General features: G+C 71.7%; 56 protein-coding genes (1 of these 56 only partly in view). 27 read left to right on the forward strand and 29 right to left on the reverse strand.

Annotation, left to right across the window (positions count from 1 at the left end; all coding sequences use genetic code 11):
* Positions 1-88: 88 nt before the first annotated feature.
* Positions 89-1,837 (reverse strand): biotin carboxylase N-terminal domain-containing protein, encoded by a 1,749-nt coding sequence (locus AB0B35_RS03750; protein WP_361040819.1) that lies wholly within the window; start codon positions 1,835-1,837, stop codon positions 89-91.
* 169 nt (positions 1,838-2,006) lie between these two features.
* Between AB0B35_RS03750 and AB0B35_RS03755 the strand changes: the two genes are divergently transcribed.
* From AB0B35_RS03755 to AB0B35_RS03770, 4 genes are all read left to right on the forward strand, one after another.
* Positions 2,007-2,615, forward strand: a complete 609-nt coding sequence (locus tag AB0B35_RS03755; protein ID WP_361040295.1) for a PadR family transcriptional regulator — start codon at positions 2,007-2,009, stop codon at positions 2,613-2,615.
* 67 nt (positions 2,616-2,682) lie between these two features.
* Entirely contained in the window at positions 2,683-3,633 is a 951-nt protein-coding gene (locus AB0B35_RS03760; RefSeq protein WP_361040821.1) for an ATP-binding cassette domain-containing protein, read from the forward strand.
* A 3-nt stretch (positions 3,634-3,636) separates the two neighbouring features.
* A complete protein-coding gene (locus AB0B35_RS03765; protein ID WP_203693252.1) occupies positions 3,637-4,398 on the forward strand; it encodes an ABC transporter permease in 762 nt (253 codons plus the stop codon).
* A 59-nt stretch (positions 4,399-4,457) separates the two neighbouring features.
* Positions 4,458-5,726, forward strand: coding sequence for an MFS transporter (locus tag AB0B35_RS03770; RefSeq protein ID WP_361040298.1), 1,269 nt, complete (start codon positions 4,458-4,460; stop codon positions 5,724-5,726).
* 144 nt (positions 5,727-5,870) lie between these two features.
* On the opposite strand, the gene AB0B35_RS03775 is transcribed toward AB0B35_RS03770, so the two are convergent.
* From AB0B35_RS03775 to AB0B35_RS03810, 8 genes are all read right to left on the reverse strand, one after another.
* A complete protein-coding gene (locus AB0B35_RS03775) occupies positions 5,871-6,530 on the reverse strand; it encodes a class I SAM-dependent methyltransferase (RefSeq protein WP_361040301.1) in 660 nt (219 codons plus the stop codon).
* Positions 6,531-6,635: 105 nt separating this feature from the next.
* On the reverse strand, positions 6,636-7,259 hold the full coding sequence (locus tag AB0B35_RS03780; protein WP_361040304.1) for a nucleoside triphosphate pyrophosphatase: 624 nt from the start codon (positions 7,257-7,259) through the stop codon (positions 6,636-6,638).
* A gap of 158 nt (positions 7,260-7,417) precedes the next feature.
* Complete coding sequence (locus AB0B35_RS03785; RefSeq protein ID WP_361040307.1) at positions 7,418-8,569, reverse strand: S8 family serine peptidase; 1,152 nt, start codon at positions 8,567-8,569, stop codon at positions 7,418-7,420.
* Entirely contained in the window at positions 8,566-9,816 is a 1,251-nt protein-coding gene (locus tag AB0B35_RS03790; protein ID WP_361040310.1) for a hypothetical protein, read from the reverse strand. The genes AB0B35_RS03785 and AB0B35_RS03790 overlap by 4 nt, the downstream gene beginning before the upstream one ends.
* Positions 9,816-10,382 carry a hypothetical protein gene (locus tag AB0B35_RS03795; protein ID WP_361040313.1) on the reverse strand — a complete coding sequence of 189 codons (567 nt, stop codon included), beginning with the start codon at positions 10,380-10,382 and terminating at the stop codon, positions 9,816-9,818. The genes AB0B35_RS03790 and AB0B35_RS03795 overlap by 1 nt, the downstream gene beginning before the upstream one ends.
* Positions 10,383-10,517: 135 nt before the next feature.
* A complete protein-coding gene (locus AB0B35_RS03800) occupies positions 10,518-10,718 on the reverse strand; it encodes an acyl-CoA carboxylase subunit epsilon (protein ID WP_361040315.1) in 201 nt (66 codons plus the stop codon).
* Position 10,719: 1 nt separating this feature from the next.
* Positions 10,720-11,682, reverse strand: coding sequence for an NYN domain-containing protein (locus tag AB0B35_RS03805; protein WP_361040318.1), 963 nt, complete (start codon positions 11,680-11,682; stop codon positions 10,720-10,722).
* Positions 11,683-11,759: 77 nt separating this feature from the next.
* Positions 11,760-13,343, reverse strand: a complete 1,584-nt coding sequence (locus tag AB0B35_RS03810) for an acyl-CoA carboxylase subunit beta (RefSeq protein WP_361040824.1) — start codon at positions 13,341-13,343, stop codon at positions 11,760-11,762.
* Positions 13,344-13,565: 222 nt separating this feature from the next.
* On the opposite strand from AB0B35_RS03810, the gene AB0B35_RS03815 reads away from it, so the two are divergent.
* From AB0B35_RS03815 to AB0B35_RS03830, 4 genes are all read left to right on the forward strand, one after another.
* On the forward strand, positions 13,566-14,246 hold the full coding sequence (locus tag AB0B35_RS03815) for a hypothetical protein (protein ID WP_361040320.1): 681 nt from the start codon (positions 13,566-13,568) through the stop codon (positions 14,244-14,246).
* 30 nt (positions 14,247-14,276) lie between these two features.
* Positions 14,277-15,065 carry a biotin--[acetyl-CoA-carboxylase] ligase gene (locus AB0B35_RS03820; protein ID WP_361040827.1) on the forward strand — a complete coding sequence of 263 codons (789 nt, stop codon included), beginning with the start codon at positions 14,277-14,279 and terminating at the stop codon, positions 15,063-15,065.
* A gap of 144 nt (positions 15,066-15,209) precedes the next feature.
* A complete protein-coding gene (locus AB0B35_RS03825) occupies positions 15,210-16,145 on the forward strand; it encodes a hypothetical protein (protein WP_361040322.1) in 936 nt (311 codons plus the stop codon).
* A gap of 198 nt (positions 16,146-16,343) precedes the next feature.
* Positions 16,344-16,892 (forward strand): PH domain-containing protein, encoded by a 549-nt coding sequence (locus tag AB0B35_RS03830; RefSeq protein ID WP_360521651.1) that lies wholly within the window; start codon positions 16,344-16,346, stop codon positions 16,890-16,892.
* Positions 16,893-16,898: 6 nt separating this feature from the next.
* On the opposite strand, the gene AB0B35_RS03835 is transcribed toward AB0B35_RS03830, so the two are convergent.
* The 3 genes from AB0B35_RS03835 to AB0B35_RS03845 all read right to left on the reverse strand — a co-directional run bounded on the left by AB0B35_RS03835 (position 16,899) and on the right by AB0B35_RS03845 (position 21,136).
* Positions 16,899-17,612 (reverse strand): GtrA family protein, encoded by a 714-nt coding sequence (locus AB0B35_RS03835; protein WP_361040830.1) that lies wholly within the window; start codon positions 17,610-17,612, stop codon positions 16,899-16,901.
* Positions 17,613-17,692: 80 nt separating this feature from the next.
* Complete coding sequence (locus AB0B35_RS03840; protein ID WP_361040325.1) at positions 17,693-18,205, reverse strand: GtrA family protein; 513 nt, start codon at positions 18,203-18,205, stop codon at positions 17,693-17,695.
* 9 nt (positions 18,206-18,214) lie between these two features.
* Positions 18,215-21,136, reverse strand: a complete 2,922-nt coding sequence (locus AB0B35_RS03845) for a sigma-70 family RNA polymerase sigma factor (RefSeq protein WP_361040328.1) — start codon at positions 21,134-21,136, stop codon at positions 18,215-18,217.
* Between the two features lie 397 nt (positions 21,137-21,533).
* Between AB0B35_RS03845 and AB0B35_RS03850 the strand changes: the two genes are divergently transcribed.
* From AB0B35_RS03850 to AB0B35_RS03875, 6 genes are all read left to right on the forward strand, one after another.
* On the forward strand, positions 21,534-23,369 hold the full coding sequence (locus AB0B35_RS03850) for a phosphoenolpyruvate carboxykinase (GTP) (protein WP_361040331.1): 1,836 nt from the start codon (positions 21,534-21,536) through the stop codon (positions 23,367-23,369).
* 148 nt (positions 23,370-23,517) lie between these two features.
* Positions 23,518-23,973 carry an Rrf2 family transcriptional regulator gene (locus AB0B35_RS03855; RefSeq protein ID WP_203693238.1) on the forward strand — a complete coding sequence of 152 codons (456 nt, stop codon included), beginning with the start codon at positions 23,518-23,520 and terminating at the stop codon, positions 23,971-23,973.
* A gap of 29 nt (positions 23,974-24,002) precedes the next feature.
* Positions 24,003-24,773, forward strand: a complete 771-nt coding sequence (locus tag AB0B35_RS03860) for an isoprenyl transferase (RefSeq protein WP_203693237.1) — start codon at positions 24,003-24,005, stop codon at positions 24,771-24,773.
* A gap of 189 nt (positions 24,774-24,962) precedes the next feature.
* The gene (locus tag AB0B35_RS03865; protein WP_361040333.1) at positions 24,963-25,658 is read left to right on the forward strand and encodes a transglycosylase SLT domain-containing protein; all 696 of its coding nucleotides are present in this window, start codon (positions 24,963-24,965) and stop codon (positions 25,656-25,658) included.
* A gap of 170 nt (positions 25,659-25,828) precedes the next feature.
* Positions 25,829-27,121: a PhoH family protein gene (locus AB0B35_RS03870; protein WP_360521636.1), complete on the forward strand. Its 1,293-nt coding sequence runs from the start codon at positions 25,829-25,831 to the stop codon at positions 27,119-27,121.
* A 239-nt stretch (positions 27,122-27,360) separates the two neighbouring features.
* A complete protein-coding gene (locus AB0B35_RS03875; RefSeq protein ID WP_361040336.1) occupies positions 27,361-28,026 on the forward strand; it encodes a lytic transglycosylase domain-containing protein in 666 nt (221 codons plus the stop codon).
* Between the two features lie 3 nt (positions 28,027-28,029).
* Here AB0B35_RS03875 and AB0B35_RS03880 read toward each other — a convergent pair whose 3' ends face one another.
* Entirely contained in the window at positions 28,030-28,662 is a 633-nt protein-coding gene (locus AB0B35_RS03880) for a MerR family transcriptional regulator (RefSeq protein WP_361040338.1), read from the reverse strand.
* A 64-nt stretch (positions 28,663-28,726) separates the two neighbouring features.
* Here AB0B35_RS03880 and AB0B35_RS03885 point away from each other — a divergent pair, with 64 nt between their 5' ends.
* From AB0B35_RS03885 to AB0B35_RS03895, 3 genes are all read left to right on the forward strand, one after another.
* Positions 28,727-29,209 (forward strand): DUF4188 domain-containing protein, encoded by a 483-nt coding sequence (locus AB0B35_RS03885; RefSeq protein ID WP_360521627.1) that lies wholly within the window; start codon positions 28,727-28,729, stop codon positions 29,207-29,209.
* A 58-nt stretch (positions 29,210-29,267) separates the two neighbouring features.
* On the forward strand, positions 29,268-30,056 hold the full coding sequence (locus AB0B35_RS03890; protein WP_361040340.1) for a serine protease: 789 nt from the start codon (positions 29,268-29,270) through the stop codon (positions 30,054-30,056).
* An 89-nt stretch (positions 30,057-30,145) separates the two neighbouring features.
* Positions 30,146-31,114: an NAD(P)/FAD-dependent oxidoreductase gene (locus AB0B35_RS03895; RefSeq protein WP_361040342.1), complete on the forward strand. Its 969-nt coding sequence runs from the start codon at positions 30,146-30,148 to the stop codon at positions 31,112-31,114.
* A 77-nt stretch (positions 31,115-31,191) separates the two neighbouring features.
* On the opposite strand, the gene AB0B35_RS03900 is transcribed toward AB0B35_RS03895, so the two are convergent.
* Together AB0B35_RS03900 and AB0B35_RS03905 are read right to left on the reverse strand one after the other, a co-directional pair.
* Positions 31,192-32,115, reverse strand: a complete 924-nt coding sequence (locus AB0B35_RS03900; protein WP_361040345.1) for a carbohydrate kinase — start codon at positions 32,113-32,115, stop codon at positions 31,192-31,194.
* A 46-nt stretch (positions 32,116-32,161) separates the two neighbouring features.
* The gene (locus tag AB0B35_RS03905; RefSeq protein ID WP_361040348.1) at positions 32,162-32,869 is read right to left on the reverse strand and encodes a TetR/AcrR family transcriptional regulator; all 708 of its coding nucleotides are present in this window, start codon (positions 32,867-32,869) and stop codon (positions 32,162-32,164) included.
* A 120-nt stretch (positions 32,870-32,989) separates the two neighbouring features.
* On the opposite strand from AB0B35_RS03905, the gene AB0B35_RS03910 reads away from it, so the two are divergent.
* The gene (locus tag AB0B35_RS03910; RefSeq protein WP_361040350.1) at positions 32,990-33,907 is read left to right on the forward strand and encodes an NAD-dependent epimerase/dehydratase family protein; all 918 of its coding nucleotides are present in this window, start codon (positions 32,990-32,992) and stop codon (positions 33,905-33,907) included.
* Here AB0B35_RS03910 and AB0B35_RS03915 read toward each other — a convergent pair whose 3' ends face one another.
* From AB0B35_RS03915 to AB0B35_RS03925, 3 genes are all read right to left on the reverse strand, one after another.
* The gene (locus AB0B35_RS03915) at positions 33,908-35,560 is read right to left on the reverse strand and encodes a hypothetical protein (protein ID WP_361040353.1); all 1,653 of its coding nucleotides are present in this window, start codon (positions 35,558-35,560) and stop codon (positions 33,908-33,910) included.
* A gap of 46 nt (positions 35,561-35,606) precedes the next feature.
* Positions 35,607-36,599 (reverse strand): hypothetical protein, encoded by a 993-nt coding sequence (locus tag AB0B35_RS03920; RefSeq protein WP_361040355.1) that lies wholly within the window; start codon positions 36,597-36,599, stop codon positions 35,607-35,609.
* A 247-nt stretch (positions 36,600-36,846) separates the two neighbouring features.
* Positions 36,847-37,383 carry a DUF4245 family protein gene (locus AB0B35_RS03925; RefSeq protein ID WP_361040358.1) on the reverse strand — a complete coding sequence of 179 codons (537 nt, stop codon included), beginning with the start codon at positions 37,381-37,383 and terminating at the stop codon, positions 36,847-36,849.
* 122 nt (positions 37,384-37,505) lie between these two features.
* On the opposite strand from AB0B35_RS03925, the gene glpX reads away from it, so the two are divergent.
* Complete coding sequence (gene glpX, locus AB0B35_RS03930) at positions 37,506-38,504, forward strand: class II fructose-bisphosphatase (RefSeq protein ID WP_360521601.1); 999 nt, start codon at positions 37,506-37,508, stop codon at positions 38,502-38,504.
* Between the two features lie 22 nt (positions 38,505-38,526).
* Positions 38,527-39,447: a DMT family transporter gene (locus AB0B35_RS03935; RefSeq protein WP_361040360.1), complete on the forward strand. Its 921-nt coding sequence runs from the start codon at positions 38,527-38,529 to the stop codon at positions 39,445-39,447.
* A gap of 229 nt (positions 39,448-39,676) precedes the next feature.
* Here the strand turns inward: AB0B35_RS03935 and AB0B35_RS03940 are convergent, their stop codons facing one another.
* A complete protein-coding gene (locus tag AB0B35_RS03940) occupies positions 39,677-39,886 on the reverse strand; it encodes an exodeoxyribonuclease VII small subunit (RefSeq protein WP_361040363.1) in 210 nt (69 codons plus the stop codon).
* 58 nt (positions 39,887-39,944) lie between these two features.
* Positions 39,945-41,171: an exodeoxyribonuclease VII large subunit gene (gene xseA, locus AB0B35_RS03945; protein WP_361040366.1), complete on the reverse strand. Its 1,227-nt coding sequence runs from the start codon at positions 41,169-41,171 to the stop codon at positions 39,945-39,947.
* Between the two features lie 37 nt (positions 41,172-41,208).
* Between xseA and AB0B35_RS03950 the strand changes: the two genes are divergently transcribed.
* Complete coding sequence (locus AB0B35_RS03950; protein ID WP_361040833.1) at positions 41,209-42,174, forward strand: 4-hydroxy-3-methylbut-2-enyl diphosphate reductase; 966 nt, start codon at positions 41,209-41,211, stop codon at positions 42,172-42,174.
* 94 nt (positions 42,175-42,268) lie between these two features.
* Here AB0B35_RS03950 and AB0B35_RS03955 read toward each other — a convergent pair whose 3' ends face one another.
* From AB0B35_RS03955 to AB0B35_RS03975, 5 genes are all read right to left on the reverse strand, one after another.
* Entirely contained in the window at positions 42,269-43,498 is a 1,230-nt protein-coding gene (locus AB0B35_RS03955) for a hypothetical protein (protein ID WP_361040368.1), read from the reverse strand.
* 163 nt (positions 43,499-43,661) lie between these two features.
* Positions 43,662-45,107: a peptidase S10 gene (locus AB0B35_RS03960; RefSeq protein WP_360521586.1), complete on the reverse strand. Its 1,446-nt coding sequence runs from the start codon at positions 45,105-45,107 to the stop codon at positions 43,662-43,664.
* A gap of 30 nt (positions 45,108-45,137) precedes the next feature.
* Positions 45,138-45,689, reverse strand: a complete 552-nt coding sequence (locus AB0B35_RS03965) for a winged helix-turn-helix domain-containing protein (protein ID WP_361040370.1) — start codon at positions 45,687-45,689, stop codon at positions 45,138-45,140.
* A 173-nt stretch (positions 45,690-45,862) separates the two neighbouring features.
* Complete coding sequence (locus AB0B35_RS03970; RefSeq protein WP_360521580.1) at positions 45,863-46,312, reverse strand: methylated-DNA--[protein]-cysteine S-methyltransferase; 450 nt, start codon at positions 46,310-46,312, stop codon at positions 45,863-45,865.
* Positions 46,309-47,772, reverse strand: coding sequence for an AlkA N-terminal domain-containing protein (locus AB0B35_RS03975; RefSeq protein WP_361040836.1), 1,464 nt, complete (start codon positions 47,770-47,772; stop codon positions 46,309-46,311). Before AB0B35_RS03975 ends, AB0B35_RS03970 begins: the two co-directional genes overlap by 4 nt.
* Positions 47,773-48,077: 305 nt before the next feature.
* Here AB0B35_RS03975 and ychF point away from each other — a divergent pair, with 305 nt between their 5' ends.
* Positions 48,078-49,163 carry a redox-regulated ATPase YchF gene (gene ychF / locus AB0B35_RS03980; protein WP_361040373.1) on the forward strand — a complete coding sequence of 362 codons (1,086 nt, stop codon included), beginning with the start codon at positions 48,078-48,080 and terminating at the stop codon, positions 49,161-49,163.
* A gap of 63 nt (positions 49,164-49,226) precedes the next feature.
* Here the strand turns inward: ychF and AB0B35_RS03985 are convergent, their stop codons facing one another.
* The gene (locus AB0B35_RS03985) at positions 49,227-49,907 is read right to left on the reverse strand and encodes a hypothetical protein (RefSeq protein ID WP_361040375.1); all 681 of its coding nucleotides are present in this window, start codon (positions 49,905-49,907) and stop codon (positions 49,227-49,229) included.
* Between the two features lie 120 nt (positions 49,908-50,027).
* Here AB0B35_RS03985 and AB0B35_RS03990 point away from each other — a divergent pair, with 120 nt between their 5' ends.
* The 3 genes from AB0B35_RS03990 to AB0B35_RS04000 all read left to right on the forward strand — a co-directional run bounded on the left by AB0B35_RS03990 (position 50,028) and on the right by AB0B35_RS04000 (position 52,638).
* The gene (locus AB0B35_RS03990) at positions 50,028-50,528 is read left to right on the forward strand and encodes a DUF1877 family protein (protein ID WP_361040378.1); all 501 of its coding nucleotides are present in this window, start codon (positions 50,028-50,030) and stop codon (positions 50,526-50,528) included.
* 415 nt (positions 50,529-50,943) lie between these two features.
* Positions 50,944-51,747 carry a GntR family transcriptional regulator gene (locus tag AB0B35_RS03995; protein ID WP_361040381.1) on the forward strand — a complete coding sequence of 268 codons (804 nt, stop codon included), beginning with the start codon at positions 50,944-50,946 and terminating at the stop codon, positions 51,745-51,747.
* A gap of 3 nt (positions 51,748-51,750) precedes the next feature.
* Positions 51,751-52,638: a DMT family transporter gene (locus AB0B35_RS04000; RefSeq protein WP_361040383.1), complete on the forward strand. Its 888-nt coding sequence runs from the start codon at positions 51,751-51,753 to the stop codon at positions 52,636-52,638.
* Between the two features lie 96 nt (positions 52,639-52,734).
* Here the strand turns inward: AB0B35_RS04000 and AB0B35_RS04005 are convergent, their stop codons facing one another.
* Genes AB0B35_RS04005 through AB0B35_RS04015 form a run of 3 tightly spaced genes read right to left on the reverse strand, consistent with a single transcriptional unit; the run spans position 52,735 to position 54,509 of the window.
* Positions 52,735-53,187, reverse strand: coding sequence for a GNAT family N-acetyltransferase (locus AB0B35_RS04005; RefSeq protein WP_361040385.1), 453 nt, complete (start codon positions 53,185-53,187; stop codon positions 52,735-52,737).
* Positions 53,184-54,164, reverse strand: a complete 981-nt coding sequence (locus tag AB0B35_RS04010) for a tetratricopeptide repeat protein (protein ID WP_361040387.1) — start codon at positions 54,162-54,164, stop codon at positions 53,184-53,186. The genes AB0B35_RS04005 and AB0B35_RS04010 overlap by 4 nt, the downstream gene beginning before the upstream one ends.
* A gap of 39 nt (positions 54,165-54,203) precedes the next feature.
* Positions 54,204-54,509 carry a 4a-hydroxytetrahydrobiopterin dehydratase gene (locus tag AB0B35_RS04015; RefSeq protein ID WP_361040389.1) on the reverse strand — a complete coding sequence of 102 codons (306 nt, stop codon included), beginning with the start codon at positions 54,507-54,509 and terminating at the stop codon, positions 54,204-54,206.
* A 216-nt stretch (positions 54,510-54,725) separates the two neighbouring features.
* On the opposite strand from AB0B35_RS04015, the gene AB0B35_RS04020 reads away from it, so the two are divergent.
* On the forward strand, positions 54,726-55,139 hold the full coding sequence (locus tag AB0B35_RS04020; protein WP_361040392.1) for a (deoxy)nucleoside triphosphate pyrophosphohydrolase: 414 nt from the start codon (positions 54,726-54,728) through the stop codon (positions 55,137-55,139).
* A 92-nt stretch (positions 55,140-55,231) separates the two neighbouring features.
* Positions 55,232-56,115, forward strand: partial view of an iron ABC transporter permease gene (locus AB0B35_RS04025; protein WP_361040395.1) — the 5' portion only. Its footprint extends 118 nt past the window's final position; only the first 884 of its 1,002 coding nucleotides appear in the window; its start codon is at positions 55,232-55,234; the stop codon falls past the right edge of the window.

Raw genomic sequence — 56,115 nt, forward strand, 5'->3', positions numbered from 1 at the left:
TGTCATATCCCTAGGCGCCGCCCCAAAACGCACCCGTGGCCCCCGCGACTTTTCAAGAGTTGCGCCAGGTGGGCTGGGCCGGGCGGGGCTATTTGATCTCGCAGATCGTGGTGCCGGACTGGACGACCTCGCCCACCGCTGCGGACAGGCCGGTGATGGTGCCGGACTTGTGGGCGGTGAGGGGCTGTTCCATCTTCATGGCCTCCAGGACCACGACGGTGTCGCCCTCGGCCACGGTGTCGCCGTCGGCGACCGCGAGCTTGACGATGGTGCCCTGCATGGGGGCGGTCAGCGCGTCGCCGCCCGCGGCGACCTTCGCGCCGCGCTTGGCTCCGGGCCGCTTGGCGGGACGTCCGGCCGCGGCGGGCGCGGCCGCTGCCGTACCTCCGAACGAGGCCGGCAGGGAGACCTCCAGGCGCTTGCCGCCGACCTCGACCACGACGGTCTGCCGCTCGCCGGCCTCCTCGTCGGTGGGGGCCGCGGCGCCGAACGGCGGGACGGTGTTGTTCCACTCCGTCTCGATCCACCGGGTGTGCACGATGAACTCGACGAACGCGGGGTCGCGCACGATGGCGCGGTGGAACGGCAGGGCGGTGGCCATGCCCTCGACGACCATCTCGTCCAGGGCGCGGCGGGCACGCTCCAGGGCCTCGGTGCGGTTCTCGCCGGTGATGATCACCTTGGCGAGCAGCGAGTCGAAGTTGCCGCTGATGGCGTTGCCGGTCTCGAAACCGGTGTCGACGCGTACGCCGGGACCGCCGGGCAGGTGCATCTTGGTGATCACGCCGGGGGCGGGCAGGAAGTTGCGGCCCGGGTCCTCGCCGTTGATCCGGAACTCGATCGAGTGGCCGCGCGGGGCCGGGTCGGCCTGCAGGCGCAGTTTCTCGCCCGCGGCGATCCGGAACTGCTCGCGGACCAGGTCGATGCCGGAGGTCTCCTCGGTGACCGGGTGCTCGACCTGGAGCCGGGTGTTGACCTCCAGGAACGAGATGGTGCCGTCGGCGCCGACGAGGTATTCGACGGTGCCCGCGCCGTGGTAACCGGCCTCGCGGCAGATCGCCTTGGCCGAGTCGTGAATGGCGCTGCGCTGAGCCTCGGTCAGGAACGGCGCGGGGGCCTCCTCGACCAGCTTCTGGTGGCGGCGCTGCAGGGAGCAGTCGCGGGTGCCGACGACGATGACGTTGCCGTGCTGGTCGGCCAGCACCTGGGCTTCGACGTGGCGGGGTCGGTCGAGGTAGCGCTCGACGAAGCACTCGCCCCGGCCGAACGCCGCGACCGCCTCGCGGGTGGCCGAGTCGAACAGCTCAGGGATCTCCTCGATGGTGCGGGCGACCTTGAGGCCGCGCCCGCCGCCGCCGAACGCGGCCTTGATGGCCACGGGCAGGCCGTGCTCCTGCGCGAAGGCGACGATCTCGTCGGCGTGCTTCACCGGGTCGGGCGTGCCGGGCACCAGGGGAGCACCGGCGCGCTGGGCGATGTGCCGGGCGGTGACCTTGTCGCCGAGGTCGCGGATGGCCTGCGGGGTGGGGCCGACCCAGGTCAGGCCTGCCTCGATGACGGCCTCGGCGAATGCGGCGTTCTCGGACAGGAAGCCGTAGCCGGGGTGCACCGCGTCGGCGCCGGAGCGCTGCGCGACCTCGATCAGCTTGTCGATGCGCAGGTAGGTGTCGGCGCTGGTCTCACCGCCGAGGGCGTACGCCTCGTCGGCGATGGTCACGTGCAGGGCGTCGCGGTCGCCGTCGGCGTACACGGCGACGCTGGCCAGGCCCGCGTCACGGCACGCGCGTGCCACGCGTACGGCGATCTCGCCACGGTTCGCGATCAACACTTTGGACAGCATCGTCATCATCGTCCTCCCCGAACGGGCCTGCGCGGAGTCTATCGGTGGAGTTGATCATTAACGAGCGCTCAGGAGGCATGTGACCTGTGTCATGAACGCTCGTTCATGTCACCGCTGGTGGGGGTGGCATGCCCCCGGTCGCCGGTACGGCCGCACACTGTTCACCGTGTCGACGACCCGAATGATGATCCTCGGCGTGGTGCGGATGGCGCAGCCGGTGCACGGCTACGACGTACGCCGGGAGTTGCTGAGCTGGCACGCCGACAAGTGGGCCAACGTGCAGCCCGGTTCGGTCTACCACGCGCTGAAGAAACTCGCCGAGGAGGGCGCGCTGCGGGAGGTCGGCAGCGAGCAGGTGGGCGGCCGCCCCGCGCGGACGCGGTACGAGATGACCCCCAAGGGTGACGAGCAGTTCCGTGACCTGCTGTCGGCCGCGCTGTGGGAGCGGCGAGAGGTGGAGGACCCGTTCCTGGCCGGCTTCTCGCTGATGACCGAGCTGCCTCGGGAGGAGGTGGCCGCCGCGCTGCGGCACCGGGCCCGGCAGTTGCGGGCGGACAACGAGGGCGCGGAGGCCGCGATCGCCTCGGGCTGGGCGGTGCCGGAGAACAAGCCCGCCCACGTGCGCTGGATGCTCGAACTGGGCATCGCCCGCAACGACGGCGAGATCGCCTGGTGCGAGCGGGTAGCCGAGCGCATCGAGGCGGGGGCGCAGTACGTGTCGGCGGAGTTGCAGGAGCGCTGGAAGCGCGGGTTCGGTAACTCCGCAACCGATTAATCAAACTTGACTACTGTCAGACCGCAGCCCTAGGCTCCAGGTCACCCCTGACCTTGGAGTAAAAATGATCATCGAGACCTCCGGGCTGCGGAAGTCCTTCCGCTCCCGCGCCGGTCGCGAGACGAAGACCGTGGAGGCGGTACGCGGCGTCGACCTGAGCGTCGCCGAGGGCGAGATCTTCGGCTTCCTCGGCCCGAACGGCGCCGGCAAGACCACCACCCTGCGGATGCTCGCGACCCTGCTGGAGCCCGACGGCGGCAGCGCCGTCATCGCGGGCGCCGACCTGCGCAAGGAGCCGGGCGAGGTGCGCCGCCGCATCGGCTACGTCGCCCAGGGCGGCAGCACCTGGGACGAGTCCACCGGCCGCGAGGAACTGGTGCTGCACGCCCGCATGTACGGCATCGGCAAGGCCGACGCCCAGCGCCGCGCCGACGAGGCCCTCAAGACCTTCGAGCTGGCCGAGTACGCCGACCGCCGCTGCAAGACCTACTCCGGCGGCCAGCGCCGCCGTGTCGACATCGCGCTCGGCATCATCCACTCGCCGAAGGTCGTCTTCCTCGACGAGCCGACCACCGGCCTGGACCCGCAGTCCCGCGCCCACATGTGGGGCGAGGTGCGCAAGCTGCGGGAGATGGGCATGACCGTCTTCCTCACCACGCACTACCTGGACGAGGCCGACGCGCTCTGCGACCGGCTGGCGATCATGGACCACGGCGAGATCGTGGCCGAGGGCACGCCCGCCGACCTCAAGCAGGAGGTGCTCGGCGACGTCGTCTCCGTCAACGCACGCGAGGTCGCCAAGGCCGCCGACCTGTTCGACAACGCCGAGTACGTGCGCAAGGTCGAGACCACCGAGCAGTCCCTGCGGCTGTACGTCGAGGACGGTGCCAGCGCCATCCCGCACGTGCTGCGCACCCTGGACGCCGAGGGCGTCTCCATCGAGGGCATCGAGCTGCACCGGCCCAGCCTCGACGACGTGTTCCTGGCCAAGACCGGCCGCAGCCTGAGGGAGAGCTGAGCAGTGAAGTTCCTTCGTGACACCTGGCTGGTCTTCCAGCGCCAGATGCAGCTGCTGCTGCGCAACCCGGTCTGGGTCGCCGTCGGCATCATCCAGCCGATGTTCTACCTGCTGCTGTTCGCGCCGCTGATGAAGCAGGCGCTCAGCCAGGGCGGCCCGATGACCGACGAGCAGGCGTACCGGATCTTCGTGCCCGGCATGCTGGTCATGGTCGCCCTGTTCAGCGCCTTCTCCGGGTTCGGCATCATCGCCGAGCTGCGGGCCGGGGTGATCGAGCGCAACCGGGTCACCCCGGTCAGCCGGGTCGCGCTGCTGCTCGGCCGCTCGCTGCGTGACGTGGTGCAGTTGCTGTTCCAGGCCGTGCTCGTGACGCTGCTCGCGGTGCCGTTCGGGCTGCGGGTGGCGGTCGGCGACGCGCTGCTGGCGTACCTGCTGATCGGCCTGATGACGCTGCTGCTGTCGTCGACCGGTTACGCGCTGGGCCTGACCCTGCGCAGCGAGGACGCCATGGCGCCGATGCTGAACACCGTCATCCAGCCGATCATGCTGCTGGCGGGCATCTTCCTGCCGCTCACCTTCGCCCCGGAATGGCTGAAGAACGTCGCCAAGGCCAACCCGTTCAAGTGGGCGACCGACGGGGTGCGCGCGCTGTTCGCGGGCAACCCCGGTGACGACGCGGTCTGGCAGGCGCTGGCGATCCTCACTCCGCTGACCGTGGTCGCGTTGATCATCTCGTCGCGTACGTTCGCCAAGTCCGTGCGCTGAGGTGTTGGCTCCGTCTCAACCCGAGGCCGGGGTACCTGTAAGGAGCGTAGCTTCGGTAGGTGCCCCGGCTTTCGCGTGACCTCGCCACCTGGTTGATCTACCTTCAGCTGGGGCTCTGGGGCTACTTCAACTACGGCTTCGGCCCGATCGTGCCGCTGCTGCGGGCCGAGCAGGGCACCTCGGCCGCCGTGGCCGGGCTGCACAGCACCGCCATCGCGGTCGGCGCGGTCGCGGGCGGCGCGGCCTACCCCCACCTGTCCCGGCGCTTCGGCCGCGGCCCCGTGCTCTGGGCCTGCCAGGCCGTCATCGGCGCGGGTGTGCTCGGCTTCGTGCTGCTGCCCGCGTACTTCGCGGTCACCATCGGGCTCACCGTCGTCATCGCCACGGCGGGCATCGCCGCGATCGGCGGCATCGTCTCCGCGCTGGCCGAGCGGCACGGACCGGCCGGTCCCGCCGCGATCAGCGAGGCCAACGCCGTCGCCTGTGCCGCGGGCCTGGTCGCCCCGCTGATCATCGGCGCGGCCATCCGCGCGGGCTGGGGCTGGCGGGCCGGTCTCGCCCTGCTGGTCGCCCTGATCGCCCTGGTCGCGGTCCTTGCGAAGATCAAGGGGGTACGCATCCCGTCCAGCCACGCCGTGCCGCAGCCGGTCATGGCCGGAACAGGCCTGCCGGTGTCGCGCGCCGACGGCGACCGGGTGTCGGTGTTGGCCGGTGCCGGTCCGGCCCGTCCCCGGGGCGCTCGGCTGCCGGGAGCGTACTGGCTGGCCTGGGGCATGATGACCGTCACCGGGGCGGTCGAGGTCGTGCTGTCGATGTGGACCGCGGAGGTGCTGCGGGGCCAGGTCGGGCTGTCCGCCGGGGCGGCCACCGCGGTCATGTCCGCCATGGTCGGCGGCATGTTCGCCGGCCGGCTGGCCGGGGCCCGGATCGCGCTGCGGATGTCCTCCATCCCGCTCTACTTCGGTGCGCTGGCGCTGAGCCTCGCCGGGTTCACCGTCTTCTGGAGCGCCGGCAGCGCGGTGGTGGCGGTGGCGGGTCTGATCGTGGTCGGGCTCGGCAACGCGATGCACTACCCGCTGGCCATCTCGCTGGCCGTGGCGGCAGCGCCGGGGCAGGCCGACCGGGCCGCCGGGGTGGCGTCGTACTCGATGGCGGTCAGCTTCGGGGCCGGCCCGCTGCTGCTCGGCCTGGTCGCCGACCAGGTCGGCGCGCACACCGCGTTCCTGTTCATCCCGCTGCTGATCGCGGGCGCTGCTTACCTGGCCTGGCGCTTCGCCGCGACCAGCCGCACCTCGCTCACCCCGGCCCTGGCCACGGACCCCGCCTGACCCGACCCCTGGGCGGGCGCCGCGACCGCGGGCGGAGCAGCGAGGAAGATCGCCGTTTCGGGTCAGAAACCTGGCGTCGAAACGCAGATCATGACCGGAAACGGCGATCATGCACTTCCGCGCCGCGCCGGGGCGGAGGGGTGGTCAGCGTTTGCGGGCCAGGGTGACGCCGTCGGAGAAGGGGAGCATGACGACGTCGACGCGGTCGTCGGCGGCGGCCTTGGCGTTGAAGGCGATCAGTGCGGCGGTGGAGGTGTCCTTGGACTTGGTGTCCAGCACGTGGCCCGACCACAGCACGTTGTCCACGATCAGCATCCCGCCGGGGCGCATCCGCGGCACCAGCGCGTCCCAGTACGCCGCGTAGCCCTCCTTGTCGGCGTCGATGAAGGCCAGGTCCAGGTGGGGTTCCTCAGGCAGCGCGGCCAGCCCTTCGACGGCCGGCCCGAGGCGCAGCTCGATGCGGTCGGCCAGCCCGGCCCGCTGCCAGTAGCGCTGCGCGATGGCCGTGTACTCGGCGGAGATGTCGAAGCAGACCAGCCTGCCGCCGTCGGCCAGCCCTCGGCCGATGGCCAGCGAGGACATGCCGGTGAAGGTGCCCACCTCGACCGCGTTGCGGGCGTTCACCAGCCTCGTCAGCATCGTCAGCAGGGCGGCGTACTCGGGCTCGATCTGCATCCGGGACGCGCCGCCGGTCGCCCGCAGCGTCTCGGCGACCAGGTCACGTTCCAGGTCGCCGGGCGGGGTGCCGTGCGCGACGACGTAATCGTGCAGTTCGTCGGTGACCGTGATGAAGGCGCGGCCCATGACTCCTCCACTCCGCCCGCCCGGGGTACGCCGGGCCGAGCTGTCCAACACGCGGGGCCGGGTGTGCCCGGTGGCCCACCGCCGACCCTATGCCAGGCGGACGGGTCAGCGCTGCCGCCAGAGCTCCGTGATCGGGATGTCCAGCGCGGCCAGCAGGCGGCGCAGCAGTGGCAGGGAGAGCCCGACGACGTTGCTGTGGTCGCCCTCGATGCGCTCGACGAAGGCGCCGCCCAGCCCGTCGATGGTGAAGGAGCCCGCGACCCACAGCGGCTCACCGGTGGCGACGTACGCCTCGATCTCGGCGTCGCCGATGTCCGCGAAGTGGACCACGGTCGAGCCGACCTCCTCGGTGACCCGGCCGGTGTGCAGCTCGACCAGGCAGTGGCCGGTGTGCAGCACGCCGCTGCGCCCCCGCATGGCCTGCCAGCGCTTGACGGCGTCGTCGGCGTCGTCGGGCTTGCCGAGGATCTGCCCGTCGAAGGCGAGCACGGAGTCGCAGCCCAGGACGAGTGCCCTGGCCGGGGCGGTCGCGCTGTGCCGCAGGCGCTCGGCGACCGCGTGGGCCTTCATCCGGGCCAGCACCGCGCTCAGCGCCTCCGCCGTGGTCGCCTCGACGGCGTCCTCGTCGACCCCGCTGACGATCACCTCGGCGTCGATGCCCGCCGAGTCGAGCAGAGTACGCCGGGCCGGGCTCGCGGAGGCGAGGATGAAGGTCGGTCGAGCTGCCATGCAGGGCAGCGTACCGGCGTCCGGAGCGCCGGTCCCGTCACGGGCGGCGGCGGCACGCGGCGGCTGCCGAGTCCGGTCGCTTCCGCCCAGCTCGTTGGCTCAGGACGTTAGGAAGGGCACCTTCCACAACGCATAGCGATGTGCAGGTGCCCTTCCTTTCAGCGGCGTTTGCGCAGGACCAGGAAGACGGCGATGCCGGCGATCACCAGGACGGCGCCGACGAGCACGACGACGAGCAGGACGACGCCCGTGAAGAGGCGGCTCAGGCCGCCGCTGTCCGGGGTGCCGGGCAGCTCGGGCAGGGACACCTCGACCGACGGGGCGACGGTGGGGGCGGCAGCCGACGGCGACGCGGCCGGGGCGGTCAGCGCGGCGACGGGATCGATCAGGCCGAAGCCGTAGTCGTTGTCGCGGCCCGCGGGGCCCTTGTCCACGGCGGTGCGGGTCATCCGCTCCAGCACCTCGTCAGCGGTGAGCTGGGGGTACTTCGACCAGACCAGCGCCGCGACCCCGGCCGTGATGGCGGTCGCCGGGCTGGTGCCGCTGGACCTGCGGTACTGCGTGTTCGTGGCCTTGTTGATGCGGCTGGTGCTGGTGATGTCGACGCCCGGGGCGACGAGCTGCACCTCCGCACCGCGGGTCGAGACCGGGGCGACCGCGCCCTTCTGGTCCACCGCGCCGACCGCGACCGCGCCGGGGTAGCGGCCCGGGGCGGCGACGTAGAAGTTCTCCGGCTGGTTGCCCGCAGCGGCGATGATCAGCACCCCCGCCGCGTGTGCGCGTTCCACCGCCTTGATCAGCACCGAGGAGTCCGCGGACGGGGCCGACTCGGAGATCGAGATGATCTTCACGCCGCGCTTGACGGCCTCGTCGATGCCGATCGCGATGGCGTCGCCGCCGCCGTGGCCCTTGGCCGTGGAGATCCGGATCGGCAGGATCTTCGCCTTCGGCGCCAGGCCCAGCACGCCGTCCCGGTTGCCCGCGCCGTGCCCGTGGCCGGCGATCAGGCCGGCCATGCTGCTGCCGTGGCCCTCGTCGTCGCCCCAGCCGTCGCCGTCGCCGCCGACGATCGTGTCGAAGCCCTTGAGCACGTTGCCGGTGAGATCGGGGTGCCCGCCCTCCACCCCGCTGTCGATGAGGGCGACGGTCACGCCTTCGCCCTGGCTGATCGCGTGTGCCTCGCTGACCCGCAGGAACGGCAGGAACCACTGGTCGTTGCGGTACCGGTCGGCGTGGGCGGGAGCGCCCACCCCGACCGTGGCGACGGCGGCGAGCAGACTCGCCGCCGCCAGACGTGCGGCAAACCTCATCGGGCGAGCCCGATCGCCGGACCCGGGTCCACCGGACCGGGCGCGTCCGGCGCGTCCAGCACCGGAGCGCCGCCCTGATCCACGGCCCACAGGGTGTCCGGATCGAAGTCGGGATCGTCCTCGTCACGACGCCGGCCCGCGCCCGGCGCACCGCCCATGGGCGCGCCGAAGCCGTTCGCGCCGCGACCGCTGACCGTGCCCGCCGCGCCGCGGCCGCCCATGCCGCCGCCCGGTCCGCCGATCATGCCGCCGACCGGGTTGGCGCGGGCTCCCGCGACGCCGGGGCGGCCGCCCATGCCGGCACCGGGAGCGCCGCCGATGACCCCGCCCGCGGGCATCGCGCGCGGCGCGCCGAGGCCCGGACCGGGATTGCCGATGACGGGAGTGCCGATGGTGGGTTTGCCCATGCCGGGCAGCACGGGTGGCGGAGCGCCGATCACCGGGCCGGTGTTGAACGGCGGCGTGCCGCCGGGCGTGACCGGCGGCGGCGTGCCGGGGATCGTGGGCGTGGGGGTGGGCGCCGTCGGCGTCGGGGCCAGCCCGGTGAGGTCGGGGCCCGTGGCCACCGGCACCGGGGCCAGCGTGGCGCCGCCCACCGTGGGCGTCGGGGCGATCGCGCCGCCGTACGGCATCACCGGCGGGATCACCGGCGGCACCACGCCGCTGTAGTCCCGCTCGTCGCCGCTCTGGTGCTTGACCGGCGGCAGGTACGGCTTGGGCGGGGCCATGCCGACCCGGACCAGGGACAGGTCCGCCGACAGCCCGCGCATCACGCCACGGGCCTCGTTCAGCTTGCCCTCCAGGAACTTCTCCGGCGTCTGTCCACTCGGGAGCGGCGTCGGCTCGCCGTTGCGCAGGGCGCGGTCGATCCGGTTGTACTCCTCGCGGATCGGCTGGAGCTTGCGCTCCGCCTCGCTGAACGCGGCCGGGATGTCCCTGGAGTACTGGTGGTTCTGGGCGGACACGCGGGCCACGTCCTCGACCGCCACGATCAGCTCGTCGAGCTTGGCCAGGTAGGCCTTGGCGGCGTCGCTGGACTCCGGCGGCCAGGCCTGCGCCAGCCGTTCGCGGTAGGTCTGCAGGCGGCTCTTGTGCAGGTAGGCCAGCTCGCCGGCCCGCTTCCAGCCGGACGCCTGGGTGTAGTGGGGCTCCAGCTGGCGGCCCGCCACCAGGTCCCACATCTGCTGCATCGACTTGCCGTACCAGTTGGTGCCGGCCGGGGCGCGGTCCTCGGGTGGGATGCCCATCAGTAGTCCCCTCCGTCGGTCGTGGTGCCGCCCGTCGGAGTGACCTGCGGGATCGTCGTGGTCGGCGCGGTGGTGGTCGGCGCGGTGGTCGTGCCGGGCTGCTGCACGGTGGTGGGCACCTGCGCGGTGGTGGGCACCGCGACGGCCAGGTTCTTGTTCACGTCCTGGGCCTTGGCCGCGCCGAGCGCGTCGGCCTCGCCGTACTTCTTGCTGATCTGACGGGCGGCGGTGACGAACGCCAGCACCGCCTGATCGTGCTTGAGCAGCGCGTCGGAGGTCTGCACCAGCAGCTCGCGCTGCCAGCCGAGGCTGGAGCACAGCTCGATGAAGTCGGCGTGCGGGTCGGCGACCTTCGCGGACATGTCCTTGAAGACCTCCTGCGCATGCGGCCGGTAGTCCTTGGTGTGCTCCGTCTCCAGCGCTTCGGCGAAGTCGACCAGGCTCTGCAGGTCGACGGCGAGCGAGCCGTCGTCGTAACCCGTGAACACGTTCGCCTTCGTGTACCCGCTCTCGCGACCGTAGTCGCGCAGCCAGGCAGGTCCTTTGTCCTCTTCGGGCAGACCCATCTCGCACGCCCTCCCCAGGGGTTCTCGTCCGCGATCGGCGGTGCCGCGGTCAGTGACCAACGCGGTCCAGCGCTAGCAGACTACCGAAATGGGGCAAGGATGCACACCGGGCTATCGGCCGTGCTCACCCGCTGGTCAGCGGGGCAGGCCGGAACTCCGCCAGGCGCCCGGCCCGGCCGCGGTCACCGCGGGCAGCCCGCTGCGCCACCACGCGGACACCTGCGCCGACGGCTCGGCGACCACCGCGGGACGGGCCGACAGCACCGCGACCAGCGCCGCGACCTCCTCGGCCGTCGGCGTGCCACGTTCGATCCGGATCACCGGCTGCTCCGTCATCTCAACCCTCCCCATGCGGCCTGGCCAGGCCGAACTCCCGATACACCCGCGACCAGAAGCCGTCGCGGACCCACAGCCGTGCCTTCTCGAAGGGGCGCAGCGAGATGCCGAGCTCCTTCTCCGCCTCCACCAGCAGCTCCTTGTCGATGACCGTCGGCAGCAGCGGACCCGGCAGCAGGTCGCCGATGTTGTCACGACCGCGGGTGAGGATCCACTTCTGGGCCACGTACTCGCCGATGTCGACGAGCTGGGTGCGCTCCGGTGGCTGCGGGTGCCAGCGGCGGGCGGCCGGCACCGGGCGCGGCTCCGGGGGAGCCGAGACCTGCGCGGCGGGCAGCGCGATGGCGGGCCGGCCGGAGAACACCTCGGCGGGCGTGGGCGTGCGGATCCGCCCGGTCGCCGTGAAGTACGGCCGGACGAAGTCCGCGTCCAGCGTGTACACCGTGTCGCTCTCCCACACCAGCCGCTCGGCCTGGTTGGTGCCGTACGGCGGCTCGACGCCCCACAGGTGCACCCGCACGCCGTAGCTCTGCGCCCCCTCGACCGCCGAGAGCATGTCCTCGTCGCCGGCGACCAGCACCGCGTCGGTGACCGAGCGGTGCCGGGCCAGCGTCTCCAGGTCACTGCGGATCTGCGCGTCCACGCCCTTCTGCTGCCCGCGCAGGTTCAGGTTGCCAAGCCGCAGCTTGACCTGCGCCATCTGGGCGATGACGCGCTGGTCGATGGTGGGCACCCGGTCGCGTGCCGCGTCGAACCAGTACAGCCGGAGCAGGTCGGCGCCGAGGCAGCTCGCGGCCTGCGCCATGAGCGCGTGAATCATCCGCTCGGCGTCCACTTTGAACTCCGAGCGGTTCGACGTGCCGAGCAGCAGCTCCCCGGAGGCCGCGTACAGGTAGCCCACGTCCACCAGCACCGTGTAGCGGCGCGGCAGCAGGTGGCGATCGGCAGGCTCCTGCACGGTCATCCCGACATAGTCGCACAGCGACCGGTCAGCGTGAACGTTCTGCCACATGACCGTCACTCAACGATTAACACGTTTGCTCACAGCGGGATGTTGCCATGCTTCTTGGGCGGCAGCGTCTCCCGCTTGGTGGCCAGCGTGCGCAGGCCGCGCACGATGTGCGCGCGGGTCGCCGAGGGCCGGATCACCGCGTCCACGTATCCGCGCTCGGCGGCCACGTACGGATTGGCCAGAGCGTCCTCGTACTCGTCGATCAGCTCGGCGCGGCGGGCCACCGGGTCGTCGGCCGCGGCCAGTTCCGCGCGGTAGAGGATGTTGACCGCGCCCTGCGCGCCCATGACCGCGATCTGCGCCGTCGGCCACGCGAAGTTGAGGTCCGCGCCGAGGTGCTTGGAACCCATGACGTCGTACGCGCCGCCGTACGCCTTGCGGGTGATCACGGTGATCTTCGGGACGGTGGCCTCGGCGTACGCGTAGATGAGCTTCGCGCCGCGTCGGATGATGCCGTCCCACTCCTGGCTCGTGCCGGGCAGGAAGCCGGGCACGTCCACGAAGGTCAGCACCGGGATGTTGAACGCGTCACAGGTGCGCACGAAGCGCGCGGCCTTCTCCGACGCCGCGATGTCCAGGCAGCCGGCGAAGTGCATCGGCTGGTTCGCGACCACGCCGACCGGCCGCCCCTCGACCCGGCCGAACCCGGTCAGGATGTTCTGCGCGTACAGCGGCTGCACTTCCAGGAACTCGCCGTCGTCGAGGATCGACTCCAGCACCGAGTGCATGTCGTAGGGCTGGTTCGCCGAGTCCGGGATCAGCGTGTCCAGCTCGGCGTCCGTGTCACTGGTGGCCAGGTCCGCGGCGGCCGGCCAGACCGGCGCGGCGTCCAGGTTGTTGCTCGGCAGGTACGACAGCAGCGCCTTCACGTAGTCGACCGCGTCCTGCTCGTCGCTCGCCAGATAGTGCGCGTTGCCGCTCTTGGTGTTGTGCGTGCGCGCGCCGCCCAGCTCCTCCATGCCCACATCCTCGCCGGTGACCGTCTTGATGACGTCCGGCCCCGTGATGAACATGTGCGAGGTCTGATCGACCATCACCGTGAAGTCGGTGACCGCCGGCGAATACACGGCCCCGCCCGCACACGGCCCCATGACCAGCGAGATCTGCGGAATCACCCCCGACGCCCGCACGTTCCGGAAGAAGATCTCCCCGTACAACCCCAGCGAGACCACCCCCTCCTGGATCCGCGCCCCGCCCGAGTCGTTGATCCCGACCACCGGGCACCCGGTCTTCATCGCCAGGTCCATCACCTTGACGATCTTCTCCCCGAACACCTCACCCAGCGACCCGCCGAACACGGTGAAGTCCTGCGCGAACACGCACACCGGCCGCCCGTCCACGGTCCCGTACCCGGTGACCACGCCGTCGCCGTACGGCCGGTTCCGCTCCTGCCCGAACGCCGTCGACCGGTGCCGCGCCAGCTCGTCCAGCTCCACGAAGGAACCCTCGTCGAGCAGCATCGCGATCCGCTCCCGCGCGGTCTTCTTCCCCCGCGCGTGCTGCTTCTCGACCGCCCGCGCCGACCCCGCGTGCACGGCCTCCTCGACCCGCCGCTCGAAGTCCGCAAGCTTCCCAGCCGTGGTCCGCCCATCAACCCGGCTGCTGTCCGGCACCGTAGTAGTCACGCCCCGGACTCTATAACCCACCTGAACCCCCGTTCAGTCATCTACACCACACCACCCCCGCCCCGCCCCTCATGGCGGCGATCTTGCGTGGACTGTGGGTGCGACACGCGCGTATGGGACGAATGGGCAACAGTTCGCGCAAGATCGTCGTGATCATGCGCCGTTCGGGTCGTTCGTTTCGTCCGGTTCGGGCGAATCGTTGAGAATGTTGTGACGACGCTGTTCGGGGTGCTGCTGCTGGTGGGCGGCTTTACGGTGCTCGCCGTGGTGCGGCCGTGGCAGTCGGATGACCGTGAGCGCAGGGAGGTCGAGCCGCCCGCGAAGGGCGGGTTTCCGCCGTCCCGGCCGCGACCGGGACCGCGCCGGGGCACGGCGCTGACCAAGAAGGCCGCCGGGGGTGGGATCGGGGCCGGCAAGACGGCCGTGAGCAGTGGTGGCGCGGCGGGCGAGACGACAGGCGGTTCGGTGCGCGGCTCCGCGCCGGTGGCCGGTGCCGCCCGCCGGCCCAGGCCGGCGCGTGGTGTGCCGGTCGAGGCGTCCGGCCTGGTCCGTGGTGCGGTGGCGGAGATGGACAGCCCGGTGCGCGGCTCGGTCGCCGACGTCGACAACCGGGTGCGTGGTGTGGCGGCCGACGTGGACAGCCTTGAGCGAGGTTCGTCGGCTGAGGTGTCGAACCCCGTGGTGCCGCTGAAGCCGCGACCCGTCGCTCGGCGTGCCGAGCCGCGAGGCGACCGGGTTCCGTTGCGCCACCACCGGGTGGAGAGCATCCAGCGGGGACGGCGGGTGTCCGCCGAGCCGGGGGACACCGAGATCGTGCTGCCGGAGTGGCTCGGCCCGATGTCCGTGCCCGGTGACGACGCCGCGCCGGTGCGCGCCCGTCACGCCGGCTGACCCGCGGGTGGATACGCTCCCGTGGTGGAGATGAGCAGGCAGCCGCTGGACCGGGCACGACTCGGGGCATTGCCGCGCTGGCACGTCGAGGTGAGTGAGGAGACCGGCTCCACCAACGCCGACGCCGCCGCGGCCGCGCGGGACGGCGCGGCGGAGGGCCTGGTCGTGACCACGGAGTCGCAGACGGCCGGGCGGGGGCGGCTCGGCCGCACCTGGCAGTCGCCGCCGCGCGCCGGGCTGGCGGTGTCCGTGCTGCTGCGCCCGGCCTCGGACGTCTCCGGCTGGGGCTGGCTCCCGCTGCTCGGCGGGGTCGCGCTGGCCGAGGCGGTGCGCGCGGTGACAGGGCTGGAGCCCGCCCTGAAGTGGCCCAACGATCTGCTGGTCGGCGGGCGCAAATGTGCCGGTCTGCTGGCCGAGGTGCCCGCGCCGGGCGCGGTGGTGATCGGCATCGGTCTGAACGTGAGTCTGCGGCCCGAGGAGCTGCCGGAGACTCCGACCGGCCTGCCCGCGACCTCCCTGCTGCTGGCCGGCGCAGCCGAGGCCGACCGGACCGCGTTGCTGACGGCCCTGCTGGAGCGGCTGGGTGCGCACTACGACGCCTGGCAGACGGCCGGCGGCGACTCGGACAGGAGCGGCCTGCGGGATGCGTACGTGCGGATGTGCGCGACGCTGGGCCGGCAGGTGTCGGTGATGCTGCCCGGCGGCACCACGGACCTGACGGGAGAGGCCGTGACCGTCGACACCGAGGGTCGCCTCGTCGTGCGGACCGCCACCGGTGACCGGCCGGTCGCCGCGGGAGACGTCGTCCACCTGCGCTGACCGGGTCAGCGGGAGCGGCGCGAAAGGAATACCCTCACCGGACGCCGGTTTGCTCCGTCCGAAGTGGTTGTTCGGCACGGGCGGCGGAGGTCCGGCGTGACGTCGACGGTGCGAGTACCTCGCACCTGACTCACGGGAGGAATCTTGACCAACGCAGGACGCAAAGTGCTGCTCGGTGTCGCCGCGCTCATGGCCATGAGTGTCGGCGCGCTGGCGGCCCCGGCAGCGGCGCACGCCGCCGCCGAGGACTCGGCGACCGTCTCCGCCGGCACCTTGGTGCTGGAGCCGACGGAGCGCGGCTACGTCGGCACGCTGGAAGCCACTATGCAGAACACCGGCACGGAGCCGGCGTACCTCGGCCTCGCGATCGTCGAGCCGATCGCCAACGCCTGGCAGGACATCGTGGTCGAGGACGCCTGCGTCTGGAACTGGAACCCCGACGGCCGGCGCACCGTCTACTGCGGCACCGGCAGCGTGTTCCAGCCGGGTGAAGAGCGGCGGGTCGACTCGACGTTTCGGGTGCTGAGCAAGACGCGCAAGTACGCGATGGAGGCGCTCGGCGGTGAGATCGGCGTCACCTTCAACGACGGGACGTCGGGTCCGCTGACGCCGTTCTCCACGCTGCTGCGCAGCACGACGGGCTCCGTGGCCGACCCGCGGCCGTTCGTCCAGGACACCCAGTCGAACATCACGCTGAAGGTCGGCAAGGCTCTGAAGCTGACGAAGGACACCGACGGACGGTTCCGCGGGCGGCTCGCGGTGACGGTGATCTGGCGCGGCAACGCCCCGCACCAGTACGTGCCGGTCGAGCTGGTCGGCCTGCCGGAAGGCTTCTGGGTGGACGGCACGGAGCCGGACGCCGACCTGCCCTGCTGGCAGGGCTGCGCGGCACCGGGTGGAGAGTTCATGCAGGGTGAGAGCCGCACGTTCAGCCTCATCGTGTCCGGACCGGAGGACGCCGCGGTCGGCGACTACGGCACGCTGACCGCGACGAGCAACGTCACGTGGGGTTTTGCGACCACGCCCGACGTCGACCCGTCGGACAACTCCCGCACCTTCACGCTCAAGGTGCTCGGCTGACGGCCGGCTGATCGGACGGGCACCCGGACCTCAGGCCGGGTGCCCGTCCTTTTGCCCGCATGGCGACTCGGCCGGGGGCCCGGGACAGACCGATTGCCGACGGAGCACCCATGGCGGATGGCCCGGCGTCGCCTCGTGGAACTACCCTGCTCGCGGACAATCGTGCGTTTGATCGCAGGCTGTAACGAGGAGGCACGGATGGCGTTCCCCGAGGACGTGTTGACCGCGGACGAGCACGTGGTGCTCGACCTGCACCCCCATTGGAAGGCCATGATCCGGCCGGTGACGGTCCTGGTGCTGGCGGTGGCGGCGGTGATCACCGCGCTGCTGTTCGACCTCGACGCGATCCTGGTCTACATCGTGGCGGGCCTGGCCCTGGTCGCCGTGGCCTGGCTGACGTTCTGGCCGTGGCTGGTCTGGCGCACCACGCACTACGTGCTGACCAACGAGCGTGTGCTGCTGCAGACCGGTGTCTTCTCGCGCGACCGCCGGGACATCCCGCTGTCGCGGGTGAACGACCACGCGATGAGCCAGAAGTTCATCGAGCGGCTGCTCGGCTGCGGCACGCTGACCATCGAGTCGGCGGGCGAGCGGGGCCAGTCGGTGCTCAACGACATCCCGCACGTCGAGAAGGTGCAGACGACGCTGTACGAGCTGGTCGAGGCCGACCGGGACGCGCACTCGTACAACGACAACGAGCGCCCGGCCGCCCCGGCTCAGCAGTCCAAGGTCGAAGAGAAGAAGTGAGTCGGGCTACCGCTCTGGGCGCGGCTTCGCCCGCGTGAGTTCCTCCGCGAGCTCCGTGTCGGTGAACTCCGCGTCCAGGGCGGCCAGCTGCTCGGCCTCGGCCGCGAACTCCGCCTCGAGCGGGGCGGTGAGCCGGGAGAAGTCGTCCGGGCGCACCTGCGCGGGCACCGGCACACCGGCCAGCGCGCTCGCGGCCGCCTCGGCGTCGACCAGTTCCTCGACGCTGTCGAGGTGGACGTGGGCCGGGCCGAAGTCGGCGTCGACGCCGCCGGCCGCGACGGCCACCTGGTTCGCGGGGGCGAACACGAAGGTGCGGTAGGTGTAGAAGCGGAAGAGCGTGCCGAGCACCAGGCCCAGGAGCTTGGCCGCGTTGAGCGCCAGCAGGCCGTGCAGGCCCAGCATGTACTTGGTGGCGCCCATGATGGCCAGCTCGATGGCCAGACCCGCGGCGTTGAACACGACGAACAGCAGGAACTCGCGGCCCATGGCCTGGCTCATCCGGTCGCGGTAGGTCCAGTGCCGGTTCATCAGGTAGGACGTGACCATCGCCACGATGGTGGCGACGACGTTGGCCTTCAGCTGGCCCGTCGGGAAGACCGTCAGGACCAGGGCGTTCAGCACCACGAAGTTGACGACGGTGTTCACGCCGCCGACGATGGCGAACTTCAGAGCCTCCGGGCCCATCTTGCGGAGTCGGGAGGGCAGCAGGCGATCGAGCATCGTCAGGTCAGGGCGCACTGGGTCACCTTACGCGAGTCGGTGCGAACGGGGCGGCATCGCAACTCCGAATGCAAGCCAACTCACCCGACCTGGGCCGGAGCGGGCGTAGCGGCCGGCGCGCCGGTGAAGACGAACCGCCGATATGCCCAGAACCGGAAGACGCTGGCGATGGCGTTGCCGACCAGCATCTTGGCGACGTTGTCGGCCAGCCGCGTCTGGAACAGCTGCGGCCACACGGCCCCGAGCACGTCGTGGCTGAGCCACAGCACGCCGACGCTGATGCCCAGCCCGACCACGTTGAAGAAGAAGTAGAGCAGGTACTCCCGGGCCAGGCTGGAGCGCTCGCGGTCGCGCCAGGTCCAGTACCGGTTGCCGACGAAGGCGCCGGTCGCCGCGACCGTGGTGGAGATGACCGTGGCGGTCAGCCAGCCGGTCGTCGACAGCAGCAGATTGAAGATCACAAGATCGACGACGTACGCGGCACCGCCGACGACACCGAACTTGCCCAGCTCGTGGATCAGGTGCCGGAACTGCGCGACGAGCCTCAGCGGCAGTGCTGGGGCCGGTGGCGCGCTCGGCGGTTTGGGGGTCACCCCGCGAGCCTACCGTGTCGGCGTGGCCTTGCCCGCTGTGCGCGGCGGCCCGGTGATCACCGCGAGCAGGCCCACCTCCATCGGATCGCCGCCTGTCCGCAGCTCGGCGACGCCGCCGGCCGGGGCCTTGCCGTCCACCCGGAGCACGTCCAGGCCGGGCGTACGCCAGGGGCACAGGCCGGGCACGGAGCGGCAGGCCAGCGCGGCGGCCCCGGCGTTGCGGCCGCCGCCGAGGTTGCCCGGCTCGCCGGCCGGCGCACCGTCGATGAACAGCTCGTCGCCGGTCAGCGCGAGGTCGCCGTCCCACAGCGCGAGACCGATGCCGACCGGTCCCGCACCGCCCAGCCCGATGACGGTCGGCGCGTCGCCGCGCCCGGTACGCGGACCGAGGTACACCGCCGCCTCACCGCGCGGCGCGTCGCGGTGCTCGTACACCACGGCCAGCGTCCAGCCCGCGAACTGCTTCTTCCCGCGCGGCAGCGGCCCGGCCGGGGCGGTCAGCCACCAGTCCCCACCGCCGCCCTTGCGGAGCAGCTTGGTGACGTCGGCGAAGCCCTGGGTCAGCGACGTGCCCGACTCGGCATGCCCGAACCGCACCTCCACCGGCGCCCAGTCGCCCTTCGGTCCGTGCAGCGCGACCACCTCGGGCAGTTCGGCGGCCGAGGCGGCGACGACCAGCCCGGCCCAGCGGACCTTCGCGCCGTCCGGCAGCTCCAGCCGGGCCCCGCTGGCCGCCTTCTCCCCGGCGAGTGCGGCGATCGGCCCGTCCGGCCCGTTCGGTCCCCGCTCGTCGAACAGGCCGCCGGGCGCGGCGGGCTCGCCGATCGCGGGCAGCAGCGGCGTCATGTCCAGCACGTTGTTGTCCGCGCCGAGCAGGCACAGCGGGCGCGGCCGGCACGACAGCAGGGTGCTGCCCGCCAGCGCGACGTCAACCCGGCCCCGGGCGGCGTGCCCGAGGCGCAGCCCGGACGGCGCGACGGGCACCCGGAACACGGTCGCGCTCTGCCGCCGCCCGTACGTCGCGGCGACGCCGATCTCCTGGAAGCCGCTGACCGCGGCATCGGCCAGCACCGGTAGCCGGGCCACCGAGCGGGCACCCTTCTTCCAGCGCGGCCGGTCGCAGGACGCGCCGGTCGCGGTCGCCTCGCACTGCCAGCCGTCCCCGGCCCCGGTCCCGGCCAGCCGCAGCCCGGCGGGCAGCGTCACGTCGATGCGCACGGCCCCGGGCGGCGCGGCGGCAGGGGAAGCGCTCAGCACCGGTTCGGGCTCCGTCGCGACGCTCGCGGCGGCGGTCAGGCGCGCCGCGAGCGGCGAGAGCCCGGCGGCAGTCGCGATCGCCGCCTGACCCGCGCCGACGGTCGCGACTCGGCCCACCGCGCGGGTCGCTACGCCGGTGCCGGTCTGACCCGTGGTGGTGTCGGTGGCACCGCCGGTCTGACCCGTGGTGGTGTCACTGGCACCACCGGTCTGCCCGGTCGATGCGTCAGGGGCGACCTCCAGCTGGTCGCCGCGCTCGTCGGAGGAGGCGCGCACCGGGATGGGCAGCGTGCCCGCGCGGCCGGCCACGAGATCGACCTCGGCGAACTCCGGTGCCGACACCTCGGCGTCCGGCTCGGCCGGGGGCGCGGGGGCCACCGGTCGGGGAGCCACGGGCGCGGGAGCCGCGGGCGGCTTGGGCACGGTGACCGGGGGCCGGGCCGGGGGCAGCGCGTTCGCCGGGGGCTGCGTGGTGTGGCCGGGCGGCGACGGCAGGTGAGTCGCCACCGCGGATGGCGGCACCGCGGTTGTCGGTTCCGCAGGCGACGGCGGTGCGGGCACGAACACCGGCGGCGCGGCGGGCACCGGCACCGGCACCGCGCGCGACGGGGCCGTGGGCGGTGTGGGGGTCGCCGTCATCGCGACGAACACGGCGATCCCGGCCAGCGCCGCGATGCCCACGCCGCTCCCCGCGACGATGCTCGCGCCGCCGTACCGGCTGATCAGTCGGCCGGGCGCGGTCAGCAACCACCGCCCGGCGGCGAGCGCCAGCGCGGCCGCCGCCGCCGACCACGTGCTCAGGTTCTCCCAGGCTTGCTGCCACCACAGCACGAGCGCTCCCCAGGCCACGGTCAGCCGACCGCCGAGCGCGCCCGTGCCGGCCAGGTAGGCCGGCGCGGCCGCTCCCAGTAACAGGGGCGCGACGACACCGCGCAGGCCGGCGTTCTCCTCGGTCAGCTCGCGGTGCAGGCGGCGGCATTCGGCGCAGCCGGACAGGTGCTCGTCGACCTTGCCGCGGTCGCGCTTGGCCAGCGCTGCGCGTACATATCCGGCCAGGTGCGAGCCGGTCCAGTGGCAGCGCGGGTTGCCGGTGAGCGCGATGTGCTCCTGCAGGTACATCTGGCGCAGCCCTTCCCGGGCCCGGTATGCCAGCGCCGCGACGCCGTTCGGGGTGAGCCCGAGCAGCGGGGCCACCTGGGACGGGCTCTCGCCCTCCACCTCGGTGTGCCAGAGCACGGCCCGCCAGCGTTCGGGCAGCCGGTTGAAGGCGCGGGCGGCGTACGACGTCTCCAGCCGCGAGATGGTCGGGTCGTCGACCGGTTCCGCGGTCTCGTACCGGGTGAGGTCGTCGGTGAGCTCGACGCGGCGCTCGCGCCGGGCCCGGTCGTAACGGGTGTGCCGCATGGTGGTGAGCAGGTACGCCCGGAACGCGGTGTCCGGCCCGCCGCCGCTGCGCAGCACCGCCAGCACCTTGGCGAAGGTGTCCGCGATCAGGTCGTCGGCGTCGGCGTGATCGGTGCTGAGCACCCGCGCGAGCCGCCGCGCCGATTCGAGGTGGCGTTCGTAGAGCAGCCCGTACGCGTCGGTGTCGCCGCCGCGTACCAGGGAGATGAGTTGTGGATCGCTCTGCGCGTCGATGGACTGATCTTGGGCAGGGTAAAGCGCACTGGTCACGGCCGCCTCCGGGGGGAATGTCACGGTTTCGCCGGCTGCTAGGGACGTTAGACCAATCACCCGATTTGCGGAATATGCGGAGCTCATGATGAAGTCGCGATAGCCGCGTTCGCCGGAGCCTGGAGCGGGTACAGGTAGTAGGTGACGGCGTCCGCTCGCGTCAGTGCTGTCGCGCTGAACTGTGATCAAAAAGGGGATTTGCGGAAACGTGCGCGTTCGGCCGAAGAATCGTGCGTGAAGAAGCACCCAGACCGACGCTTGTGCACTTATTCACAAGGCGGGAAGGGCCTCCAGCAACAAACCGGGCTTACGCTGAGGCCACATCCCGGACGACGCACGGCCACCCGGCCGTGGTCCGTCGTATCCGTCGGTCAAAGACGACCACGAGGAGAACTCCATGACCGCGCCGGCAGTCATCGCAGGGCTTGACCAGCATCCGACCTCGCACCCGAAGCTGATCGCCTGGGTGCGCCAGATCGCAGAGCTCACCACGCCGGACAGCATCGTGTGGTGCGACGGCTCCGAGGACGAGTGGCAGCGCCTCACCGCCGAACTCGTCACCGCGGGCAGCCTGGTCCAGCTGGACCCGGTCAAGCGGCCCAACTCCTTCTGGGCGCGCACCGACCCGTCCGACGTGGCGCGGGTCGAGGAGCGCACGTTCATCTGCTCGGTGGACGAGGCCGACGCCGGCCCGACCAACAACTGGATGGCCCCGGCCGAGATGAAGCAGCTCATGACCGAGCTGTACCGGGGCTGCATGCGCGGCCGCACCATGTACGTCATCCCGTTCTGCATGGGCCCGCTTGACGCCGAGAACCCGATGTTCGGCGTGGAGATCACCGACTCGGCGTACGTCGTGGCCAGCATGCGCATCATGACCCGGATGGGCGCCAAGGTGCTGGAGGCCATGGGCGAGACCGCGGACTTCGTGCCCGCGCTGCACTCGGTCGGCGCGCCGCTGGAGCCGGGCCAGGCCGACGTGCCGTGGCCGTGCTCGACCACCAAGTACATCTCCCACTTCCCGGAGACCCGCGAGATCTGGTCGTTCGGCTCGGGCTACGGCGGCAACTCGCTGCTGGGCAAGAAGTGCTACTCGCTGCGCATCGCCAGCGTGATGGGCCGCGACGAGGGCTGGCTCGCCGAGCACATGCTGATCCTCAAGCTGACCAGCCCGGCGAACAAGGTGCACTACATCGCGGCGGCGTTCCCGTCGGCGTGTGGCAAGACCAACCTCGCCATGCTGGAGCCGACCATCCCCGGCTGGAAGGTCGAGACCCTGGGCGACGACATCGCCTGGATGCGCTTCGGTGAAGACGGCCGCCTGTACGCGGTGAACCCGGAGTACGGCCTGTTCGGCGTCGCGCCGGGCACCGACTGGAAGACCAACCCGAACGCGATGCGTACGCTCGCCGCCGGTAACTCGCTGTTCACCAACGTGGCCCGCACCGACGACGGCGACATCTGGTGGGAGGGCATGGGCGAGCCCCCGGCCCACCTGACCGACTGGCACGGCAACGACTGGACCCCGGACTCCGACCAGGTCTCCAGCCACCCGAACTCGCGCTTCTGCACCCCGATCACGCAGTGCCCGATCCTGGCGCCGGAGTACGACGACCCGCAGGGTGTGCCGATCTCGGCGATCCTGTTCGGCGGCCGCCGCAAGACCACGATCCCGCTGGTCAGCCAGGCCCGTGACTGGGTGCACGGCGTCTTCCAGGGCGCGACCCTGTCCTCGGAGACCACGGCCGCCGCCGTGGGCCAGGTCGGCGTGGTCCGCCGCGACCCGATGGCGATGCTGCCCTTCATCGGCTACAACGCCGGCGACTACTTCCGCCACTGGATCGCCATGGGCAAGGGCGTCGACGGCAACGCCGACAAGCTCCCCGCGATCTTCTACGTGAACTGGTTCCGCCGCGGCGACGACGGCCGCTTCCTGTGGCCCGGGTTCGGCGAGAACTCCCGCGTCCTCAAGTGGGTCGTCGAGCGCCTGGAGGGCGAGGCCGCCGCGGTCGAAACCCCCGTCGGCTTCGTCCCCCGCGCCGAGGACCTGGACCTCACCGGCCTCGACCTCCCCATCGCGGACGTCGAACTCGCCCTCGAAGTCCGCCAGGACGAGTGGACCGCCGAGATCCCGCAGATCACCGAGTGGTTCGACAAGTTCGGCGACAAGCTTCCGGCAGTCCTCTGGTCCGAGCTCGACGCCCTCAAAGCCCGCCTCAACGTCACCGAGTAGCCCTTCGGTCGACGATCTTGCGTGTACTGCGGGGATGACACGCCCTTAACGGGCAAATTCCCAACAGTTCGCGCAAGATCGTCACGATCTTGGCACAGTCGCGCAGGCCCCCCGGCGGAGTCGGGGGGCCTGCGGGCATCATGGGGGTGTGCAGATCTCGGCTAGAGGCGACTATGCGGTCCGGGCCGCTCTGGAGCTGGCCAACGCGTACCCGGCCACCATCTCGGCGCAGGCACTGGCGGACGCGCAGGGGCTGCCGCGCAAGTTCCTGGAGGCGGTGCTCGCCGATCTGCGGCGCAGCGGCGTGATCCACGCCGTCCGGGGCGCTGACGGCGGGTACAGCCTCAGCTCGCCGCCTGCCGAGGTGACCATCGGCACCGTGCTGCGGGCCGTGGACGGGCCGCTGGCGGGAGTCCGGGGCCACCGTCCCGAGCAGACCAGCTACACCGGCACCTCCACCCATCTGCCGCTGGTATGGGTCGCGGTGCGGTCCGCGGTGCGCGGCGTCGTCGACGAGGTGACGCTGGCCCAGGCCGTCACCGGGCAGCTGCCGGAGGCCGTCCGAGATCTCACCACGGTCCCGGACGCCTGGCAGCCGCGCTGATCTGCGCAAGCGGCGTTAGGCTGCCCAGGATGAAACTCCGCGACCTCGTCTACTCCGTGTACGAACGCCGCCTGATCCAACTGCTGGCGGGCAAACCGCGTCCCCGGCACGTCGGCGTCATGTGCGACGGCAACCGCCGCTGGGCGCGCGACATGGGCTACGTGGACCCCAACGACGGCCACCGGGTCGGCGCCGAGCGGATCAAGGAACTGCTGCGGTGGTGCGACGAGGCCGGCATCGCCCACGTCACGCTGTACCTGCTGGCCACCGACAACCTGCGCCGCCCGGCCGCCGAGCTGGACCCGCTGCTGCAGATCATCGAGGACCTGAGCACCGAACTCGCCGAGGACGGCAACCCCTGGCAGCTGCGTATGGTCGGCGCGCTGGACCTGCTGCCCGCCGACACCGCCGCGGCGCTGAAGGCCGCCCAGGAGCGCACCGCGGGCCGCCACGGCGGCGCGCACGTCAACATCGCGGTCGGCTACACCGGCCGCCGGGAGATCGCCGACGCGGTGCGCTCGCTGCTGCAGGAGCACGCGAAGGCCGGCGCGACCCTGGAGGAGGTGGCCGAGAAGCTCGACGTCGAGCACATCGCCGAGCACCTCTACACCCGTGGCCAGCCCGACCCGGATCTGATCATCCGGACCAGCGGGGAGCAGCGGCTGTCCGGCTTCCTGCTGTGGCAGTCCGCCCACTCGGAGTTCTACTTCTGCGAGCTGAACTGGCCGGACTTCCGGCACGTCGACTTCCTGCGCGCGCTGCGGGCGTACGCCGGCCGCCAGCGTCGTTTCGGCGCGTGAGGCTCGGGTTTTCCACCCATAGCCTGAGTCCGATTTCTTCCCCTCTCCCACCTGCGCTCCTGTTGAAAATGTGACCTGTTTCACGATCCACGTGACCGGCTTGGCACGTCGCCGGAAAACCCGGCAGGGTCCCTGACCAGCGCCTTCCTCCCCCGGAGGCGCGGCAACCCCCTACGAAGGGACCGACTCGTGTCGACACCCCGTGACCCCCTGCTGGGCCGCCACCGTGAAACCCGTCAGCGCAGCGGCCTGGCCCGCCTGCTGGCCGCCCACTCCCGGAAGATCGCGCTCGGCGTGCTCTGCGCCGCCGTGCTCGGCGCGCTCGGCTACGGCCTCGCCGGCAAGTCCGACCCCGAGCCGCTGGCCGCCGACCTCGCCGCCGCCCGCGCCGCCGAGGCCGAGGCGGCCACCCGCGACTACGACCGCCTCGTCGAGGCGTCGCCGAGCGTCTCGGCCACCCCGACGCCGAGCGTGAGTCCGACCCGGGCCACCACCCCGAAGGCCCACGTGCCGTCGACGGTGCCGTCGAAGCCGGCCGTCAAGCGCACCGCGTCGACGCCCACGCCGACCTCGTGCAAGAGCTTCACCGGCAACCAGCTCACCGCGTGCAAGCTGCTGCCCAGCTTCGGCTTCGCGTACAGCCAGATGAGCCCGCTGGTGAAGCTGTGGCAGCACGAGAGCGGCTGGAACCACAAGGCCGAGAACTCCGGCTCCGGGGCGTACGGCATCCCGCAGGCGCTGCCCGGCAGCAAGATGGCGAAGTTCGGCGACGACTGGAAGACCAACCCCGCCACGCAGATCAAGTGGGGCCTGGACTACATCAAGAACCGATACCAGACACCCGCCGGCGCGTGGGCGCATTTCCAGGACGTCAGCTGGTACTGACACGCGGATTCGCCGCTCGTTTCACGACTTTCAGTCACGCAGCGACTACGTGAAGCGAGCGGCGATCCGACCTCGGCATCCCCCGACCGGGTGATGCCGACATCGGCGGATCGTCGGACAGATCGCGAAGACATGCTGGCCAAACGGGTTTCTTGCGGTTAGCGTGAGTCATGGTCGATGTCCCGATACGAACGTACGTACTCGACACCTCCGTGCTGCTGGCGGATCCGGCCGCGATCCGCCGCTTCTCCGAGCACAACGTCGTGCTGCCGCTCGTGGTCATCTCCGAGCTGGAGGGCAAGCGGCACCACCCGGAGCTCGGCTGGTTCGCCCGGCAGTCGCTGCGACTGCTCGACGACCTGCGCATCAAGCACGGCAGGCTGGACGTGCCGCTGCCGGTGAACGATTCCGGCGGAACTCTGCGGGTGGAGCTCAACCACTCCGACCCGCAGATCCTGCCCAGCGGCTTCCGCAACGACACGAACGACGCCCGCATCCTCGCGGTGGCGCTCGGTCTGGCGGCCGACGGGCAGCAGGTGACCCTCGTCAGCAAGGACATGCCGTTGCGGGTCAAAGCCGCGGCGGTGGGCCTGGCGGCCGACGAGTACCGGCACGACCAGGCGGTCGACCCGACCTGGTCCGGCCTGGCGGAGGTGGACCTGTCGGACGCCGACATGGCCGCGCTCTACGCCGGAGAGGGCATCGACCATGACGAAGCGGCGGGGCTGCCCGTCCACACCGGACTGATCCTGCACGCGGGGCGCGGTTCGGCGCTCGGGCGCGTGCACACGGACAAGACGGTGCGGCTGGTCCGCGGCGACCGGGAGGCGTTCGGGCTGCGCGGGCGCTCGGCGGAGCAGCGCATCGCGCTGGATCTGCTGCTCGACGACAGCATCGGCATCGTCTCGCTGGGCGGCCGGGCGGGCACCGGCAAGTCCGCGCTGGCCCTGTGCGCCGGCCTGGAGCAGGTGATGGAGCGGGGCAAGCACAAGAAGGTCATCGTGTTCCGCCCGCTGTACGCCGTCGGCGGCCAGGAGCTGGGCTACCTGCCCGGCACCGAGGCGGAGAAGATGTCGCCGTGGGCGCAGGCGGTGTTCGACACCCTCGGCGCGCTGGTGCACGACAACGTACGCGACGAGGTGCTGCACCGGGGCATGCTGGAGGTGCTGCCGTTGACCCACATCCGCGGCCGCAGCCTGCACGACGCGTTCGTCATCGTCGACGAGGCGCAGTCCCTGGAGCGGGGTGTGCTGCTCACCGTGCTGTCGCGCATCGGCGCGGGTTCGCGGGTGGTGCTCACGCACGACGTCGCCCAGCGCGACAACCTGAGGGTGGGCAAACACGACGGTGTCACGGCGGTGATCGAGACTCTCAAGGGGCATCCGCTCTTCGCCCACGTGACCCTCACCCGGTCGGAGCGTTCCGCCATCGCCGAGGTGGTCACCGATCTCCTGGAGGAGTAATTCTGTCATGAATTGACACCCTTTGGTGTGTGACCGGGGCCACAGTCGCCTGGCCGGGCGACGACAGGCCCCGGTCCTTTGCGTAAGGGTGGGGTGGAGCGCCCCGCAACCCGGCGCCCCGGCGTGCCATCCCCCGGCGCGCCGAGCGGCCCGCGCTTGCCCGGCAAGGCGTGCTCCCCTGCGACCGTCCACCCCCGACTTCGGACGGACCCGGGGCCCCACCGCCGAGAGGATCCCCTGTGTCCCGGCAACGCCGCGCCCCTCGCCGGGCGCACCCCGCGACCGGTCGTGTGATCGTCCGTGGCCTCGCCGTGCTGACCCTGCTGGGCGGGGTGGCCGGTGCGATGCGGCTCGACGAGACCGCGCAGTGGCAGGCCGACGCGTCGACCGCGGGCGGGCAGGCGCACATCGCCGCGCAGGCCGAGTCGGCCGCGCTCACGCTGCAGCAGCACCAGCTCCTGCTGGCGGCGCAGGACCGCGCCGCGGCCGAGGCCAAGGCCGCCGCGGCCCGCGCCGCCGCCGTGGAGAAGGAGGCCAGCCGCCGCGGCGCCAACCGCACCGCCACCGTCGACTTCGGGCCCATCCCGAGCAGCTGCAACGAGTTCAGCGGCAACCGCGCGATCGGGTGCGCGCTCGTGCTCGCCGCAGGCATGGACCTCACTCAGATGGCCTGCCTCAACAGGCTGTGGACCCGGGAGTCCGGCTGGAACCACAGGGCCGAGAACAAGAGCTCCGGGGCGTACGGCATCCCGCAGTCGCTGCCCGGCGACAAGATGGCGAAGTTCGGCGACGACTGGCAGACCAACCCCGCCACGCAGATCAAGTGGGGCCTGGACTACATCAAGAAGCGCTACGGCAAACCATGCGACGCCTGGGCGCACTCCGAGGCCAAGGGCTGGTACTGACCGTCAGCCGGGATCGGTGAGGCCGGCGCTGGTGTGCTCCTGGGCGAGCCGGCGCAGCGCGGTGAGCACGGCCTCGCCGAGCACAGTGCCGGTGACCAGGCCCTCGACCATGGCGGCCCGGTCGCCGCGGGCCAGCACCAGGCTCACCTCCTGGCGGGCCAGCCGCTCGGTCGCCTCGGCGTAGTCGTCGACCATCGCCAGCATGTCCTGCTGTCCGAGCTCGCGCAGCGCCGCGATGGCGTCGGCGAGCTGGTCCAGCGCGGGGGCGTTCGCGTGCACCCGCCAGCCCCGGTCGGCCACGACCCGGGCGGCCTCGGCGCGCGCCGCTCGCCAGCCGGGCGTGGTGCGATCGGCGCGCGGCGCGCCCGCGATCGCCTCGTGCGCGGTGCCGAGCAGGTGGTGACCGGGCAGCTCGGCGTCGTCGACGGCCTGCAGCACCTGGCGCACCCCGGCCACGCTCAGGCCGCCCACGTCGATCAGCGCCCGGATCAGGCGCAGCCGGCGCAGGTGCGCCTCGTCGTACTCGGCCTGGTTGCGGCCCAGCGAGCGGCCGGGTGGAAGCAGCCCTTCGCGCAGGTAGTACTTGACCGTGGGCAGCGACACGCCACTGGTGCGGCTCAGTTCGGAAATCTTCATCGGGGTTCACGATACCCAACCGGATAGCGGACAGTCATGCTATCCATGATGAGGAGGTGTAATCATGGCGACCGTGGTTCCGGGCCGGATGTCGGCCGACATCGAGGGTGACTTCGTGGTCTTCCTCATCGGCATGCGGTTCAACAAGCTCTGGAAGATCCACAAGTGGTGGGGCGCGTTCACCGCGATGCCGCGCATGCTGAAGGTGCTCGCCGAGCGGCCGGAGCTCGGCCTGCTCGCGGTGGAGTACGCGATCACGCCGCGCGGCCCGCTGACCGTGCAGTACTGGCGCAGCGTCGAGCAGCTGGAGGCGTTCGCCCGCGACGCCGCGCTGCCGCACCACCCGGCCTGGCGCGCCTTCAACAAGCTGGTCGGCGGCAGTGGCGACGTCGGCATCTGGCACGAGACCTACCTGGTCGGCGCGGGCCGGTACGAGGTGCTCTACGGCAACATGCCGCGGTTCGGGCTGGCGCGGGCCGGCGAGCACGTGCCGGTGGCGCGCAAGGGCGAGACGGCTGCCACCCGCCGGGGCGGTTCGCCAACGTAAGGGATTAATCGCCCAAACAAGCTAATATCGGCATCACCGTCGACCTCGGAGGATGCTGATGCGGGCGATCGCGCTGTTGATGTGCGTGGCGGCGATGGCCGTGGCGTCGCCCGCCGCCGCCCGGCCCGACGACCCGCCGCAGGTCGAGGTCATCGGCGGGGCCCGCGCCGGGGCGGGGGAGTTCCCGTGGATGGTGCGGTTGGACAACGGCTGCGCGGGCAGCCTGGTGCGCACCCAGTACGTGCTCACCGCCGCCCACTGTGTGAGCCGTACCGGCGCCAACTCCTCGATCAGCGTGCGGGGCGGCTCGGCCGACCTCGGCTCCGGCAAGACGTTCCAGGTGCGCAGCAGTCACGTGTGGCGGGCCCGCGGCTTCTCCGACGTGACCCGCGGCGACGACTGGGCCGTGATCCGGCTGTCCCGCCCCGTCGACGTGCCGGTGGTCGCGCTGCCCTCCGGCGGGGGCCTGGACGGCGGCACGCTCACCGCGGTCGGCTGGGGCGCGACTCGCGAGGGCTCCCGCGCCCAGCAGCGCTACCTGCGCAAGGTGCAGGTGCCGTTCGTCGGTGACGGGACCTGCGGCAAGATCTACCGCTCGCACGGGTACGGATTCACCGACGCGGACATGATCTGCGCCGGCGACCTCAAGCACGGCGGCAAGGACAGCTGCCAGGGCGACTCCGGCGGCCCGCTGCTGCGGCGCGACGGCACGCGCTGGGTGCAGGTCGGGATCGTCAGCTGGGGCGTGGGGTGCGGCCGGGCCGCATACCCCGGCGTCTACACCCAGGTGTCGCACTTCGCCGCGGATATCAACGCGGCCATTGAGGAGAAGCCCGCGCGCGGTTAGGTTCACCCCATGAGCGAACGAGTCGAATGGCTCGATCCAGTCGGCGCCGATTCTGCTCACATCATCTACGAGCGTGGCGAGGAGAAGGCGTGAGCGAGCGTAGCGAGGTCGATGTCGCGATCATCGGGGCGGGGCCGACCGGTCTGTTCGCGGCGTATTACGCCGGGTTCCGAGGGCTGAGCACGCTGGTCGTCGACGCGCTGCCGGAGGCTGGCGGGCAGGTCACCGCCATGTACCCGGAGAAGATGATTTTCGACGTGGCCGGCTTCCCGGCGGTGCGCGGGCGCGAGCTGATCGCGAATCTCGTCGCGCAGGCGGGGGCCTTCTCGCCGACGTACCGGCTGGGAGTGCAGGCCGCGGCGCTGACGTACGAGGACGGCGTGCCGATCCTAGGCCTCGGCGACGGCACCGAGGTGCGCTGCGGCGCGGTGCTGATCACCGGTGGCCTGGGTTCGTTCACGCCTCGCCCGCTGCCCGCGGCGGCCGGTTTCACCGGCGACGGCATCATCTTCTTCGTGCCGGACCCGACGATGCTGGCCGGCAAGCACGTGGTGATCGTGGGCGGCGGCGACTCGGCGTTCGACTGGGCGCTGGCGCTGGCCGGGGTCGCCGCGAGCGTCACCCTGGTGCACCGGCGCGACAAGTTCCGGGCTCACGCCGCGACGGTGGCCCGGGTCAAGGCGCTGCCGGTGCGCATCGAGGTCAACTGCCAGGTCACCAAGATCCTCGGCAGCGGCCGGGTGGAGTCGGTCGAGCTGAACGGCACCGAGGAGATTCCCGCCGACGTCGTCGTCGCCGCGCTCGGCTTCACCGCCGACCTCGGCCCGCTCGCCATGTGGGGCCTGGCCCTGGACAAGCGCCACATCACCGTCGACTCCACGATGGCCACCAATCTGCCGCGCATCTTCGCCGCCGGCGACATCGTCGAGTACCCCGGCAAGGTCCGCCTCATCGCGACAGGTTTCGGCGAAGCCGCCACCGCCGTCAACAACGCCGCCATCGTCATCGACCCGTCGGCGCACCTCTTCCCCGGCCACTCCTCCGAAGACGTCGTCTGACCCTCTTTCCTCGCGTTGATCATGAACTTGTGGCAGCGACACGCCGTCGAGCCTTGCCATAAGTTCATGATCAACGCTTAGACGAGTTGGAAGGCGCGGAGTTCGTCGAGGGTGGGCGGGTCGGCGCCGGGGCGGGTGCAGGTCAGGGCGGCGGCGTCGCACATGTGGCGGAGCATCAGGCGCAGGGTTTCCGGGGCCAGTTCGCGTTTGAGCTGGTCGGTGAGGCGGCCGGCGGTGTGCAGCCAGGCCAGCAGGGCGCCCATGGCGGTGTCGCCGGCGCCGATGGTGTCGATCATCGAGATGGCGGGGGCGGCGACGGTGACCTCGTCGGTCGCGGTCAGCGCCACCGCGCCCGCGTCGCCGTGGGTCAGCACCAGCAGGCGCGGGCCGGCGGCCAGCCAGCGGCGCGCCGTCTCCATCGGCGGCACGTGCGGGTACGCGTGCGTCAGGTCCCCCTCGCTGGCGCGCACCAGGTGGGCCAGCTCGACCAGGCGCTCCAGCCGGACCAGGGAGTCCGGGCGGGCCAGCGCGACGCTGCGCACGTTCGGGTCGAAGGTGATCGTGCACCGGTCGCGGTGGCGCAGCGCCCAGCGCTCCAGCGTGTCCGCGCCGGGCGGCAGGAACGCGGCCAGCGAGCCGATGTGGATGGTGCTGCCGTCGGGCAGCTCGGGCAGCTCACGCTCGCGCCAGCCGAAGTCGGCGGCCCCGGCCAGCCAGAAGTCGTACTGCGCCTCGCCGCCGCCGTCGACCGTGGCCAGCGCCAGTGCCGACGGCTGCGAGGTGGCGACCAGGTACTGCCCGTCCACGCCGGACGCGGTCAGCCGCTGACGGAACGCGCTGCCGAACGAGTCGCGCCCGACCCGGGCCGCCATCGCCACGGGCGCGCCGAGCCGGGCCGCCGCGATGGCGGTGTTGGCCGGTCCGCCGCCGAGCGCGGCCCGCAGCAGGCCCTCCCCGGCCGGGACGAGGTCGACTACTTGCTCTCCGGCTACCACGATCACCCGGATAGTGTGGCGGCCCCGCGACGGCCGGGCAATGCCGCACCCGTCATCGCAGACCGATGTGTCCCGCCATCACCCGCAGCTGGTGGTCGTAGAACGCGCGGCGGTTGTCCTCGATCATGTTCTGGAAGCGCCCGAACAGCTCGAAGGTGACCACACCGAACATCTGGATCCAGCCGGTCAATCCACGGACCAGTAGGTCGCGCGGCACGGTCGGGCTGATCAGCGTGCCGATCCGGTCCAGCTCCGCGGCGAGGTCCGGCACCGGCGGCAGGACCACCGCGTCCGGGCCGGGGTCGGCGGGCAGTGTTCCAGCGGCCACGCCGTCGGCGAGCATCGTGAGCATCAGGTCCGTGGTGCGGGCGGCCGGGCCGACCGTGGTCTGCGGAGCCCGGTAGCCGGGCACCGGCGAGCCGTAGATCAGGGCGTACTCGGCAGGGTGGGCCAGGGCCCAGTCGCGGATGCCGTGGCCGATCGCGAGCCAACGGCCAAGCAGGTCGGCGCGGTCGACCGCCGCCTCCGCAGTCTCCGCCGCCGCGCCCAGTTCGTCGTAGCAGTCGATGATCAGCGCGGTGAGCAGGTCGTCGCGGCTCGGGAAGTAGCGGTAGACCGCCGACGAGACCATGCCCAGCTCCCGGGCGACCGCGCGCAGCGACAGGTTGGCCCCCTCGGTGGTGAGCTGCCGCCGCGCGATCGCCTTGATCTCGCTGGTCAGCTCGTCGCGTACGCGGGCACGGAGGTTCTTGGCGGTCATGCCGGAGAGCATAACAACAAAACGAGAGCACTGCTCTTGACAGTATGCGCAGACTCCGTGTTCACTGTTGTCGACAGAGAGCACCGCTCTCGAAATGAAGCAGAGATCTGGGAGACTGAGATGCACGTGATCGTCGGCGCGGGACCTGTCGGCACCGCCACCGCACTGCTGCTGGCCGAGCGCGGCGAGCAGGTCCGGATCGTCACCCGCCGGGGCACCGGCCCGCAGGCGCCCGGCATCGAACTCGCCGCCGCCGACGCCGCCGACCCCGCCCGGCTCGCCGAGCTGACCGCAGGAGCGACGGCCCTCTACAACTGCGCGAACCCGGCCTACCACCGCTGGCTCACCGACTGGCCGCCGCTGGCCGCATCACTGCTGCACGCCGCGGAGACGTCCGGCGCGGTCCTGGTGACCATGGGCAACCTGTACGGCTACGGCCCCGTCACCGCGCCGATCACCCACGACACCCCGCTCGCCGCCACCCACCCGAAACTGGTGACGCGGGTGCGGATGTGGGCGGACGCGCTGGCCGCGCACCGGGCCGGGCGGCTGCGCGCCACCGAGGCCAGGGCGAGCGACTTCGCCGGGCCGGGCTCATACGGGGTGCTGAACGAGATGGCGCTGTCCCGCACCGCGAAGGGCGGCACGGCGTACGTCATGGGCGACCCGGACGCCCCGCACAGCTGGACCGCGATCGCCGACGTGGCCCGCACCCTGGTCACGCTCGCGACCGACGAGCGCGCCTGGGGCCAGGCCTGGCTGGTGCCCACCCCGCCGCCGGTGTCCATTCGCGAGGCGGCCCGGCGCGCGAACGAGCTGATCGGCCTGCCCGCGCCGCGGGTCGCCCGCATCCCCTACCCGGTCCTGTGGGCCGGGGGCCTGTTCAACACCATGCTCAAGGAGATGCGGACCACGCACTACCAGTTCGCCGCGCCGTTCGTGCTGGACAGCTCGCACACCGAGCAGGTGTTCGGCCTCAAGCCGACGCCGCTGGACGACACCCTCGCGGCGACCGCGGCCCGATACCGCGCCGCCTGATCAGCCCTCGGCCCGCCCGGCAGCTTCGCCGTCCGACCCGGACCCCGAGCCGCCGGGCGGCCCGGCGTCCGGGTCGGTGCCGTCGATGCCGGTCGGCGGTGGAGCGGCAGCACGCAACGCCGGTGGACCCGCCGGTTCGCCGACCGGAGCAACCGGGTACACGGGGGCGGGCCAAGGGGCCGGTTCCGGTGCGGGCGGGCGCCGGGCGACGGCGGCGGTCACGATCACGCCGACCAGTCCCAGCACGAACACCACGAGCGCGGCAAGCGCCGCGGCCTGGTAGTTCGTGGTCGCGCCCGAGCCCCATACGACGTACGGCACGTACACCGCGACCCCGACGAGCGCCGGGAGCAACAGCCCGCGTGCGGTCATCACTCTCCGGCCCAGGCCTATCGACAGCGTCACCACCGGCACGAGCACGAGCGCCGCGACACCCCCGAGGACCAGGACCGGGGAAACGTCGCCCAGCAGGGCGGAGCCGGTGCCGAGCGGCACGGCCAGGCCCGCCACGATCAGGCATGGTCCGAGCAGGGTGAGGACACCGGTCGTCACCGCCGACCCGTGGAAGTTCGCGCGGTACAGCGCGACGACGGTGCCGGCGACCAGGCACAGCAGCATCGCGAGCAGCCCCCACAGCACCTCCGGCACGATGTGGGCGAACCACTGGTCCACCGGCAGCAGCCCCGACGGCAGCGGCGCGGCCGGGTCGCGCCCGTCGCCGATCCGGGTCCACGTGCCGGTGACGTCCCGGACCAGCACGCCGTCGTGCCCGTTGGCCACCGCGACCACGTGCCCGCCGTCGCGCAGCGCGAAGGTGACCAGCCCGTACGACCGGACGCCGCTGGTGCCGAACAGACTCGAATGCTCGCGTTCCAGCAGTTCGCGGGTGCGTTCGGGCAACTCCCAGGCCACGGTCCAGGTTCGCCGGTCGTCGTCGGACCGCTCGACCCGCAGCCGGCCGTACCCGACCCGGTAGCAGATCGGCTGCTCCGCGACGCAGTGCTCCGCCTGCGACCCGGTGAAGTCGGTGAACGGCAGCTCCTGCGTGAACGTGTACGGCGTGAAGGTCCGGCCGCCGTCGGTGCTGCGCAGGTCGCCCCGTTCCGCCCGGACGACCAGGGCGCCCGAGTTGTCGGTGCCGATCGAGACATGCTCGCCGGTGGTGTCGGCGGACGTCGCCGCGACCCCGAGCAGTGCGACCGGCAGCACGACGACGACGCGCACCGCGCGGGCCAGGCGGGTCGGGGCCGGGCGGGTGCGGGCGTGCCGCCACACCGCGAGCGCGCCGAGCAGGGCGGGCAGGGCCAGCAGGTCGGTGAGGTCGGCGCGCACGGTCGACGGTCCGGCCACGACGGTCCACAGCGCCGAGGCGGCGGCCGCTGCCGTACCGCTGGATTTGACGGCGGCGAAGCCGACGCCGACCGCGACGGTCGCACCGACCGCGACCGCACGGGACGGCAGCCGCGGCGCGCACAGGGTCACCAGGACCGCGAGCAGCGGCGGCGCGACGAGCAGCCCGGCGAAGTCGCTGAGCTTGCCGGTCGCCGTCCCCGGCCAGGCGGCCTTGAGCACGTGGTCGTTGACCAGCAACAGGGCGAGCGCCAGCAGCGACACCGGGTGAGCCAGCCAGGCGAGCGAGATCCGCGCGGTCATCCCCGCAGGATCGCACCCATCGGCAACCTTCGTGGCCCCGTGGCCGTCACGCCAGCTTCGCGCGGGCCTCCGCGGCACGGGCTTCCAGGGCCGTCCACGCGGCGTCCAGCTCGGCGAGCTGGTCGGCGTGGTCCTCGGTGAACGCGGCCAGCTCGGCCTGCGCCAGGCTCATCGCGCCGGCCCAGGCCGGGGTGCGGCAGGTGGTGTCGGCCTTGACCGCGTCCTGCTGGTACGCCGTCGCGTGCGGCATCAGCGAGGACTCGGGCCGCAGCGGCGTGCCCTCGTCGTCGCGGAACTTCGCGCTCACCGCCGCGTACAGCTCGCCGACCGTGTGCACGGGGTAGCCGAGCTTGGCCATGCACGAGGAGTAGAACTCCATCCGCGACGCCACCTCGACGTCGGCGCCGATGCGGCGCAGCATGTCGAGGAACTCGGCGTCCAGGTCGCCGCTGACCTCAGGGGTGCTGACCTCGGTCTGCCCCTCGATCGGGGGCTCGCACATCAGCGCGGTGTCGTCGTAGAGCCGGCGCTTGGCCGCGGACAGCCGCTTGTACGACGGGTCCTTGGGCCGCTCCACCGCCGCCTCGGGCTCCTCCGCCACGGCTTGCGGGACCAGCTTGAGCGCGTCGGCGGCGCCGGGGTCGACGACCGCGGACACCTCGGTCGGCAGCAGCAGGCGCGGGCTGTCCGCGAGCGGGTCGGTGAACGGGGCGAGCGTGTACCGGAAGCCCGACGACTTCATGCACTCGCGGACCGGCTCCTCGCGGGCCACGTGGGCGATCACCAGCGCGGCGGAGCGCTGGGCGGGACTGCCCTGGATGCGCTCGTACAGCGCGCGCAGGTCGGCGGCGACGGCGGTGGCCTGCGCGGTGTCCAGCGTCGGCCGGTGGGCCGCGGCGGCGCAGGTGGCCAGCGCCAGCACGGCGAGCCCGCCGGCGATCGCGGCGTTGACCCGGTTGCCACGGGGTGCGGTGGGCCGCCCGCCGGCCGGGCCCCGGCGAGGGGCACGCGAAAGGTCCGGGGAAGGGTGAGCAGTCATGGTGATGTCCTCGTGGCTTCGCGGCGCAGAGCGGGCCCGTGCGGGGTCGTGGCCCGCGCGGCACGAGTGCGTCTCGCGACGGCGCGGCGGGCGGGTATCACCGTAGCCGTTAACAATTCCGTGCGGCGTCCGCCTGTACGGCGGAGGGGGTCCCCGGATCGTCTGGTCCCGGCTCGCCCGGCGAGGCAGAAATGGTGGGGAGAATCCGACAGAGGTGTTCCGCCCGAAGGCGCGCACAGGCGTCCGGTCAGCGGGCGATCGCCGCGGCCAGCCCGGTCAGGTCGGCATTCTCCGCACCGATCAGCAGCGTGGTGGTGTTGCCGGCGGTTCGGGCCAGCGCGGTCTGCTCGTCCGGGCCGCGGAAGCGCTGCCAGGTCACCGCGCCGACCACGGTCTCGCCGTCGGCCACGGCCTTGCCGTCCAGCTCGTCCTTGACCAGCGTGTCCAGCGCGGCGCGGGACTGCACCAGCCGGGCCCCGTGGTTGTCCGGGTCGAGGTAGCCGATGCGCAGCACGCCCGGCTCCCATTTCGCGGTGACGGTCTGCCAGCCCTCGGGTGCGGCCAGCGGCAGCGGGGCGAACGAGGCCCGCTCCGCGCTGGCGATCGCGTTCGCCGGGTCCACCGTCACGGCGGTGTCCCAGCCGTAGAACAGCCGGTAGCCCAGGACCACCAGCAGCAGTGGGACCAGCAGCACGCCGAGCGACAGGGCCATGTCCTTCGGGGTGCGGCTGCCCGACGCGGGCACGGCCGCCTGCTCGGTCTGCTCGGTCTCCACGCTGCTCACCCCACCATCTTGACCGATGTCACAGGTCACACCGCCACGAGGTCACCCCGATGCAACATCCCGAACGTACGTTCAGGTCGGGGCATGACAGGATCAGTTCAGCCGATCGTAGGAGGAGCAGCATGGCGACCCGTACTCCGCAGGATCTCGACCGGAACCTGGCACTCGATCTCGTCCGGGTGACCGAGGCGGCGGCCATGGCCGCGGGCCGCTGGGTCGGCCGCGGCGACAAGGAGGGCGGCGACGGCGCGGCCGTCGACGCCATGCGCAAGCTGATCAACTCGCTGCCCATGACCGGCACCGTCGTCATCGGCGAGGGCGAGAAGGACAACGCCCCGATGCTGTTCAACGGCGAGCGGGTCGGCGACGGCACCGGCCCCGAGGTCGACGTCGCGGTGGACCCGATCGACGGCACCACGCTGATGAGCAAGGGCATGCCGAACGCCCTGGCTGTGCTCGCCGTCGCCGAGCGCGGCGCGATGTTCGACCCCAGCGCCGTGTTCTACATGGAGAAGCTGGTCGTCGGCCCCGAGGCGGCCGACGTCATCGACATCACCGCCGGCTGGACCGAGAACCTGCGCCGCATCGCCAAGGCCAAGCGGGTGCGCGTGTCCGACCTGACCGTCTGCATCCTCGACCGGCCCCGCCACGCCGACCTGGTCCGCGAGGTACGCGACGCGGGCGCCCGGATCAACTTCATCTCCGACGGCGACATCGCCGGGGCCATCTACGCCGCCCGCGACCAGTCCGACGTCGACGTGCTGATGGGCATCGGCGGCACGCCCGAGGGCATCACCGCCGCATGCGCGCTCAAGTGCCTCGGCGGCGCGATGCAGGGCCGGCTGTGGCCCCAGGACGACGCCGAGCGCGAGCGCGCCGTCGCCGCCGGGCACGACCTCGACCGGGTGCTCACCACCGACGACCTGGTCACCGGCGAGAACGTGTTCTTCGTGGCCACCGGCGTCACCTCCGGCGACCTGCTGCGCGGCGTGCGCTACCGGGACAACGGCGCGTACACCCAGTCGATCGTCATGCGCTCGAAGTCGGGCACCATCCGCGTCATCGACTCGTACCACCGCCTGGAGAAGCTCGCCGGCTACTCGGTGGTCGACTTCGCGTGATCCGTACCGCCCGGGCCCGGTCGTGAGCGTCGACTCCGGCCGGGCCGTCTTTGTGGCCCTGTCCGTGTTCGGCGGCAGCTGCCTGGCCCTGCAGTCACGCATCAACGGCGAACTCGGCCACCAGCTCGGCGACGGCATCGCCGCCGCGACCGTCTCGTTCGGCGTCGGCCTGGCCGTCATGCTGCTGGCGCTGCCGTGGATGCACCGCAACACCGGCCGCATCCCGCACGCGCTGCGCTCCGGGCAGCTGCGCTGGTGGCAGTGCATCGGCGGGGCCTGCGGCGCGTTCCTGGTCACCACCCAGGGCCTGACGGTGCCGTGGCTCGGCGTCTCGATCTTCATCGTGGCGCTGGTCGCCGGGCAGTCCGCGTCCAGCCTGGCCATGGACCGGCTCGGCGTCGGCCCCGGCGGCCCGAGGCTGATCACCCGAAACCGGGCCCTCGGCGCGCTGCTGTGCGTCGTCGCGGTCGTCGTCGCGGTCGGCGACAGCTTCGGCGACCCGCGCTCGCTCGGCTTCGCGGCCCTGCCGCTGCTGGCCGGCATCGGCGTCGCCTGGCAGCAGGGAGTGAACGGGCGGGTCGCGCTCGCCGCGACCTCCCCGTGGCCCGCGACCCTGCTGAACTTCGCGGTGGGCACGGTCGCGCTGCTGGTCGCGTTCGCCATCGAGTCGGCGCTACGCGGCGGCGGCCCGCCCGGCGCGTTCCCCACCGAACCCTGGCTCTACGTCGGCGGCCCACTCGGCATCGTCTTCATCGCCATCTCGGCGGCCGTCGTGCACCGCATCGGCGTGCTGCTGCTCGGCCTCGGCATGATCGCCGGCCAGATCCTCGGGGCACTCGCCATCGACGCCGTCCTGCCCGGCCCCGCCGGCCGCCCCGACCTGCTCACCCTGACCGGCGCCGCCCTCACCCTGGTCGCCGTCCGCATCGCCGCCCGCGGCTAGTCCGGGCCGTTCGCCGCCCGAGCGGGCCCGCATCGCCCGCGATCCATGCGGTCCCCGCTCACACGGTGCCTACCGGCGTGCCGTGCGATCACGCACCGCTCGGCCGGCAAGCCGGTGCGGTCACGCACCAAGGTCACTCGACTTGCCAGGCAACCGGGCGAAAGCGAGGTCAAGATACGCACAGGTGCCAGGCAAGTCCGATGATCAAGGGCTGCTGCGGCCCGGGGAATCAGGACGAGGCCGCGTCGAGTTTGGCCTTCGCGCCGTCGAGCCAGCGCTGGCAGACGGCGGCGAGGTGCTCGCCACGCTCCCAGAGGGCGAGGGACTCCTCCAGGGTGCCGCCGCCGGACTCCAGCTTCTGCACCACCTCGGCCAGCTCGCCGCGCGCCTGCTCGTAGGACAGCTGCTCCTCGGCCGGCGCCTCGCTGCGCTTGCTCATGCCTTCTCCTCGCTACGCTCGTCGGCGGCGCTGCGGCCGCCCGGGTCGGTCTGCTCGGTCATGCGCGGTCCTCGCCGGTCACAGTCACCGTGGCCGCCAGCTCGCCCTCGGCCAGGCGGATCCGCAGCGCGTCGCCGGTCGACACCTCGCTCGCCGCGCGGACCACGTGGCCGTCGGCGCGCTGGACGATGGCGTATCCCCTGGTCAGGGTGGCGGCGGGGGACAGCGCCCGGAGGCGGGCCAGGGTGTGGGTGAGGTCGCCCTCGGCCCGGTGCACCCGGTGGGTGAGCGCCCGCGCCGCGCGGTCGCGCAGGGCCGCGACATCGGTCGCCCGGGTCTCGATCATCTGGTACGGCTTCGTCAGCGCCGGCCTGCTGCGCAGGCTGTCGAGGCGCTGCTGCTCGCGCTCGACGCGGTGCCGCATCGCCCGGGTGACCCGCCCCCGCGCCTGCTCGATCAGGCGAATCTCGTCACCCAGATCGGGGACCACCCGTTTGGCGGCGTCCGTCGGCGTCGACGCGCGTACGTCGGCCACCCAGTCCACCAGCGGAGTGTCCGGTTCGTGCCCGATCGCGGAGATAACCGGCGTACGGCAAGCGAACACCGCCCGGCACAGCGCCTCGTCGCTGAACGGCAGCAGGTCCTCGACCGCGCCGCCACCGCGGGCCATGATGATCACGTCCACGCTCTCGTCGCCGTCCAGCGACTGCAGCGCCCCGATGATCGACGGGACCGCGGTCGGCCCCTGCACGGTGACGTTGACCACTCGGAAGTCCACGGCCGGCCAGCGTCGGCGGGCGTTGGTGAGCACGTCGCGCTCGGCCGCGCTGGCCCGCGCCGTGATCAGGCCGATCCGGCGGGGCAGGAACGGCAGCCGCCGCTTGCGCCGCGGGTCGAACAGGCCCTCGGCCTGCAGCAGTTTCTTGAGCTGCTCCAGGCGGGCCAGCAGCTCGCCCACGCCGACCTGCCGGATCTCGTCGGCGCGCAGGCTCAGCGTGCCGCGCTGGGCGAACCACTCGGGTTTCGCGTGCACGACCACCCGCGCACCCTCGCTGAGCTGCGGTGCGCCGCTGTCGAGCACGTCGCGGCTGGCGGTGACGGTCAGACTCAGGTCGGCCGACGGGTCGCGCAGGGTGAGGAAGACCGTGGCCGACCCGGGACGCCGGGAGAGCTGTGCCACCTGCCCGTCAACCCAGATCCAGCCGAGTCGCCCGATCCAGGCGCTGATCTTCTGGCTGACCACTCTTACGGGCCACGGCTGCTCCGCCGAGCTCTGCTCCGTCACAGGGCTCACCATAGGCCGACGGTACGATGGTCGGGTGATCGAGACTCCTCGCAAGCGTGTCCTGCTGGCCAAGCCCCGTGGTTACTGTGCCGGCGTGGACCGCGCCGTGCAGACCGTGGAGGAGGCGCTGAAGCTCTACGGCGCCCCCATCTACGTACGCAAGGAGATCGTGCACAACAAGCACGTCGTGACGACCCTGCAGGCCAAGGGCGCCATCTTCGTCGAGGAGAACGAGGAGGTCCCCGAGGGCTCCACCGTGATCTTCTCGGCGCACGGCGTCGCCCCGGTGGTGCACGACCAGGCCCGTGAGCGCAATCTCAAGGCGATCGACGCCACCTGCCCGCTGGTGACCAAGGTCCACCACGAGGCCAAGCGGTTCGCCGCGGAGGACTACGACATCCTGCTCATCGGCCACGAGGGCCACGAGGAGGTCATCGGCACCTCCGGCGAGGCTCCCGAGCACATCCAGCTCGTCGACGGCCCCGAGGGCGTGGACGCGGTGACCGTGCGCGACCCGAGCAAGGTCGTCTGGCTGTCGCAGACCACGCTCAGCGTCGACGAGACCATGGAGACCGTGGCCAAGCTCAAGGAGAAGCTGCCGCTGCTGCAGTCGCCGCCCAGCGACGACATCTGCTACGCGACGCAGAACCGCCAGCAGGTGATGAAGCAGATCGCCCCCGAGTGCGACGTGATCCTGGTGGTCGGCTCGCGCAACTCGTCGAACTCGGTCCGCATGGTCGAGGTCGCCGTGAACGCCGGCGCGCGCCAGGGCCACCTGATCGACTTCGCCCACGAGATCGACCCCGCCTGGCTGGACGGCGCGACCACGGTCGGCCTCTCCTCCGGCGCCAGCGTCCCCGAGGAACTGGTCACCGAGGTGCTGGCCCGCCTGGCCGAACTGGGCTTCGCCGACGTCGAGGAGGTCGTCACCGTCCAGGAGCGCCTCACCTTCTCCCTGCCCCAGGAGCTCAAGCGCGACATGAAAGCCGCTGCCTCCTCCTGACCCGTACCAAAGGAAGGGCACCTTCACAACGCTCCGCGTTGTAGAAGGTGCCCTTCTTAACTTCGTGTCGCCAGGAGCAGGCGGGACGGGCCGGTCAGCAGGGGCTCGCGCCGTTGCCCAGCTTGTTGCCGCCGAAGGCGGCGTCCTGATCGGCCACCTGGATGTCGTCGGGGAAGCTGACCGCGTTGACGCCGTAGTACCAGGCTCCGCCGCAGGCGGTGAACGCGATCGCGGTGGACCAGGTGGGTGCGTCCTTGTTCAGGTTCTGCGTGCCCGAGTCAGCCCGGTGCAACACCCCGTCCTCGCCCAGGGTGTAGCTGGCCCACCACACCGCCCGCTGCGTGCCGCAGAACTCCAGCTTCCCGCCGACCGCCTCGGCGGTGAACTCCAGGGCTCCGCCGGAGCCGGGACCGGTGGCGGTGACGTTGACCGACACCTGGCAGGGCGGCGACGGCGAGGGGGTGGGGGACTTGGTCGGGCTGGCCGGCGGGTTGCCCGGACGCGGTGAGGTGCCCGGCCGGGTCGGGCTGGGGGTCGGCCTGCCCGGGGAGGCACTGGGCTGGGCACTCGGCGGCGCGGTCGTGCCGCTCGGCGTCGGCAGCGGTTCCTCCGTCGCGGACGGTTCGGGCCAGGCGAGTTCCGGGGTGGCGCTCGCGGAGACCTCCGGCGCGGCGCTGCCTCCGGCCGGTTCCGCGGCCCACTTCGTCACGCCGACGACGCCCGCCACCAGCAGGGCCACCGCCCCGAGGGCCACCAGGGAGCCCTTACGGCGTGAGCGGCGTGAGCGGCGCGTCGGGGCGAGGGAGTGCGAGCGCGCCCGTTTCGGCTGCTCGGCGTCCATACGCGCACGCGGCACCGTGATCTCCCAGCCGGTGCACAGCTGCGCGAACAGGGTGGCCGGGTCGTGCCCGGGCAGCGCGGCGGCCAGGTATTCCAGCGCCTCGTCCCACTGCGCGGCGGGGATCGCGGTCGCGCCGAGCGCGACGTACTCGTGTGAGGGCACCTCGGCCAGCAGCAGCACCACGGTCCGCCGGGTGGACGGGGGAAGCTCGGCCAGCGCGGCGACCATCGCGGGAGCGGACTCGTCGCCGTCAGGCCGGGACGTGCCGAGCCACCGCTCGTCGACGCGCTGCCAGGCCTCCTGACGGGACCAGCGGACCGGGTCCTCCTGTCGTTCCAGCCTGGTCCAGCGGCTGCCCGCCAGGCTGAAGACCTCCTGGGCGATCTCACCCGCGGCAGCGCGGTCGCCGGTGAACGCGTAGATCTCGGCGGCGATCCGGGGCTGCCAGATCTGCTGGAACTCGCGGAAATCTGACGACGACACGAACGGCTCCTCATTAGGCACGGCGCACAGAGCCTAGATGCGATAGCCCGCCCGCGGCAGACCAGGAGTGAGTTTTGTTCGTCCACCGGGAGTTGCGTCATCCGGGCCGACCCGGCGACAGCTCGTGTTCGGGCAGCTCTGTCGCCGGGTCGGAGGCGTGCGGTCAGGCCGTGACGAACTCCGCCAGGTGCCGCGCCTGGGCCAGGCGGCTCGGCTCGTGCACGTACATCATGTGGCCGGCCTCGTAGTACTTGAACTCGATGTTGCCGCGCAGCTCGGCGGGGATCTCCAGGTGCGCGAAGGTGTGCTCGGAGGCGTAGTAGGGGGTCGCCCCGTCGTGGTAGCCGCAGGCCACCTGGACCCGCAGGTGCGGGTTGGCGCGCATCGCGGCGGCGAGCTTGTCGGCGACGTTGACGTGCTGCCCCTCGAACTCCTTGAACGACCAGGGCTGCACGTCTCCGGTGAGCGTCTTGTACGGCAGGTCGTTGCGGTATCCCAGGTCGGACCGCAGGTACTGGTTGATCGCCGCGGTGTACGGCCCCATGATCGCGTCCAGGGACGGGTCGCTGGACCAGTGCTCGCGCCCGTAGTCGGCGTCCCAGCCCAGGAAGCGCCCGTCCAGCCGGCCCACCGTGCGCCGCCGCGAGCGCAGCAGCTCGGTGAAGAAGCGCACGTGCTCGGGCCGCAGGTCGACCCGGTCCACGTAGTCCGGGTCCAGCCCGGTCAGCCGGGCCACCGTGCCGACCGCCGCCGTGCGCTCGGCCTCGGACAGCCGCGCCCCGCGCGCCAGCGCCCACGGGTAGCTCCGGTCGGCGAACTCTTCCGCCTCGGCCAGCACCTCGCGCAGCGGCCGGTCGCCGTGCAGCCCGTGGTAGTGCGCGATCGCCGCGTACGTCGGCAGGAACAGCGGGTACGCCCCGTCGTGGTGCGGGTGGAACTCCAGCGTGCCGATGTTGAGCACGCTGGACACCAGCATCAGCCCGTTGAGCCACATGCCGTGCCGGTCCTGCAGGTGGTGGGCCAGCGCCGCGGCGCGCAGCGTGCCGTACGACTCGCCGCACAGGTACTTCGGGGAGCCCCAGCGCCCGTGCCGGGACGTCCACAGCCGGATCAGCTCGCCGACGCTGTCCACGTCGCCGCTGAACCCGTGGTGCTCCTTGCTCTTGCCGCCCTTGACCGCCCGGGAGTAACCGGTCGACACGGGGTCGATGAAGACGAGGTCGGAGTGGCGCAGCAGGGTCTCGGCGTTGTCGGCCAGCCCGTACGGCGGGGCGGTCAGCGCGCCCGCGTCGCCCATCAGCACCCTGCGCGGCCCGAGCAGGCCCAGGTGCAGCCACACGCTGGACGACCCGGGGCCGCCGTTGAAGGCGAACGTCACCGGCCTGGTGGCCGGGTCGGCGCCGTCCAGCGTGTACGCGACCACGAACATCTCGGCCTTGGCCTGGTGCCCGTCGAACGCGTCGTCGGTGTGCGACTCGGCGCGCACCACGAGCCGGCCCGCGGTGGCGGTGTAGCGGAGCCCGGCGACCTCGTGGTGGGTGACGCTGAGGTCGTCGGCGGGCTCAGCGTCCGGGGTGGGAGCGCCGTTGTTCTTCTGCTCGTCTGCCATGGCGACAGACCCTACTGCGGCCTGCTGGGATCAGGCGGTGCGCCGCAGCCCGATGCCCCGGCCCGGCTCCAGCCGGTAGCCGAAGCCGTGCACCGTGGCCAGCCCCGCGCCGTGCTCGCCGAGCTTGGCGCGCAACCGGCGCACGTGCACGTCCACGGTGCGCTCGCCGCTGAACTCATGACCCCAGACCGCCCGCATCAGCTGCAACCGGGTGAACGCCGCGCCGGTGTGGCGTACCAGGAAGAACAGCAGCTCGAACTCGCGGCGGGTGAACCGCACCGGCGCGCCGTGCACCGTGACGGTGCGGCTCGTCGTGTCGATCAGCACCGGGTTCTCGGGGCTGGGCAGCGCGGGCGGCTCGGGCGCGGCGAGCTCACCGTCCCAGACCGTGTCGCGCAGCGGTTCCGCGTCGGCCAGCGCGTGCACCAGGCGGGTCGCGGCGGTCGCCGCGTCGGGGCCGGTCAGCTTGAGGGTCAGCGTGACCGTGAGCGGTTCGTCGCCGTCCGCCGGGATGTCGGCGGAACGGTGGACGATCGGCACCGCCACGTCGGTGTACGCGGGCTCGGTGAGCAGGACTGTCATCTCGGAACTCCTGGTCGTTGCGGGTCGGGTGGGCAGGTGTGCGAATGCCCGGCGACATCGGAACGTTCGCGGCACGGGACCCTCCACGAGCGACTCAGCAATTACCTGGACAGCGTAACTCGATAACTCCTATCGGGCTAGTAGGAAATACATGAGCTCGCGTGAGCCCCGTCTCAGCGGCTCGCGGCCTCGTGCTTGAGCAGCCATTGCTTGACGTCCACGCCCCAGCGGTAGCCGCCGGGCGTGCCGTCGGCGCGCAGCACCCGGTGGCACGGCACGATCAGCGCGACCTGGTTGCGGGCGCAGCCCTGCGCCGCCGCGCGGACCGCCGCCGGGCGGCCGGTCAGCTCGGCAAGTCGGCGGTACGACACCGGCTCGTCCAGCGTGCGCAGCGTGTCCCAGCACTGCTCCAGGTACGCGGTTCCGTGCTGGTTCACCGCGATGCCGTCCAGCGCGGCCAGGTCGCCGCCGAAGTAGGCGTGCACCGCCTCGACCGCCCCGGGCGGCACCTCGCCGGGCGTCGCCCACCCCTCGGGCAGGGTGTCGCCGAAGACGGCCGCCGTGACGGCCGTTCCGTCGCCCGTCATCGTGAACGGGCCGACCGGAGTGTCAATCGTGATCATGCTGCTCTCCAGAGTCTGATCTGTGCGTACGAGCGCCACGGCCGCCAGCGTTCGGCGTGCCGGGCGAGGCCGTCGGGGTCGTCGGGCAGGCCGAGCGCCTGCGCGCCGCGGCGGGTGCCCAGGTCGGTGGTGAGCAGGACGTCCGGGTCGCCCAGCGCGCGCAGCGCGATGTAGTCGGCGGTCCACGGGCCCACGCCCGGCAGCTCCAGCAGCGCCTGCCTGGTCGCGGCCCGGTCGCTGCCCGCGTCCAGGCGCAGCCCGTCGCGCACCGCCTCGGCGACCGCGCGCAGCGTGCGCCGCCGCGACGCGGGCATCGAGAACGCCTCGTCGGGCAGCGCCAGCAACTGCTCGGGTGTGGGGAACAACGCGGTGGGCAGGCCGGGTCCGTCCGCCGGGTCCCGGTCGTCGGGTGGGAGGAGCCGGGCCAGCACGGTACGCGCGCCCGCCACGCTGATCTGCTGCCCGACCACGGCCCGCACGGCCATCTCGAACCCGTCCACGCTGCGCGGCAGCCGTACCCCCGGCTCGGCGGCCACGACCGCGGCGAGCGCGGGATCGGCGGCCAGCACCGCGTCCACGGCCGCCGGGTCGGCGTCCAGGTCGAGCAGCCGGCGGCACCGCGCCACCGCGGGCGTCAGATCCCGCATGTCCGACAGCCGCAACTCGGCCTCGATGAACCCCGCCCCGTCGCCGCGCCGTGCGCCGGCGTCGGCCGGGTCGGTGCCCGCGGGCCACAGGGTGACTGTCGCCGGCCCGTGCGGCAGGCGCAGCGAGCGGGTGTAGCGCCCGTCGGCGTAGCTGTCCACGCCGCTGATCGTGCGCGCCCCGAGGAAGCCGAACAGCGCCTCGACGTGCAGCGGCGCCCGGTAGCTCAGTCGCAGCGACACCGCCCCGTCGACCGGAGCGCGCTCGCGCCGCAGCGTCGAGGGCGCGCAGCCGTACACCTCCCGGAAGGTGTCGTTGAACTGCCGGATGCTGCCGAACCCGGCCGCGAACGCGATCTCCGACAGCCCGAGCCCGGTCTTCGTGATCAGCGTCTTGGCGGTCTGCGCCCGCTGGGTCCGGGCCAGCGCCAGCGGTCCCGCCCCGAGCTCCTCGCTGAGCAGCCGGTTCAGGTGCCGCTCGGTGTACCCCAGCCGCGACGCCAGCTCCGGCACCCCGCCCCGGTCCACCACCCCGTCCCCGATCAACCGCACGGCCCGCGCCGTCACATCGGCCCGGTTGTCCCACTGCGGCGACCCCGGCACCGCATCCGGCGCACACCGCCGACAGGCCCGAAACCCGTTCCGCGCCGCCGCCGCCGCGCTCGGGAAGTAGCGCACGTTCTCTGACTTGGGCGTCCGCGCCGGGCAGGACGGCCGGCAGTAGATCCCCGTCGACGTCACGCCGAACCAGAACCGGCCGTCAAACCGCCCGTCCCGACTGCTCACCGCCCGGTAATAGCTCTCCACGCTCTCCACCCTGCCCGCCACCCCGCTCCACTTGCTAGCGGAAATCGGACCTCACCTCCGCTCGCTCACCCACCCGGAGCGCGATGCCGCACGCGACCCTCGTGAAGATCTGTTTTTGTGGACGCTGGACGCCCCCACGGGGGCCGCTGGCGTCCACAAAAACGGATCAACGCGCGGGTGGCCGGGTGAACTGGGTTGTATGTCCGGTTGGTCGGGGGCCGGTGGGTGGGTGGTCGGGCGGCGCAGGCGACTGCGGTCACTGCGCGGGACGGGCACGGGCAGGGCGAGCCGCCGGGTAAGTAAGATTTGCTGTCGTGAGCCTCAGCATCGGTATCGTCGGTCTGCCCAACGTCGGCAAGAGCACCCTGTTCAACGCGCTGACCCGCAACAACGTGCTCGCGGCGAACTACCCGTTCGCCACGATCGAGCCGAACGTCGGCGTCGTCGGGCTGCCCGACCAGCGGCTGGACAAGCTCGCCGAGCTCTACGGCTCGCAGCGCATCCTGCCCGCGCCGGTGAGCTTCACCGACATCGCGGGCCTGGTCAAGGGTGCCTCGAAGGGGCAGGGCAAGGGCAACGCGTTCCTCGCCAACATCCGCGACTGCGACGCCATCTGCCAGGTCGTGCGGGCCTTCAGCGACCCGAACGTGGTGCACGTCGACGGCAAGGTCTCGCCCGCCGACGACATCGAGACCATCAACACCGAGCTGATGCTCGCCGACCTGCAGACGATCGAGAAGGCGCTGCCGCGGCTGGAGAAGGAGCTCCGGGTCCGCAAGGACCGGGCCGGCATCGTCGCCGCCGCGAAGGCCGCCCACGCCGTGCTCGACGGCGGCACGACGCTGTTCGCCGGTGCGGCCAAGGCCGGCATCGACCTCGCCGAGCTGCGCGAGCTGCACCTGATGACCGCGAAGCCGTTCCTGTACGTCTTCAACGTCGACGAGGCCGAGCTGCACAACAACGCGTTCCTCGACGAGCTGCGCGCCCTGGTCGCCCCGGCCGAGGCCGTGTTCATGGACGCGAAGATCGAGTCCGAGCTGATCGACCTGTCGCCGGAGGACGCGGCCGAGATGCTGGAGTCCATCGGGCAGTCCGAGCCGGGTCTCAACCAGCTGATCCGGGTCGGGTTCGGCACGCTCGGCCTGCAGACCTACCTCACGGCGGGCCCGAAGGAGGCGCGCGCCTGGACCATCCCGGTCGGCGCGACCGCCCCCGAGGCCGCCGGGGTCATCCACACCGACTTCCAGCGCGGCTTCATCAAGGCCGAGATCGTGGCGTACGACGACCTGATGGCGGCCGGTTCCATGGCGGCGGCGAAGGCGGCCGGCAAGGTCCGCATGGAGGGCAAGGAGTACGTCATGTCCGACGGCGACGTGGTGGAGTTCCGCTTCAACGTCTGACCCCACCAGGGACACTCAGGCGTGCCGGGATGCGTGTCAGGACGGGCACCCCCGCTGGCCAGGTCAGCCGTCGGTTACGCCTTGCGAACTGATATCCGGAGCACCGGACATGTCCACCGTGCAACGGTCGTACGGGTGTGCCGGCTGCAGCGTCTCGGGGTCGAAGTCGACCACGCCGATGCCGCCATCGTCAGACCACAGGCTGACCTGGGTGGGCCCGGTGAAGGCGAGACGTTCCAGCAGCACCTCGGGGCTGTCCATGGTGCCGTTGCCGAAGCAGGCGATCTCAGGGGACTCGCGACTCAGCAGACCTTCCCGCGAGCGCAACCGCAGCACCTCGAATGTCGTGAGAAAGCCTTCCTTCCGTCCCACGACCTCGAACCTTCCGTCGGGCGAGACGGCGAGGGTCTCCGAAGGTCCGGGGCGGAACATCGACCCCATGTAGACATTCGCTCCCCAGGCGCACAGTCCGACCACACCGACCAGCGTGGGAAGTGCCACCACCGTGGTCCGCACCCACCGCGATCTGAATCTCAGCAGACGTGTGCCGACGACGGTTAGCGCCCCAGCGGCGCACAGCAGGACCAGTGAGATCACACTGCCGTATTCCTGCAGCACCGTGTAAGGGCTTTGCCCGAGGGCACGGACCGACAGGACGGTCAACATCAGCGCCATGCACCAGGTGACGCAGAACCAGATCAGCGACTTTCTGCTGTTCCGCACGCCTTCGGCCTCGTCGATCATCGCGTCAGCTTGGCACAACCCGACGCCGCGGATTGCCCCGTCGCGGCGCGCTGCAGCGGTTAGGCGAAGGCCGGGTGAGCGGCCGTATTCCGTCGTGCCCGCCGTGCAGGATGTCGGGCCATGAGCATGATTACCGAATACCTGCGGCTGCGTCCGAACGAGTTGACCGAACTGCGGCGGCTCCTGGCCGAGGAACCGAATGCGGCCTACTCGTACGTCGCGGACCTGCGCGATATCGGCGCGGACCACGGCGGGGCGGCACGCGGCATGGACACCGACAAGGCGTGGGAAGGCCTGCGGTTCCTATTAGCGAAGCTGCACCCGTCGGTCGACGTCATTGCGGGCGGCGAGCCGGTGACCGACGACGAGTGGGGTTACGACTCACCGCGACTGCTCACCGCCGCCGAGGTGGCCGAGGCCGCCCGGTTCTTCGAGGTCACGCCGTTCTCGTCGGTCGCCGCGCAGTACCAGCAGGCCGAGCTGATCGCGGCCGAGGTCTACCCGGACATCTGGGCGGAGGACTGGGCGCTGTCATACCTGGAGGACGCCTACGCCGACGTGGCAGCGCTCTTCTGCGCGGCCGCCGCTGATCGCGAAGCAGTCCTCGTCTGGATGTCCTGACCAGATGGAGAGACCGAGCACTGCGCGAGATGGCGCGGAATCCGCCGTGCCCGGCCCCTCCGGCCTGGCCGTGTCCATGGGAGATGGGGCCAGGAGTCTGGTCAGACGATCGGGTGCCGGATGTATGGCCTTATCAACGAGTACGTCGGCAGCAGGATCGTGTAGCCACACACCCAACACTGGCAGGCGAGCCCGTGTGGCGGCGGTGCGGCGGGGGCGGTCGTAGGCGTGCTCGGCGCTGGGCGGCGGTGCGCCCGTAGCCACTTCGGGAGTTTCACGGCGTCCACCTGTGCTCTCCAAGATTGGCGATAGCTCTGCGATACTGGCTTAAGCCAGTAGTGGCTTGAGCCAGTGTTGGTGCTGGGCTGTCGTATCGTCAATAGGTGGCTCAAGCCAGTTGCGGTAGCGTGCGTGAGTGAACGACGACTGGGCGGATGACATGGCAGAGCAGAACGCGGACCGAAGACCGCCAAGCAGGCGTATCGCGGACACGCTGCGCGAGAAGATCGAGAGCGGCGAGTTCGCTGCCGGCGACCGCCTGCCCTCGGAACGGGAACTGGCCGCCACCTACCAGACCGCGCGCAACACGGCGCGGGAGGCGCTGTCGATCCTGCAAACCGAGGGCCTCGCCATGGCACAGCACGGCAAAGGCGTCTTCGTTCGCGACCGCAAGCCGTTGATGAGGCTGGGCTCCGATCGCTACTCCAAGCGGGCTCGCGACGAGAGCGGTCTGTCGCCGTTCCGGATCGAGGTCATGAAGCAGGGCCGTGTGCCCGCCACCGAATGCCGGTCAGTCACACAGGTCGCCCCGCCGGCCGATGTCGCCGAGCGCCTGGACCTGGACCCGGCGCGGGACACGGTCGTCCGTCGCGAGAACTGGTACTTCGCGGACGGGGAACCGGTGCAGGTCGGCGTCACCTACATCCCGGTGGCTGTGGCGCGAGACTCGCCGCTCGCCACGGAGAAGACCCTCGGCCGCGGCAGCATCTATGCCCGGTTCGAGGAACTCGGGCATGCCGTCACCCGCAGCCGGGAAGAGATCAGTTCGCGGATGCCCACGCCAGAGGAGGCGTCAGGGCTGCTGATGCCGCCCGGTGTGCCAGTGCTGGTCGTGCTGCACACCAGCTTCGATCAGAACCTGAAGGCGTTCGAGGTCACGAGGTTCGTCATGCGGGCGGATCTCACTGGTCTGGACTACCGCATGCCGGTTGAGGACTGATCGTTGAGCAGGGCAAATGTCGGTCGGCTTGCGCTGCTGGCCCTGCTGTGGGGGTCGAGCTTCCTCTGGATCAAGTTGGCGCTCCGGGGCTTCAGCCCGGTCCAACTGGTCTTCCTGCGGTTGCTGCTCGGGTTCGCCGTGCTCGCGCCGATCGTGCTCCTCCGGCGGCTTCCCATGCCCCGTGGGCTCGCTATCTGGGGCCATCTGTTCGTCGCCGCGCTGATCGCGAACGCGGTGCCGTACGTGCTGTTCGGCATCGGCGAGCAGACTGTCGACTCGAACGTGGCGGGGGTGCTCAACGCGACCACCCCACTGTGGACCGTCGTCGTGGCCTATCTCGCGGGCACGGATCGAGCGGTGACGGCCATGCGGGCCGCGGGCATCGCGCTCGGGTTCCTCGGCACGGTTCTGATCTTCTCGCCTTGGGAGACCGCCGGTGAGATCGCGAGCCCAGGGGGCCTCGCCTGCCTCGGCGCCTCGGCCTGTTACGGGGTGAGCTACGTGTACATGGGCCGATTCCTGGCCGGCCGGGGCATCGCACCCCTGATGCTGTCGGCCGGACAACTGGGCGCCGCCACCGTCCTGCTGGCGCTGGCGTTGCCGTTCTTCGGGAGCCAGGCGATTGCGTGGCGAGCCGACGCCGTCGTCAGCGTCGCGATCCTGGGCGCACTGGGTACCGGCATGGCGTACGTGCTCAACTATCGACTCATCGCCGACGAGGGTGCCACGGCCGCGTCGGTGGTCACCTACCTGCTGCCGGTGGTGGCGATCGTCCTCGGGTCTGTTTTCCTCAGCGAGGCGCTGACCGTCGCCATGGTGGGCGGCACGATCCTGGTCCTGCTGGGAGTGCTGCTGACTCAGCGAGGGAAGCAGCGCGCACACGACGGATGAGCCGGACGAGTTCCGCTTCCGCGCCGTCAGAACCACGGCTACTGGGTGAGGTCCTCACCGAAGCGCGGTGGCAGCCTCGCCCATGCTCGGCTCGCCTCAGTGCTGTTCGTTGCGCAGGACGTAGCGCAGGAAGCCGCTGTGCGGGGTGTACCGGTCGTAGAGCGCCCGTGCCCGGTAGTTGTTCTCCTTGGTCTGCCAGTACAGCGTTGCCCAGCCGCGTGCCCTCGTCTCGGCCCACAGCCAGTCGATCAGCGCAGCACCGCATCCCTGGGCGCGGGCTGCCGGGTCGACGTACAGGTCCTGCAGGTAGCAGGACGGGGTGAGCGCGGACGTGTTCTCGTGCAGCAGGTAGTTCGCGATCCCGATGACGGTCCCCTCGGACTCCGCGACGACGGCGTGCACGGGCACGCCGTCGTCCAGGACGCGCGCCCACAGGTGCCAGGTGACGGCCTCGTCGGGCTCACGCTCGTAGAAGCGGGTGTACGCGTCCCACAGCTCCCGCCAGCGGCTCTCATCGGCCGGCCTGGCGGGTCGGATGACAAGGTTCATCGCATCTCCTCCGAGTGGGCGTCGGCCGGTGAGGACGTGATCTGGACGAGCAGCCGCCTGGCGTCGGCCAGGCGGCGGGCTGCCAGGGCGTCTCCCGGCCGGTCGAGTTCCGAGAACCGCTTTACGGCCTCCCGAGCCGCCTTCAGCGCCTGGTCGTCGCCCGCCCGGTGCCCGGCGTACGCCGCGGCGTAGCAGGCCAGCGCGAGCCCTTCGCCGCCCTTGACGGCCTTGGCCCGGTCCAGCCGCCGGAACTCCTCCAGCGCGGTGGCAGCGGCGGGGCAGCCGTCGAGGCCGCTGTCGGTCTGGGCCAGGGCGAGTGCCACGTTTGCCCAGCCCTGGGCCATCTCCCGCAGATCTGTAGGCTTCGGAGGGGCGCTCGAAGCCAGCTGGGCGGCGTGCGTGGCCATCGTGAGCGCCTCCGGAATCCGGTCGCCCCGGTGCAACGCCAGGCTGGTGCCGACGGCGTACAGGGCGCGGCTGACGAGGGCTTCGCCGTCGGGGTCGGCGGCGTCGCCGATGGCCACGGACTGTTCCAGGTGCGCGAGTGCGGTCTCGTCACGGCCGAGCCTGGCCAGCAGACGCCCCAGCGCGTAGAGGGACGTCGCATGTCGCAGGCTGTTCGGCCGGAGCCGGGCGATGAGGTCGGCGGACGCGGTCGCGGCGGTGAGGGCGGCATCGAGGCGTCCTGTGGCGAGCGCCTGGCCGGAGTGGTATCCGAGCAGGTCGGCGAGCGCCGCATCCGGGGTCGGTGGGCGGCGTCGGCGCAGCCAGGTGCCTTGGCGGAGGAGCAGCGCCAGCCCGTCCTCGGTGTGCCCGCTCATGATGAGCTTTTCCGCGCGAGCGATGCGCCACGCCTGCCGGCGGCGTGGAAGGTGACGCCGCAGCAGGCCGAGGAGGAGACAGAACACCAGGAAGGCGATGCAGACCAGGCCTGGTCCCATGAAGATCAGTTCGAAGAGATCCGCGCCGGAGGGCATGGGCTGGGAGCCTAGCCCGCTCCGGGGGTGTGCGGGGGACTACTGGTTCAGGGACTGGTAGGCGGCCTCGACGCGGGCTGCCATGCCGATCTCGGCGGAGGTGAGCGCACCGTTGTCACCGGCGCAGAGCTGGATCTGGGTGCGGCCGTCGAGGCGGCGGATGTGGGGGCGTACCCCGAAGGTGTCTGCGGCGACCGAGATGTGCTCGGTCAGGACGGCATGTTCGGTGTCGTCGAGGGGAAGGGTGCGCTTGAGGCAGTCGCCTTCGTGGACCCAGCCGCTGAGTTGGGAGAGTGCGTCGCTGATGTAGTCGCGTCGTCGGCCCCGTTTCCAGACCGCACCCATCCGCACCTCCGATACCTCCCACGCGGCGATATCGGCTTGTGGCCGAATCTTGTCCGCACCGACACTTCGGTGAGACCTATCCTGCCCTCTATCGCGGCGCGTGTCCACGCGAACAAAACCGACTTCCTGCACTTCACGGGACGGTGTGTGCAGCGCGGACTCGCTTGGTGACACCGCGTCCACCACGAAGCCGGTTTGTCTGGCACGCTGTCCGCCGTGCCTAACTTCTCCTCCGAGATCCGAATCATCGTCGGTGCTGCCATCATCGCCGACGGGCGCGTGCTGGCCTGTGAGCGTTCCGAACCGGCCGAGGTGGCCGGACGGTGGGAGTTTCCTGGCGGAAAGGTGGAGCCCGGTGAAACGGAGCACGACGCGCTCGTCCGCGAGTGCGAGGAGGAACTGGGCGTGACCGTCGAGGTCGGCGAGCGAGTCGGCCAGGACGTGATGCTCGGCCACGGCCGCGCGGTGCTCAAGGTGTACACGGCGCGGCTGGTCAAGGGCGTGCCGCAGCTGATCGAGCACGCCGAGCTGCGCTGGCTCGCCGCGCACGAGCTGCACACCGTGCCATGGCTGCCCGCCGACGCACCGATCGTCGCGGCCCTGCCGAAGTTCATGGGAGATGGGGCGTAGCTCACGCTACCTCGACAATTAAGGGCTGCCTTACCTAAGCTCCGTTTCCGTTGGCTGAACCCCTATGAAGCGGGCGGCCGGGGAGGCTCGTGGTGCACGGTGCGGTGAGGCGCGGCGGTGTCGTCGTGCTCGGCGTACTCGTGCTGCTGACCGCGGTCGCGGCGAGCTTGACCGTCGGCAGCCGGCACGTCCCCCTGGCCGAGGCGCTCGACGCGCTGCTGCACCCGGCGCCGACCGAGGCTGCGCTGATCGTCCGTGAGCTGCGGGTGCCGCGTACCCTCGTCGGGCTTGAGGTGGGCGCGGCGCTGGCGCTGGCCGGCGTGATCATGCAGGCGCTGACCCGCAACCCGCTCGCCGAGGCCCGGGTCCTGGGCATCTCCGCGGGCGCGGCGACCGGAGTCGTCTGCGCCATCGCGTTCGCCGGTGCGGCGAGCCTCGCCTCCTGGATCTGGTTCGGGCTGGCCGGGGCCGCGGTCGCCGGGGCGCTGGTGTTCATCGTCGCCGCCCGCACCCGGGACGGGTCCGGGCCGGTGAGCCTCGCGCTGTCCGGCGCGGCGATCGACGCCGGGCTCGGCGCGCTCATCTACGGCATCCTCAGCATCGACGCGGCCACCTTCGAGCAGTACCGCTTCTGGGTCGTCGGCTCGATCGCCGGGCGTACCCCCGCCATGGCCGCGCAGGTCGCGCCGTTCCTGCTGGCCGGGCTGGTGCTCGCCGCGGTCGCGGCGCGCGGCCTGGACGCGCTGGCGCTGGGCGACGACGTCGCCCGCGGCCTGGGCCACCGCATCCAGCGGGTACGCCTTGCCGCCGCCGTCGCCGCGATCGTGCTCACCGGCGCGGCCGTCGCGCTGGCCGGTCCGATCGCGTTCGTCGGCCTCGCCGTGCCGCACCTGGCCCGCGCGCTGGTCGGCACCGCACACCGCTGGGTGCTGCCGCTGTCGGCGCTGCTCGGCGCTGCCCTGGTGCTGTTCGCGGA

The sequence above is a fragment of the Catellatospora sp. NPDC049133 genome (assembly GCF_040648455.1).
Classification (GTDB): domain Bacteria; phylum Actinomycetota; class Actinomycetes; order Mycobacteriales; family Micromonosporaceae; genus Catellatospora; species Catellatospora aurea.

Excerpts from the sequence above, each read along its gene's own strand:
- AB0B35_RS03920 (WP_361040355.1), bottom strand. The coding sequence starts at position 36,599 with ATGACTGCTCACCCTTCCCCGGACCTTTCGCGTGCCCCTCGCCGGGGC.
- AB0B35_RS03830 (WP_360521651.1), top strand. The coding sequence starts at position 16,344 with ATGGCGTTCCCCGAGGACGTGTTGACCGCGGACGAGCACGTGGTGCTC.
- AB0B35_RS04010 (WP_361040387.1), bottom strand. The coding sequence starts at position 54,164 with ATGCCCTCCGGCGCGGATCTCTTCGAACTGATCTTCATGGGACCAGGC.
- AB0B35_RS04005 (WP_361040385.1), bottom strand. The coding sequence starts at position 53,187 with ATGAACCTTGTCATCCGACCCGCCAGGCCGGCCGATGAGAGCCGCTGG.
- AB0B35_RS03910 (WP_361040350.1), top strand. The coding sequence starts at position 32,990 with ATGCACGTGATCGTCGGCGCGGGACCTGTCGGCACCGCCACCGCACTG.
- AB0B35_RS03905 (WP_361040348.1), bottom strand. The coding sequence starts at position 32,869 with ATGACCGCCAAGAACCTCCGTGCCCGCGTACGCGACGAGCTGACCAGC.
- AB0B35_RS03970 (WP_360521580.1), bottom strand. The coding sequence starts at position 46,312 with ATGATCACGATTGACACTCCGGTCGGCCCGTTCACGATGACGGGCGAC.
- AB0B35_RS03780 (WP_361040304.1), bottom strand. The coding sequence starts at position 7,259 with ATGGCAGCTCGACCGACCTTCATCCTCGCCTCCGCGAGCCCGGCCCGG.
- AB0B35_RS03870 (WP_360521636.1), top strand. The coding sequence starts at position 25,829 with ATGGTCGATGTCCCGATACGAACGTACGTACTCGACACCTCCGTGCTG.
- AB0B35_RS03790 (WP_361040310.1), bottom strand. The coding sequence starts at position 9,816 with ATGGGCATCCCACCCGAGGACCGCGCCCCGGCCGGCACCAACTGGTAC.
- AB0B35_RS03805 (WP_361040318.1), bottom strand. The coding sequence starts at position 11,682 with ATGACCGTGCAGGAGCCTGCCGATCGCCACCTGCTGCCGCGCCGCTAC.
- AB0B35_RS03940 (WP_361040363.1), bottom strand. The coding sequence starts at position 39,886 with ATGAGCAAGCGCAGCGAGGCGCCGGCCGAGGAGCAGCTGTCCTACGAG.
- AB0B35_RS03785 (WP_361040307.1), bottom strand. The coding sequence starts at position 8,569 with ATGAGGTTTGCCGCACGTCTGGCGGCGGCGAGTCTGCTCGCCGCCGTC.
- AB0B35_RS03820 (WP_361040827.1), top strand. The coding sequence starts at position 14,277 with ATGAGCAGGCAGCCGCTGGACCGGGCACGACTCGGGGCATTGCCGCGC.
- AB0B35_RS03915 (WP_361040353.1), bottom strand. The coding sequence starts at position 35,560 with ATGACCGCGCGGATCTCGCTCGCCTGGCTGGCTCACCCGGTGTCGCTG.
- AB0B35_RS03885 (WP_360521627.1), top strand. The coding sequence starts at position 28,727 with ATGGCGACCGTGGTTCCGGGCCGGATGTCGGCCGACATCGAGGGTGAC.
- AB0B35_RS03990 (WP_361040378.1), top strand. The coding sequence starts at position 50,028 with ATGAGCATGATTACCGAATACCTGCGGCTGCGTCCGAACGAGTTGACC.
- AB0B35_RS03835 (WP_361040830.1), bottom strand. The coding sequence starts at position 17,612 with ATGCTCGATCGCCTGCTGCCCTCCCGACTCCGCAAGATGGGCCCGGAG.
- AB0B35_RS03800 (WP_361040315.1), bottom strand. The coding sequence starts at position 10,718 with ATGACGGAGCAGCCGGTGATCCGGATCGAACGTGGCACGCCGACGGCC.
- AB0B35_RS03890 (WP_361040340.1), top strand. The coding sequence starts at position 29,268 with ATGCGGGCGATCGCGCTGTTGATGTGCGTGGCGGCGATGGCCGTGGCG.
- AB0B35_RS03985 (WP_361040375.1), bottom strand. The coding sequence starts at position 49,907 with ATGATCGACGAGGCCGAAGGCGTGCGGAACAGCAGAAAGTCGCTGATC.
- AB0B35_RS03775 (WP_361040301.1), bottom strand. The coding sequence starts at position 6,530 with ATGGGCCGCGCCTTCATCACGGTCACCGACGAACTGCACGATTACGTC.
- AB0B35_RS03960 (WP_360521586.1), bottom strand. The coding sequence starts at position 45,107 with ATGGCAGACGAGCAGAAGAACAACGGCGCTCCCACCCCGGACGCTGAG.
- AB0B35_RS03880 (WP_361040338.1), bottom strand. The coding sequence starts at position 28,662 with ATGAAGATTTCCGAACTGAGCCGCACCAGTGGCGTGTCGCTGCCCACG.
- AB0B35_RS04015 (WP_361040389.1), bottom strand. The coding sequence starts at position 54,509 with ATGGGTGCGGTCTGGAAACGGGGCCGACGACGCGACTACATCAGCGAC.
- AB0B35_RS03860 (WP_203693237.1), top strand. The coding sequence starts at position 24,003 with ATGAAACTCCGCGACCTCGTCTACTCCGTGTACGAACGCCGCCTGATC.
- glpX (WP_360521601.1), top strand. The coding sequence starts at position 37,506 with ATGGCGACCCGTACTCCGCAGGATCTCGACCGGAACCTGGCACTCGAT.
- AB0B35_RS03965 (WP_361040370.1), bottom strand. The coding sequence starts at position 45,689 with ATGACAGTCCTGCTCACCGAGCCCGCGTACACCGACGTGGCGGTGCCG.
- AB0B35_RS03795 (WP_361040313.1), bottom strand. The coding sequence starts at position 10,382 with ATGGGTCTGCCCGAAGAGGACAAAGGACCTGCCTGGCTGCGCGACTAC.
- AB0B35_RS03850 (WP_361040331.1), top strand. The coding sequence starts at position 21,534 with ATGACCGCGCCGGCAGTCATCGCAGGGCTTGACCAGCATCCGACCTCG.